This window comes from Gilliamella sp. W8123 (assembly GCF_016101085.1).
GTDB classification, from domain to species: domain Bacteria; phylum Pseudomonadota; class Gammaproteobacteria; order Enterobacterales; family Orbaceae; genus Gilliamella; species Gilliamella apis.
On record NZ_JACFRE010000003.1, the window covers coordinates 1 to 57,671 of the forward strand.

Genomic DNA, 57,671 nt, shown 5'->3' on the forward strand with positions numbered 1-57,671 from the left:
CCAACGTTAAGCTGTTGAGTCGTTTTAAGTGTAATTCGGGGCAGAATTGGTAAAGAGAGTCGTGTAAAATATCGAGTTCGCACATTTTGTTGTCTGATTATTGATTTTTGGCGAAACCATTTGATCATATGACAAGATGTGTATCTACCTTAACTTAATGATTTTGATAAAAATCATTAGGGGATTCATCAGTGCATAATATTACTTTTCTGCTATATTTCATCATCACTTTTAATATATTTATTATGATTATGTCTTTGAAATATCGCCCTGATATTGATGGCCTTCGAGCCATTGCTGTTTTATCCGTTATTGTTTTTCATTTAAATTCACATTGGCTTCATGGTGGCTTTATTGGTGTTGATGTTTTCTTCGTAATATCGGGATATCTCATCACCAAAATCATTTATACTGATATTATCAATCATCAATTTAGCTTTAAAGTATTTTATCAGCGTCGAATTAACCGAATTTTGCCTGTTTTTTTTGTAGTAATGTTCACCACCGCCTTTGTAGCTTGGTACATGTTACTGCCAGATGATTTTATGTTATTTCTGAAAAGTCTAAAGTCAACAACTTATTTTTGGGAAAATATGTTTTTTGCTCAAAATACTGGTGGTTATTGGGATAAGTCTGCTGAGACAATGCCTATTTTACACACTTGGAGTTTAGCTGTTGAAGAGCAATTTTATATTTTTTTCCCTTTTGTGTTATTATTATTAACAGGTATTAGATATCAGACCAAAACAAAGTTAATCCAACTAAGTCGGAATAATATTTTATTTATATTAGTAGTTGTCGCATTAGTTTCATTTGCACTTGCTCAATTATCTCCTAAATCGCTAATTTTATCTAAATATAACTATTATTCGCTTGTGACCGGCCGTGCTGGTGAATTATTAATTGGTGGAATTATTGGCATTTTGTCAGTTCAACAGTCAAGCTCAAATAATAATCAGACTCCAAATCTACTTATAAAAAATTGTTTAAGTATCATTGGCTTTTTGATGATGGTATTATCTATTATTTTCCTATCTGAAAAACGATTATTTCCAAGTTTTTGGGCCATTATTCCAACTGTTGGTACTGCTTTAGTTATTTCTTGCTATGACAAACGAACTGTTATTGCTAAGTTGCTTTCAATTAAACCTCTTGTTTTTATTGGTACTATTTCTTACTCATTATACCTTTGGCATTGGCCGATCATTGTACTAACTAAACTATATTTATTTGTTGATAACTTAACAACTATTACTCAATATTTAGGGATCATTATTCTAATCATAGTGCTTTCATTATTTAGTTTTTATTTAGTTGAAAGACCTTGTCGTAAACACAGAAGAAGTTTCAAATTCTCATTCTTTACTTATTATTTAATTCCTTTTGTAATTATTGGCGGTGGGTATTATTTACAATATAAAACGCAATTTTTAAACTTTAGATATAGTAGCGAGCAATATAAAAATTATGTTGATTTAAATATTAAGGCTTTAAATGATGGAGCTAGTGATAAATGTAATAGTCAATTTCCTAATTGGATTAAATTTACAGATAATCAATGTAATATATATGAGAATGATGAGCTAGATTCTATTGCTGTTATAGGAGATTCCCATGCAGGACATCTTTATTATGGTTTAAGAAGAAATTTAGAAAATGGTGTGTTAGTGTTTCCTGCAAGTTGTGCGCTTCCGTTTTATAATATGTCTGATACAAATGAAAATGATCCTCAATTTAAAGTAAGATATAGAAACACTGAATTAATAAATTCTGCGTATGATTATGTTATTAAAAATGAAAAAATAACTACTGTTTTTTTAGCACACCATCCGAATTGTTCATTTCATTTTGTCGTCGATATTAATGATAAAAATCTCAATAATCACGATGTTGCCATTGAAAATGGAATGCGAAGATCTTTATCTATGCTAACTGAATCTGGAAAAAAAGTTATATTAGTTAAGGATAATCCAGCTTTACCTTTTGACCCTTATCAATGTGTTATAAAAATGATGAGAACAGGAAAGAATGAATGTTCATTTGATGCTAACATTCATAAAAATAATAGTGTGCTTTCAGATTATAATAATATTATAGATAAGGTGTTGTTAGATTATCCAAAGGCGTCATCTATAAATTTATCAGATTATTTATGTGATAAAGATAAATGTTATGTTGCAACTGAATCATTACTTTATCTAGATCGCAATCATTTAAATAAAAATGGATCAAATGTAGTCGTCAAAAAAATGATTCCGGATTTGGAAAAATTAGGATTAAAAAAACGGTGATTATTTTTTAGGGTTACAACCTATTTTAAATATTATAAAACAGCTGTAATAAAAGGCTGTTTTTTTATGTTTAACTTTTAAAATTAGTATTCGTTTTTAAGTTCAATGTGTTGTTTAGGCTATACTAATTCGTACAACTTTTTTAAGAGATAAGATAAACTACTCTGAAAAATGAAAATACGACGAAAAAAATGATGTGAAAGACAAACCTATACTGATGATTTTAAATAAAAGATGGTAATACTTTAGCAACAAGGTTAAACATGAAACGAATTAGTTTTAGAGTATGAGTTAACGTCATCAGCATCAGCATTAGCATTAGAAAGGTGGATAACAATACCACAATAGATTCATTCAAAACCGTAGATAATAAGTTGCTAGCCCTATTCAAAGAGAATAAACGGTTATTAATGGAAAAATGCGAGATCCTAAAGCAAGCTGAGTGTTGGGCAATATAAAACGGCAGAGAATGTTATGAAAGCCTTAAGCCAAATTAAACCACTATTATCCTCAATAGGAAAATTTCACTCAGACTGAGAAAAATTTTGATAATCAATTATTTGATGGTTTTTGATGTATTTGGTATTACTCGCTAGGATGTTCTTACGATAATGCTGTTTCTGGTGCAACATTTAAGCCAATTAAACTGAATTTGTAAAAATGAGATATTCACCAATTAGCTCTGATTTGTAAACTATGTAAATTCAATATCTTTACTTTATTAAAAATATTGAAGTAAGAATTAGTTATTGCTTTTTCTACAGCAAGTTCAAAAACAGCATTACCAAAAATCATTGAAAAATGGCAGCCTATGGAGTACCAGGCGCTTCTATTTTAGTATTATCAGCAACACTTGGTAGTGTTGGTATTCCACTAGAAGGCATCGGTTATATTATGGGTGTTGAACGTATTTTAGATATGGGTAGAACAGTTGTTAATGTTGTTGGTAATGCATTAGCGGCAATTGTTATTGCGCGTTGGGAACATGTCTTTGATGATAAAAAGGCAAGAGCCTATGAGCAAGAATATTTAAAATAGAAATTTACTCTAAAAAGCTTCAGGTAACTGAAACTTTTTTTATGCATCTAATTTAATAAATTTTATGATGTGATTATTGAAAACATAAAAAAACCCAGCTTAAGCTGGGTTTTTTATTGCTAGATAAAACTATTTAATTTTAGCTTCTTTGTAAACAACATGCTGACGAACAACAGGATCATATTTTTTGATCTCCATTTTTTCAGGCATGGTTCTTTTGTTTTTGCTAGTGGTATAAAAATGACCGGTACCAGCAGAAGAAACTAATCTAATTTTTTCACGTACACCTTTAGCCATGATATGGTTTCCTTATTAGTACTTTTCACCACGGGCACGAAGTTCAGCTAAAACTGCATCAATACCCTTTTTATCGATAGTACGCATACCTTTAGCTGATACACGCAATTTTACAAAACGTTTTTCACTCTCAATCCAAAAACGGTGAGTTTGAAGGTTTGGTAGAAAACGACGTTTAGTAGCATTCATCGCATGAGAACGATTATTTCCCACTAAAGGACCTTTTCCTGTTACTTGGCATACTCGTGACATGTCAATAATTCTCCAAAATTTCTATGCTTAAGCCTAGGGCGTAATATGTTAATGGAATTAACCTCGTCAGGCTTTTAGTTCGCTGCAGTTCTTTTGAGAAGCAGTCTCACCTCTCACACTACACCCATAATAATGAGGTAGCGAAGTATACGCTTTTACAGGTAAATTCTCAAGCATTATCTTATTTATGCACAAAAATAAGTTTCTAATTGAAAAAAATAAATATACCGAGAGTTGTTATTTTTAGCAAAACTATTATATCGTAGTTCATGTTGTGTTGTTCAATATAAAACTATTTAATTTTATAACAGATATGTTTTAATACTATTGAATTCAGATATTATCTGTTAGGCCTAATTTTCTTACTTTCAAGGAGATAGTATGAGTCAGTTCACGCCATACAGTATCTATGGCATTATCGGTTATCCACTAGGGCATAGTATGAGCCCACTTATTCATACAACGTCATTTCAAGATTATGGTATTCCTGCTGTATTGGTGCCATTTCCTACGCCACCCGAAGATATTGCTACTTTATTTAAATCAGTAAGATTACTTAATATTCGTGGTTTATGTGTCACTATTCCACATAAGCAAACTATTATTCCTTATTTAGATGAAGTTACCGAACATGTCAAAAAAGCGGGAGCAGCTAACTTAGTTTATTGGGATGGTGACAAACTTTGTGGTGATAACACTGATATTATTGGTTTTATGCAACCATTAGCACAAAAAAAACTACCTGCTGAGTATAAGAAGGTTTTACTACTTGGCGCTGGTGGTGCGGCTAGGGCTGCGGTTGTTGGTTTACAAGACCTTGGTTATCACGACATTACGGTAACGGATATTGTTACTGATCTTCCAGAGGCACTAGCTAAAGAATTTAATCTTAAAACGATTGCATGGGAAGATAGAGATAAAGTAGAAGCGCAAATTATTATCAATTCTACTCCATTAGGTATGCAAGGCAAATTTGAAGAGCAGACACCTTACGAACAAGCTTGGTTTAAAGGTAAAGGGATTGCATACGATATTGTATATACACCATACAATACCAAATTTAGACAAGAAGCAGAAAAAGCGGGATGGGAATCGATTTCTGGTCGAGAAATGTTTATTGGTCAAGCAAATGCCCAATTTAAAATTTGGACCGGTAAAGATCTTTCTGAGAAAGCAAAACAAGCTGTAATTGATGCCTTAACAGGAAAATAAAATTATAAATAGCCTCGCTCTCATTTTTATGGGAGCGATATTTTAAGGTTTTAGGTATTTAATCATCATTTTAAATATTTATTAAATCAATAAAGTAACTATGTTTAGTAAATTTAAAATTGATTAAAAAGGAGTAGTTATGACTAATTTAGAATTACAAGCGTATCGCCGTTTTTTAATGTTAAAAGTGTCAGAAGCAAGTGAATATATCGGTAAAACTGATGTCGAAACATGGCGTAAGTGGGAAAACGGTTCATTACCTATTCCTGAAAATGTGGCAATAGCTATGAAAGAATTAAAAGCTTTTCGCAACGAGAAAATAAAATTGATTATAAATAGCATTAATGACCGTGTAGGTAGTAATACCATTCGTTATTTTATGACTTATCCAGAATTCAAAAAAGTTAACCCAGACTTAGATGTGCTGCAATGGCGATTACATCAATCAATTGCCACTGAACTTTATTTTAGAGGATTAGAAAAATTGTGTTAATGACTATGTTTGACACAATAGTCTATGATTAAAATCGAATGTGTAATAAATTATTTACAGTTATTTTTTATTTATATTTATTTAAATCATATTGTTATGTTGATGTTGAATTAGACTGTAAAAAAATATTGCAAAAAGTTAAATGAATCTCTAGCATAGATAACTTATTTCCAGATCTGTATATTTAAAAGGACCCACAATGAAGAAAACAATTTTTTTAGTTGGCGCAAGAGCCGCTGGCAAAACAACAATGGGTAAAATATTAGCCAATAAGTTATCCTTTTCTTTTATTGATACAGATTGTCATCTACTCGAAACAACGCAAAAAACTGTAGCAGAAATTGTCGAAAAAGAAGGATGGGAAGGATTTCGAGCTAGAGAAAGCCAAGTGCTTATTGAGACAGCTAAACCCAATAGAGTTATTGCAACTGGTGGCGGTATGGTACTAGCTGAGCAAAATCGTCAGTTTATGAAACAGCATGGCACAGTTATTTTTCTCTCAGCTCCTGCAGCGACATTAGCGGCACGTTTGATGAAAGATCCAAATGTTGCCCAGCGACCATCATTAACGGGTATGTCGATATCCGATGAGATGGAAAAAGTGCTTGCTGAACGTTTACCTTTATACCATGATGCCGCTCATCATGTTGTTAATGTTGACCAAGATGAGAATTTAATTCTTACTGAAATATTGGAAAAACTGCAAACTAATTAAATTACCATTTTTTAAATAAAAATTATTTGTTTCGGGATAATGTTAGTACATCAATTTGTAATTTAAACAATCTATACATCATAAATTTATTAATTGTGAATATTCTTGAATTACAGTAAATAAATAGTCTATTAACAGTAAATAATTGATACATATTCCTTTCAGATAGTAGTCAACACTTGTATATTAATTGCGATTGCGTTTTTTTAGTCGCTTAAACTAGTTAAGTTAATATTGGAGTTTTACACATGGATAATCAAAGAGTCAATTCTTATGGGATTGCTGGCTCTATATATGCTAATTACATAATACAAAGTATTGCTTTAATTGTTATTATGCAGTTCGCAGAAGGCATTTCAAAACAGCTTAATACCGATGTAAATGTCGGTCTTGGTTATGTTGCATCAGGAATCGGTATTGGAAAAATTTTATTAATGTTTGTCGGCGGAATGCTATCTGATAAATTTGGACGAAAATTATTTATCTATTTAGGTATGGCTTGTTATATTGTCTTTTTCGTCAGTATGCCATTTTGTCATAATATAGATATTGCGTTTTGTTTAGCTATTGCCATCGGTATAGGTAACTCTTTCTTAGATACAGGGTCTATGCCTGCATTAACTGAATGTTTTCCTCGCTCATCTGGTTCGGCTAGTGTTTTGATTAAAGCTTTTATCTCAATGGGAAGTTTTATTCTGCCACTAATTGTTGGATTATTTTATAAATATGATATCTGGTATGGATGGGCATTTTTTGGTTTTACTGCCTATCTAATTATTAATGCAATCAATTTGCTACCAAAAAAATTTCCACCTAAAGATACCAGAATTAAAGGTAATCAAGGTTCTGATGATTACTTTATTCATAAACCAAATTTTGCTTTTGAAGGCGTTTTATTGATAATTATGGGATTCACAACCACCGCAACCTTTGTGATTATTTGGCAATGGCTACCTGCGATTGCAATTAAAGCGGTTAATATGCCATTAATTGAAGCTAAACAGCTTATTAGCTTTTATAGTTTTGCTTCAATCGTTTCTGTCTTTATCACTGCTTTTATAGTGAAAAAATTCTTGAAACCAATTTATTGTATTTTTATCTTACCTGCAATGTCATCATTGGTTTTATTATTATTTTACTTTGACCTATCGCCATTAATGTGTTTGGTCACCGCAATCGGGATGGGATTTTTTGCAGCCGGGGGTGTTCTACAATTAACCTTAGTTGTGATGCAACAAATGTTTCCAACACGTAAAGGACTTGCTGTGGGTTGTATGTATACTTTAAGTGGCCTGTCTTTCTTTATTATCCCGAGAGTTATCCCTGAATTGGCCAAAATTAATGTTAGTTATGCTATCTTAGCTGATTTGATAATGGCCGTAATGAGTACCCTACTAGGACTGATTGTTTACTGCAGATTTGTTAAAGTTATTGATATGAAGAAGATTTAAATGTGAATCACTCGAATAACTAAAATGATTACTGAGCCGTCTTAATGACGGCTCTTGTCTATAAGCATCGTTAATAAATTAATGTTTTGTCATTTCCTAGCGAATTTAATAAAAGTTTTTTCCTACATCAATATTGAACTTTAGCTTGTTGAACTTATCAAAAAACACTTGCTATTAACTAAAAAATAAATAAAAATACAAAAAATATGAATAAATATTCATTTTGGTGGTGATAAGATGAAAGAAAGAACAACTGAATTGGTTGATGGTTTAAGGCATTCGGTACCTTATATTAATGCTCATCAAGGAAAAACTTTCGTTATTTTATTAACAGGTGCAGTGCTAAAGAGTCATAATTATGCAAGTATTATTAGTGACATTGGTTTATTGCATAGTTTAGGCATTAAATTGGTTATTGTGAATGGTGCTCGTAACCAAATAGATGAATCACTCAAAAGTCATAATATCCAACCTAGATATCATAAAAATACTCGAATTACTGACGCAGCAACTTTAGACATTGTTAAACAGGTAACCGGATTATTACAGCTCAATATAACAGCAAGTTTATCAATGAGCTTAAATAATACGCCTTTACAAGGTGCACATATCAATGTTGTTAGCGGTAATTTTGTTATTGCACAGCCATTAGGTGTTGATGACGGAGTGGATTATTGTCACACCGGGAAAATTCGGCGAATTAATAATGAGGCAATTGATGAACAATTGAACCGAGGATCAATTGTATTATTAGGGCCTGTAGGGGTATCAGTTACTGGTGAAAGTTTTAACTTATCGTCTGAAGATGTTGCCGCTGAAGTTGCTATTCGCCTTAAAGCTGATAAATTAATAAGTTTTTGTGCTGAGCAAGGCGTGCTTGATGAAAACAATCATGTTATTACCGATCTGTTTCCGATTGATGCTGATAATTACGTTAACAACAAAGAGCAAAGTGGTAAGCATTTATCTAGTGAAGCGCGTTTTTTACGTGCTGCATCAAAAGCATGTCGCAATGGTGTGCGTCGTAGCCATTTAGTCAGTTATCTAGTGGATGGTTCTATTCTGCAGGAACTATTTTCTCGTGATGGTATTGGAACTCAAGTGTCAATGGAACATTCAGAACAAGTCCGTACCGCAACGATAAATGATATCGGTGGTATTTTAGAATTGATCCGTCCACTTGAAGAACAAGGTATTTTGGTTAAACGCTCAAGAGAACAGTTAGAAATTGAAATTGACAAATTTACCATTATTGAGCGTGATAATATGACGATTGGCTGTGCAGCTCTTTATCCATATCCAGAAGAAAAAATGGGCGAAATGGCTTGTGTAGCGATTCATCCTCAATATCGAAACTCATCACGCGGTGATCTATTATTAGAAAAAATTGCAGAAACGGCTCACAATTTGGGGTTAGAAAAGATCTTTGTGCTGACTACTCGTAGTATTCACTGGTTTCGTGAAAAAGGCTTTAATCCAGCTGAAGTCGATGACCTGCCTATTAAAAAGAAACAACTTTATAATTATCAAAGAAATTCGAAAATTTTAATGTTTGATTTAGTTTAACTATATCGAGTTTAAAAAGTCCAATTTATTCAAGTTGGACTTTTTTATTTTAACTAAATATAAGATGGCCTAATTATTAATTTGAGGTAAACGATCGCTATATCAATAAGCTATCAATATGTTTATATGCAGAAGATGAAAAATTGTTTATGGAAGAAATAGTATTTTGAAAATAGAAAAGATAAGCAAGATTAAAGGGGGATGAATACTATTGTTGGCTCACTTTAAATATAACAATTAGCATTTTGCAGAATTTGTAATGTAAATGATTTTTTTAAATAAAACCCTCGTGGACGTGTTAATATAATTTGGCCATTTTCACCAATAGCTTCAGTTAAAGCTTTTCCATTAGCAGCTTTAGGACGGATCTGTAAATAAGTACCATAACGGGCAGTAATCTTTTCAACCTGACCAAGTACAATCATATCCATCAACTCTTGCCAATCTTGTTTAAGTTGTTGCTCTTGTTGTTCAGTTGGTGTCCATAATATGGGGTGGCCAACTTTTCTCTGGGCTAGGGGTATACTTCGTTCTCCTTCAATAGGGATCCACAGAACTTTACTTAGTTTATATTTCACATGGCTTGTTTCCCAAATTACACCATGATTAGCCATTAAAGGGAGGACACTGACAAAAGTGGTTTCAAGTGGTTTACCTTGTTTATTAACTGGAATGGTTTTTAATTCGATACCTAAATTAGCAAAATCACGTTCGGCTTTACTACCCGCATTAGCGCCTAAAAAAGTTTCAATTAAATTACCTACCCACCCTTTTTGCTTATTAAGATTAGCTGGAATAGCAATATTTAAATAGTTAGCTATCTCACCGAAACTATAACCTGCAGCGAGTCTGGCTCGGTTTAATAATTCTTGTTCATTGCAAGGTTGGAAATTTTTCATTTAATCTGTTTTAAATAACTTTAATCATATCCACAACTCATTATATTGGCTGTGGATATTAAAATAAATCATTATTAACTTAGTTTTTCAACCCAATTAGCATAACTATTAATGATCAATGAAAGAAATGCTTTAGTTTTTTCACTAATATTACCATTTTCATCAAAAGCACTGTTAATATTACCAATATAAGCTTCTGGTTGTTGTAAAGTTGGCATATCAAGAAAGACCAGTGATTGTCGCAACTGGTGATTGGCACCGAAACCACCAATAGCACCTTGTGATACCGAAACTACCGCAGCTGGTTTTTGTGACCAAACACTTTTACCATAAGGGCGAGAACCCACATCTAAAGCATTTTTAATCACTGCCGGCAAGCCTCGATTATACTCTGGTGTCACAAATATAACACCATCACAATTGGCAATTTGTTGACGAAAACGTTCATAAGATTTTGGTGGCGTATCTACATCAATATCTTCGTTATAAAACGGTAAATCGCCAATTTCAATAATATTTAAAGAAAGTGATTGTGGAGCGATCTGTTGTAATACTTTTGCGACTTTTAAATTGTAGGAATCTTTACGTAAGCTACCCACAAGTACAGCAATTTTTTTACTCATCTTTAATTCTCCCTTACTCAAACGATAAAGAGACACAATATGTGTCTCTTATTCGGGATGATCACTCATAGCCACTAGATTTTAGTGACCAGAAGAGTCCAATTTACGGCCTGTTTCAAATAAGAACCATGCGCGTTTTTCAGTTTGATCTATCCATTCTTCAATTAAACTTGCTGTTGCCGAGTCATTATATTTATCACAAATATCATGGGCTACACGCATACGAGTAGTAAGTTTAATATTATCTTGGCAGAGTTCAGCTATCATATCTGATGGTTCAACAAAATCAGCATCGTTATCAGAGATACTCTGTAATTTTGAAATATGACCAATTGAACGTAGAGTTGTACCGCCTAATTTTCGGACACGTTCAGCAATTGGATCTGTCATTGCAAATAACTCTTCTCCATGATCATCTAACATTAAATGATAATCACGAAAATGAGGACCACTTACATGCCAATGAAAGTTTTTGGTTTTTAAATATAACGCAAATACATCTGCTAATACAGAGTTCATGGCACCGGAAATATCTTTTGATGCCTTTTGACCTAAATCAGTTGGAAACAAAATAGCTGCTTGTTGTAGCTTTTTTGCCGAAGTCGTACTTTTAGCCATATTAGATTCTCCTATTAATTGAAAAGTAAAATAACTTTGTAATACCAAATTACGCCAACTTATCAGTAAAAAACAGTCATTGTTAACTATTGCTGTTATATCAATAATCTATGAATAAATTAGCTAAAAAAATATTTACCAAATATTTAAAAAGAAATTTCAAAATAATGATTAACTTTTCAAACTATGATCAAATTAAAGTCATTTTAAATCATTTATAGCATCAATGTTTTTATCAATTAGATGACTTACTTTAACTCTGAATGACAATCTTGACTGATGCTCTATCTACTATTTTTAAAAATCTAAAACCACGAGATAAGTTAAATATTTATAAAATATAAATCAAAAAATTTGAGGAAAGGGGTTTTTTAGCCTGAAATTATTGGTTAAATTTGGTAACGCAACCTATAACTTTATTATTATATTAAAATTGCTCTAATCGTTACCAGTCTTTTTACTGAATAGCACTACGGAATTTTCGAGTATATGATTATTTGGATGGTCGTTATTAGTGTTATGTAATCTCTTAAATAATAACGACCAAAATCATTTTTAACGATAAAAATTAAAATAATAATCTTGCTCGAATAGTACCTGTTACACTTTTCAGCTTAATTAATAATTCTTCGGCTTTATTTTGTTCAACTCTATCAATATCAATAACAACATAACCTATTTTAGCATCAGTTTGTAGATATTGGGCAGAAATATTTAGACCTTGTTCAGCAAATAATGTATTGATAGCCGTTAATACCCCTGGTTGATTATGGTGAATATTGATAAAACGGCTTGAACCTTTTGCTGGAATCGGTAATGAAGCTTCAGGGAAGTTAACCGCTGAAAGGGTTGCACCAGTATCAGAATATTTCGCTAATTTGGTTGCAACCTCAATACCAATATTTTCTTGAGCTTCACTGGTTGAACCGCCAATATGAGGGGTAATAATAACATTATCAAATTTACATAAAGGTGATTCAAAAGGATCATTATTGGTCGCTGGTTCTGTTGGGAAAACATCAATTGCTGCACCATTTAGTTTATTGGTTTCTAATGCTTGTGTTAGCGCCTTGATATCAATCACGGTACCACGTGATGCGTTGAGCAATATTGCACCTGTTTTCATCATATCGATTTCAGGTTGGCTAATCATTTTAATTGTGGTTGGATTTTCTGGAACATGCATACTGACAATATCACTCATAGCAAGTAATTCCCGCATTGTTGGAATTTGTTTAGCATTTCCTAATGGCAATTTAGTTTCAATATCATAAAAATAGACATTCATTCCTAATGATTCAGCTAATACACTCAACTGGCTACCTATATGACCATAACCAATGATACCTAAATTTTTTCCTCGGGCTTCGTGCGAACCTGTGGCAAGTTTATTCCATTTACCCTGATGAGCTTTAGCATTAGCTTCAGGTACTCGGCGAAGTAATAATATTGCTTCAGCTAATACTAGTTCTGCCACAGAGCGAGTATTTGAAAATGGCGCATTAAAAACTGGAATTCCTTTAACCGTCGCTGCGTCAAGTTCAACTTGATTAGTGCCAATACAAAAGCAACCAATACCGGCTAATTTTGGTGCGGCATCGATGATGTCCTTAGTTAAATGGGTTCTGGAACGAATACCAATAAATCTGGCATCTTTTAAAGCTGTTTCCAGCTCAGATTTCGATAATGCGCCTTTATGATACTCAATGTTGTTAAAGCCCGCTGATTTAAGTGTTTCAACTGCACTAGGGTGGATACCTTCAAGTAATAGAAACTTATTTTCATCTTTCGTTAATGCCTGAACAACCATTTATTCCTCTCTATGCTTAATATTTTAATTGATTGCAAATACAAAATTATCCATCAAAAATGTAAATTTTTATTTTATTAATTCTTTTACACCAGAACGAGTACCGACTAAAGCGATATCAGCCCCTTTATTGGCAAATAATCCAACAGTAACTACCCCAGCAATGCTGTTAATACGATTTTCCAATTCCATTGGTTTGGCAATAACAAGGTCATGAACGTCTAAAATAACATTACCATTATCGGTAATAACACCTTGGCGATAAATTGGTTTGCCACCAAGTTTGAACAATTCTCTAGCAACATAAGAACGAGCCATAGGAATCACTTCTACGGGAAGAGGAAATTTGCCAAGGACATCGACAACTTTAGATTCATCAACGATACAAACAAATTGTTTAGCTAAAGCTGATACAATTTTTTCACGAGTTAACGCTGCTCCACCTCCTTTAATCATTTGCATATGATGATTAATTTCATCGGCACCATCGACATATATATCTAAACTATCAACTTCATTGCAGTCTAATACGGGGATTCCATAGCTTTTTAATCTTTCAGTTGATGCTTCTGAACTAGAGACAGTTCCTTTTATCTGATCTTTTATTGTCGCAAGTGCATCAATAAAATGCGCCGCAGTAGACCCAGTTCCTACGCCAACTAATGAATCAGGCTTAACATATTTTAGTGCTGACCAGCCTACAGCCTTTTTTAGTTCATCTTGTGTCATGATATCACCGTATGTAAATATGATTTTGATCAAAAAAAATTTAAAATTTTAAAAGCAAAATTGTTCAATATATGGCATAGTAACCAATTGGAGAGCAAAAATCATTAGTATTTTAAGAAAATCTATAAAGTTTTAGATCGATTTCAAATTTTTTGCAAAATAAAAATAGCTTGAATGACCAAGCAAAGATCAAATCATTAGTAAAGAGATTATGAAGCGTCCAGATTATAGAGCATTACAAGCATTAGATGCAGTGATAAAAGAACGAGGATTTGAACGAGCGGCCGATAAACTGTGTATCACACAACCAGCGGTTTCGCAACGTATTAAGCAATTAGAAAGCTTTTTTGGTCAGCAACTATTAGTACGAACTATTCCTCCAAAAGCAACCAAGCAAGGTGAACATCTTCTCGGATTATTGCATCAAGTTGAATTATTAGAGCAGCAATGGTTAGGTGATAATGAACAAAATACCACACCATTGTCATTATCAATTGCTATTAATGCCGATTCTTTAGCAACATGGTTTTTACCTGCATTAAAACCCGTTCTCGATAAAAATATTTTACGTTTTGATATTCAAGTTAAAGATGAAGAGCATACCTTAGAGCTTTTACGCTTAGGTACTGTTGTAGCTGCAATTAGTATTCAACCAAATCCTTTACCAGGATGCTTATCAGATTTATTAGGCGCATTAGATTATATCTTTGTTGCTTCGCCCGAATTTGCAAAAAAATATTTTCCGAATGGAGTAACCCGTTCATCGCTTTTAAAAGCACCAGCGGTTGCTTTTGATCACTTAGATGATATGCATCAAGCCTTTTTACAGGAAAATTTTAATTTGACACCAGGCAGTGTAATTTGCCATATCACTAGTTCGTCAGAAGCTTTTGTTCAGTTAGCTAAACAAGGCTCTGCATGTTGTATGATTCCTATGTTACAAGTTGAGCAAGAGTTAAAAACAGGCGAATTAGTTAATTTAACTGAAGGTTTATTCCAAAGGCGAATGCTGTATTGGCATCGCTTTGCTCCTGAAAGTAGTGTAATGCAAAATATCTCCGAAACATTAATTCGTTATGCGCAGCGAATATTATCTCAGCCAGCGGAACGAAAATAACTGCCGCATAAACTATTTATAGCTAACTAACTTGTTGCTTTAACTATTTTATTAGCAACTAGCAAATTTATAGAACTAAAAGATGAGCCAATTGAAAAACGATCGTTACTTACGCGCATTACAGTGTTTGCCGGTAGATTACACGCCAGTTTGGATGATGCGTCAAGCTGGTCGCTATTTGCCTGAATATCGACAGCTTAGAGCAAAAGCAGGTGATTTTATGACAATGTGTCAAACGCCAGAACTCGCATGTGAAGTGACTTTACAACCGTTGCGACGCTTTGAACTTGATGCCGCAATTATCTTTTCTGACATCTTAACCATTCCTGATGCTATGGGACTTGGATTATATTTTGAAGCTGGTGAAGGTCCAAAATTTGAAAAAACAATTTCTAGTTTGGTAGATATAGAACAATTGCCAATACCCGATCCAGAACTATCACTTAAATATGTGATGGATGCTATTCGTTTAACTAAGCAAGAGTTAGCCGGTAAAGTCCCCTTAATTGGCTTTTCTGGTAGTCCATGGACATTAGCCACTTATATGATTGAAGGTGGTAGTAGTAAAGCTTTTACAAAAATAAAGAAAATGCTTTATTGTGAACCAAAAGCGTTACATCTATTATTGGAAAAATTGGCTAATAGTGTGGCACTGTATCTAAATGCACAAATTGATGCCGGTGCGCAAGCGATTATGATATTTGATACTTGGGGTGGGGTACTTAGCCATCAAAGTTATCGTGAATTTTCTTTGCATTATATGCAATTAATTCTTTCGCAATTAAAGCGTGGTAAGAAATGTGACAATATTACTTCTTATGTCCCTGTTACGCTATTTACTAAAGGGGGCGGTTTATGGTTGGATACAATTTGTCAATCAGGAAGTGATGCAATAGGCGTTGATTGGACAGTGGATTTGAATCTAATTGCTCAAAAGGGTAATATAGCTATACAAGGTAATTTAGATCCTTCAATATTGTACGCTAACAAAGAAACCATAGAGTCTCAAGTTGAATCTGTTCTGACTGATTTTGGTCACTATAATGGTCATATTTTTAATTTAGGGCATGGTATTCATCAAGATACCCCAATTGAGCATGTACAATATTTAGTTAATGCAGTACATCAACAGTCCAAAAGGTTCCATTTATGATTAAAAATCCAGTTCAATTGAGAATAGCAAAGCTAGCTGTGTGGCAACAGCGTTTATTTATGATTTGTTTATGTGAACGAATGTATCCAAACTATGTTTATTATTGCCGTTTACAACAAGATGAACAATCAGCTGTTGGCTATAAAAAAATTCTTGATTTAATCTGGGAGTCATTATTAGTAGAAAATGTTAAAATCAATTTTGATTTACAACTTGAAAAACTGGAATTGATAATTCCAATCCTCAACGAGGATAGTCCGTATATGGTTTATCCTGCTATTGATGCTTGTCAGGCACTGAGTGAGATTTTACATTCTTATATTAGTGGTGAAATAGTCGAACATTCGGCTAAAGTAAGTAGTATCTCGGCTACAACCGTGGCTGAATTTGAAATGACTAGGGATAATATTGAACTTTCGGAGCAAGAACAATCGCAATTACCTAGTGTTGTTGAAGAATTTGACTTACAATGGGATATTTTTCGATTATTAAGTAATGAAAACAATGAAATGGTTGATCTAATTAAAGGCCTAAAGGAAGATATAAGATTGACTAAAACGAGCAATATTGGTGTTTTTTTGAGCAATTAAGTCGCTTACGGAGTGATTTTTTTAATTTTTATTAAATTTTTCTTTAACATTACACAAATATAGACTACATTTAACAACAATGTAATCTGAATAATGTTTACAGAAGCAAAATTAAGTGATTAACTTTGCTAAAAAAATGTTAACTTTAACAATAAAATAAATATGTAAGGATATCTCCATGAATAAAACAGAACTTGTAGATGCTATCGCTAGTAAAGCTGATATTACTAAAGTTGCCGCTAAAACAGCGTTAGAAGCAACTCTTGCTGCTATCACTGAATCACTAAAAGCTGGTGAGCCGGTTCAACTAGTTGGTTTTGGTACATTTAAAGTTAATGCTCGTAAAGCTCGTATTGGCCGTAATCCAAAAACTGGTAAAGAAATCAAAATTGCAGCAAGCAAAGTGCCTGCATTTGTTTCGGGTAAAAGCTTAAAAGAAGCAATCAAATAATATTACTGCTTTTTTTCCTATCATTATTGATAGGGTAGCATCTAAGGCCATACATGGATAAGTTATGGCCTTGTTGTTAATCTCAAATTCTCTTCTTTTTTCTTTTTAGAATCTGTTTGTTTTTCTTAATTATTATCAATTTTTATCAATATAGTTAATTAGACAATTTGCTAAATTTAGCATTCAATAGATTGGCTAAATCAGCTGGAGATATTTCAATTTCTAATCCTCTTTTGCCACCAGAAACCAACATAGTTTGGTACTGTTTAGCACTAATATCAATCAGTGTCGGTAATAATTTTTTTTGACCCAATGGGCTGATTCCACCCACTATATAGCCAGTCGTTTTTTGTGCTAAATGTGGATCTGCCAACTCAATTTTTTTACAATCTAGTATTTTAGCAACTTGTTTTAGATCTAAAGAACAATTAACTGGTATAACACAAACAGCCAATGTCTTATTATCACCATTGATACTCACTATTAAAGTTTTAAATATTTGACTAGTAGCAATATTAAGTTCTAATCCAAGCTTATTTGCGGCTTCTTGACCATAATGAGTCTGATCGGCATCGTGCTGATATTGATGAATATTAAATTTTATTTTCTGATTTTTTAGTAATCTAATGGCTGGCGTCATAATAATAACCGTAACATAAAGATTTTTGGTGAGAATTAGAAATTAATAATCCCTATTAAATTTTATTAATAGGGATTAATGATAATTAAGAAATTATTAGTTTGTTATTATCGTCTGATTTTGTCGATTCAATATTATTATTTATGCTGTATAAACGATAAAAGAAGCTAAATATAAAGAAATCAGCAAACACACCTAGTGAGGTAGATATAACATCAAAAACAATATTTTTTCCTAAAGAACTTATACCATTCAGTATTCCAGTAAAAATAACGCTGATTAAAATCATTAAAACAGGCGCTTTCCAATTTTGGAAGAAAAACATGTGGCAGGCGTTAAATCTTTGAAAAAAAGGCGTCGAGTTAGGTTGTGCTGCTGAAACGAGAAAATAATTAAAAATCGACTTATAAATTACTAAAGCCGTACAACCTATCACCAATATTAATAGCAATGATACCATTTTGGGTACAAGCAATCCTATTATGCTGAAGACCAGTAAGAATAAAATAGCGATAGGAATACAAATTAACATATATAAAACAGAAAAACCAAGTATATTCAGGCATATTGGTAGTATTCGTGACAATATTAAACTTGGATTAAGTTTGTTACTCATTGATAAATTACAGATAATGCTTAATATTATTGAAACCAAAACTATATTCACTAAATATAGAATTATGACGGTTTTCATAAAATAATCGGGAATCATACCGAATTGATTAAAATACTCTAATTCTACCATTAGTTGGTTAGGATTAATTACAGAATATATAACTAAAGTATTAATTAAACCAAGTACAATACTTGATATTGCTATTAGGGAAAATCGATTACGGATAAAGTTAATCGTTTGTTGAAAAATAGCTGTAAATGAAAGGTTTTTTTGTGAATCCATCATGTTTCCTTATATGTGGTAATACAAGTATTACCACGGTGTATAAATTCAATTTAATAATTATGATTGTAATAATGAAATATCGGCAACTTTCAAAAATAAATTTTGTAGTTTCTTTAAAAGAGCCAAGCGATTTAATTTAATTTTTTCATCATCAACCATTACCATAACTTTCTCAAAAAAGGTATCTATAGGTGCTTTAAGTGATGCTAATTCAACTAAAGCCTCTTGATATTGTCCCTTAGCAAAATAAGGCGCTAACTTATCTGTTAATACCGCTATTTGCATCGCTAATTCGCCTTCAGCACCAGCTTCGAGCAATGAAGCGTTAATATTTTCAGGAATAGTATCTGCGGTCTTCGATAAAATATTTGATACTCGCTTATTAGCTTCAGCTAATGAAGAAGCTTCTGGCAACGTTCTAAAATGTGTTACAGCGTTGACACGGGCATCAAAATCAGCCGGTCTAGTTGGATTGATAGCTAGTACAGCTTGAATCGTATCGATAGCAAATCCTTTTTCTTGATACCAAGCTCGGAATCGACCTTGCATAAAGTTGACAATGTCTTCAACAACATTTTGGTTAGTTAATTTATCACCATATAATGATGTGGCAAAATTAGCTAATTCAACTAAATCAATAGGTAAATCTTTTTCAACAATAATGCGTAATACGCCAATAGCTGCTCGACGAAGCGCAAAAGGATCTTTATCTCCTTTTGGATGTTGTCCAATACCAAAAATACCCGCTAATGTATCCATTTTCTCTGCAATTGAGACCGCACTAGCAACCGCTGTACTTGGTAACTCATCACCAGAAAAACGTGGTTTGTATTGTTCTTCAATAGCCGTGGCAACTTCGATACTTTCACCATCTTTAATCGCTAAATATCGTCCCATAATGCCTTGAGTTTCAGGAAATTCAAATACAGTATTGGTGACTAAATCACATTTAGTTAATTTTCCTGCTCGTTTGGCTTGTTCAACATTAGCGCCTGTTTTTTCAGCAATAAAACCTGATAAAGCTTCAATGCGGAGTGCTTTATCTTTAACTGTACCTAATTGTTGTTGGAATAAAACAGTTTCAAGGCGAGGAAGACGAGCTTCTAAGCTTTGTTTCAAGTCTGTTTTATAAAAGAATTCAGCATCAGCTAAACGTGGGCGTACGACTTTTTCATTACCTGAAATAACAACTTGCGGATCTTTGGACTCAATATTGGCAACAAAAATGAAATTTGGTAACAATTTTCCTTGTTTGTCATAAACAGGGAAATATTTTTGATCGCCTTTCATGGTATATACCAATGATTCAGCTGGAACCTCTAAAAATCTTTCTTCAAATTTAGCAGTCAATACCACTGGCCATTCAACTAATGATGAAACTTCTTCAAGTAAGCTTTCGGTTAAGTCTGCTTTACCATTAAGTTTAGCTGCTGCTTCTTCAGCTTGCTGTTTAATGATTGATTTTCGCTTGTTATAGTCAGCGACGACTTTACCACGTTGCTCAAGAATTTCTGGATATTGATCCGCATTATCAATAGTAAATTGTTGCTCACCCATAAAGCGGTGACCACGAATGATTCGGTTTGATTGAATATCTAAAATGATACCTGGTACTAGCTCATCACCATATAACATCGTGACTGTATGACTAGGTCGAATAAATTCAACTTGACGAGCTGCCCAGCGCATCGGTTTAGGAATCGGCAATTTATTTAAGGCATTTTTAACCATATCACAAAGTAAATTGACAACAGGTTGACCTTTTTGATTGTGAGTATAAGATAGCCATTCGCCTTTATCGGTTTGAATTCGTTCTGCTTGTGATATATCAATCCCACAACCACGAGCCCAACCTTCTGCTGCTTTTGTCGGATTACCATTTGCATCAAATGCTGCACTGACTGCGGGGCCTCTTTTAACGATTTGGCTATCTGGTTGAGTATCATTTAAATTCAAAACTTTTAATGCTAAACGGCGTGGTGATGCATACCAAAGTACTTCACCATGTTCTAAATTAGCATTATCAAGTTGTTCAATAAAATTAGCTGCAAAGCTTTCAGCTAAAGTACGGAGTGATTTTGGTGGTAACTCTTCAGTACCGATTTCCACTAAAAATGTTTTTTGCATAATATATCAACTCCTACTTTGCTGCATTTGGTTTAGAACTTGAATTTTGGCACATTGGAAATCCTAGTGCTTCACGAGATGCGTAATATGCTTCAGCCACCATTTTGGTTAATGTTCTGATTCGCAATATATAACGTTGGCGTTCGGTTACCGAAATTGCTTTACGAGCATCTAATAAATTAAAACAGTGAGCTGCTTTCAAAATACGTTCGTAAGCTGGTAATGGTAGTGGTTTTTCTAATTCAAGTAATAATTTTGCTTCTTTTTCATGTTGTTCAAAACAATAAAATAAGAAATCAATATTAGCGTATTCGAAATTATAGGTTGATTGTTCGACTTCATTTTGATGAAAAACATCTCCATAAGTAGTTTTACCAAATGCTCCATCGCTCCAAACTAAGTCGTAAACACTATCTACACCTTGGATATACATTGCTAGTCGTTCTAATCCATAGGTAATTTCACCGGTGACTGGTTTACATTCAAGCCCACCGACTTGTTGGAAATAGGTAAATTGCGTCACTTCCATGCCATTTAGCCATACTTCCCAACCTAATCCCCATGCACCTAATGTTGGGTTTTCCCAGTTATCTTCTACAAAACGAATATCGTTGATAGTTGGATCAAGGCCAAGTTCTTTTAAAGATCCTAGATAGAGTTCTTGGATGTTATCTGGTGATGGTTTTAAGATAACTTGAAATTGATAATAATGCTGTAACCTATTTGGGTTTTCACCATAACGACCATCAGTTGGGCGGCGAGATGGTTGAACATAAGCTGCATTAATTGGTTCCGGACCAAGTGCTCGTAGACAGGTCATTGGATGAGAAGTACCCGCACCGACTTCCATATCTAATGGCTGAATCACTGTACAACCTTGATTAGCCCAGTAATCTTGTAACGTAAGTATTAAACCTTGGAAGGTTTTGACATTAAACTTTTGCATGATGTTATCTTTATGGTTGAATTAATTTTTCTACAAATTAAATAGTGCTACATTTTATACTTTTTATTAGAGCTTGTGAAATGCCTAATTACTTTATATTGATTAAGCTATACATGATAGTTTTCATTTTGCATCTTTAGCCATTTGTCGGTATAGTGAAGCCATCTATATTGCTTGGTAAAAAATCAAAAATAAAAAGGCCATGTCTATTTATCATAAACTGTTGATTATATTTTTTATTGGATTAATAAATACACACTTTGTGTATGCAGATGATAATCAACAATTACAATCGTTACGTCGTTCAATCGAAGAACAAGAGAAACGTCTAGCAGAGCAAAAAAAAGAGCGAACGCAATTAATTAATGATCTTAAAGATCAAGAGACAGAAATAGCAAAATTACTAACATCAATTGAGAAAAATAGTCTTACACTTAAAAAGTTAGACAGTGAAATCATTTCTTTAATTAAACAAATCGATGATTTAAAAATTAAACAACAACAACAACGCAATGAGTTAGCCAAACAGTTAGAAAGTGCTTTCAAGTTAGGAAAAAACACCAACTTTAAACTCATTTTTGCTAGCGAACAAAGTGAGCGTAATGAACGTCTTATTACCTATTTTCGTTATATTAATGAAGCAAGACAACAGCAAATAAATATGCTTCGTGAAACACAAGTTCAACTTAGTGAAAAGAAAACGGCTTTGAAAAAGACACAGAGCACGCAAAAAACGCTAAATACTAAACAGAAACAGGAACAGTTAGCGCTAGAAAAAAATCACCAGAATCGTAAAAAAACTATCAATTTGCTTGAGTCTTCAATGCAGAAAAATCAACAGAAATTAGACGAGTTAAAGAATAACGAAGCAAAATTACAGGCTAGAATTGCCCAAGCGGAACGAGAAAGTCGAAAAATAGCCGAAGAAGAGGCAAGGCAAGCAAAAAATATAGAAGAAAAACAACAAAAGAATACTAATTACACACTTAATGCTAACGAACGGGCATTAATGGCTCGAGTCAGTGGTATTGGTAAACCGCAACACCAATTTAATTGGCCAGTAAATGGTAATACTATTCATCGATTTGGTGAAACATTACAAGGTGAACTACGTTGGAAAGGTATGGTTATCGATGCCAGAGATGGCACTCAAGTTAAAGCTATTGCTGATGGACGAGTTATTTTAGCCAGCTGGTTACAAGGTTATGGATTTGTTGTTGCACTTGAACATGGTAAAGGCGATATGAGTTTATATGGTTATAATCAGCGCGTTTTAGTTGAAGTAGGCGAAAAAGTTCGAGCTCAACAGCCAGTTGCTATTGTTGGCTCTAGTGGCGGTCAAAATACCGCTGGTCTTTATTTTGAAATTCGTCGAGATGGTAAAGCATTAGATCCAAGTGGCTGGTTAAAATGATAAAAAATCTGTTAAAAATAGGAGTATTACTTTTCTTATTTAAAGCTAATAGTGTATTAGCAGCAAAATTAGCATTAGTTATAGATGATTTTGGTTATCGCCAGCACAATGAAGAACAGATTATCTCATTTTCTCCTAACATCACTATTGCCGTTCTACCTCATTCGCCTAATGCTAGACGGATTGCGACTATTGCCCATCAACATGGTAATGATGTTATTATTCACTTACCCATGGCCCCTTTGGGAAAACAACCTTTAGAGAAAGATACTCTATTTCCCTATATGAGTGAGTTAGAAGTAAAAAGAATCGTTGATGATGCGGTCTCCCGTGTGCCGTATGCTATTGGTGTGAATAATCATATGGGCAGTTTAATGACTGCAAATTTAAATGGTATGCATAACGTGATGAAGGCGTTAAGTCACTATTCCATGTTTTTTTTAGATAGTAAAACGATAGGTAAGACCCAAGTAAAAAACGCAGCAAGTGAATACAATATAGCGGTTATTGGACGCGATGTATTTTTAGATGATCAGCAAAAAGAATATGCTATCGCTCAGCAGTTTGATTTGGCAATAAAAATTGCCCACAAAAATGGTCATGCCATTGCTATTGGCCACCCTCATCCACAAACTGTGAATGTCTTACGTACAAAATTAGCTAATTTACCTGATGATATTGAATTAGTAAAAGTTAGTCAGTTGATTACATCACTTCCAACTAAAACTAAACTTAAACCGACATTTAAAGATATATTTGAAAAATATAAAAAACGATTAACAGATCTATCAAATGTTAATCCTATTGAGCAGCAGTAATTATTGTTTTTCAAGTGTTCGATGACGAATTTGAACTTGTTTATTTTGTGCTTTAAAAAACTCAGCTAATTGCTCAGCGATAAAAACAGAACGATGTTGTCCACCGGTACAACCAATGGCAATAGTTAAATAGCTACGGTTATTTTTTTCTAACATAGGTAACCATTGTTGTAGATAATTGGCGGTTTGATAAATGAAATTCGTTACCTCATCATGTTTTAATAAATAGTTTTTAACGGGTTCATCTAAGCCGGTTAATGGTCGTAAAGAGATATCCCAATGGGGATTCGGTAAAAATCTAACGTCAAACACAAAATCAGCGTCGACGGGTAAACCATGTTTAAATCCAAATGATTCAAAGATCATGGTTAATTCTCGTTCTTTCTTACCTAAAACTCTGGTTCTAAGAATAGTTGATAACTCATGAACAGAAAGGTTGTCGGTATTTATCATCAAACTTGCATGTGATTTTAAAGGCTCTAAATAGGTTTCTTCTAGATCGATGGCTTCTTCTAATGAATATTTTTGATTAGTAAGGGGATGTATTCGTCTGGTTTCGCTATAACGTCGAATTAGTGTATTACGACTACAATCAAAAAAGATTATTTCCGGTGTAACCGAAGAGGGTAAGCGTTGGAGGACATCATGATTAAAATCAAAATTATCAGGCAAATTTCGAATATCTAGACTGACTGCAACAGGGGTATTATTATCTTTTAATGATTCAGCAAGTTGGGGCAATAACGCAATAGGAATATTATCAACACAATAAAATCCCATATCTTCTAGTGCACGTAATGCAATTGATTTTCCTGAACCTGAACGGCCACTTACTATCAATAATATCACAATATCAACTCCAAAATAATTGGTGTTCTAGTATATACTGTTTAGTTCAAAATGTGCAATTATTGGAAATAAGTAGTGAGCTGAAAAGCCAGATTATCTGGCTAATACTCAGTTTTTATTTTGGCGATTAATTGTTTAAGTGCTTGTCCTCGATGAGAAATTTGGCTTTTATGTTCTTTAGTTAGCTCTGCGGCACTACAATTAAGTTCTGGAACAAAAAATAATGGATCATAACCAAATCCACCATTGCCATGCGGTTCATTCAAAATTAATCCATTCCATTTTCCTAAGCAGATAATAGGGGTTGGATCATTTTCATGTCGTATAAAAGCAAGCGCACAGTAGAAGTATGCGGTTCTTTTTTCTTTCGGCACATCTTTTAATTCAAGTAGTAATTTCTCATTATTACTTTTATCATTGCCATGTTCTCCGGCATAACGAGCTGAATATATTCCTGGCTGACCATTTAGCGCATCAACAACTAAGCCAGAATCATCTGCAATCGCAGGTAATTTTGTCAATTTTGCAGTATGTCTAGCTTTTAAGATAGCATTTTCAATAAATGTTAAACCGGTTTCTTCAGCATCAGGAACATTGAATACACTTTGGGCTACAACATCAAAGCCAGCATTAGCCAAAAGCTGTTGTAATTCATTAACTTTTCCTTGATTGTTGGTAGCTAAAACAATTTTTTGCATTTTATGACTCCATAACTAATTTGTGTTATATCGCTATTAGTAAGTTAAATATTACTAATGGATATATTGTTTAAAATTTAAAAATCTGGCTCACAACAAAATGTCATACTTTCCCCTGTTTTGGGGTGATTTATTGTAAGTAGTTGTGCATGTAACAATAATCGTTTTGACATCGAAAATGCTTCAGGATGAGCATAAAATTTATCCCCTAGAATGGGATGTCCGATTGCTTGCATATGAACTCGTAATTGATGGGAGCGTCCTGTAAACGGAAATAGTGCAACTCTGGTGGTATTATCATCATTACGGGAAATAACTTGATAATGGGTTAATGCATATTTGCCATTTTCGTGGTCAACCATTTGTCGTGGACGATTAGGCCAATCACAAATTAATGGTAACTCGACTTGGCCAATATCATTTTCAAGATGGCCATGAACTACGGCAATATAAGTTTTTTTCGGTACTCGTTCGCGGAATTGTTTTTTAATTTCTCTATCAGCCAATTTTGATAAAGCCGCAACCATGATACCACTGGTCGCCATATCGAGACGATGGACTGATTCAACATAACTATATTTTTGTTGTAAGCGATGAATAATGCTATCTATAAATTGTGGCTTATTGCCTGAAACAGATAATATACCGGGTTGTTTATTCACGACAACAATATGATCATCTTGATATAAAATAGATAGCCACGGATCAATGGGGGGATGATATTCCAAAAGCATGTATGTGTGATAATTTGTAAAATTAAATTGCCACACATTCTAACAAACTCAACAAAAAGTGTCAGTCGAAAAGTTTATTTACTCCAGATTGACTTTTTACTCGGTGAAAAGAGTTGAGAGAAGAGTATCACCAAACTCACTAAAAGGTAACAAGCAAAAATAATGATCATCCATTGCGACATCTCAATAGTTAAAAAAGACCAAATTTTGTCTGCACATGATCCATAAGCATTAAACATACTTGGTAACCATTCATTTAACGCTAACCAAGAAGGGAATTGCACATTAATAGCACAGGTATCACTTAAATTTGGTTCAAATTGTAAATGGGCATGAAAAGTTGCTAAGTTAAAGCCTTTTATGGAACTAATTAACCATACCAAAATACCTGCTAAGCGAAAAATTAGTTTGCTAGGCGCAATCAGTCCAATTAAGCTGCCAAGCATAATGCCGTAAATTGCACAACGTTGATAGATACATAATGTACAAGGGGCAAGGCCTAAGCCATGTTGAAAATAGAGAGCGGTTATTTCAAAAATAAAGGTGGAAAGAAATAACAAAAACCAAGCAACTCTACTGCGAGAGTATTGATTGAGCAGAGATAACATACTGTTTTATTCCTCCAGATTCCGTTATAATCGTTTTATATTCATTTTATTGAAATTAATCGATATTAATTTTTAGCCAGTAGTAGTGTAGTTTATTTTTTAATAATGTGAAACGACTTTTATTTATTAACGGTGGATTAATCTTTTCTTATGGACTCAAAAGTTCAACAAACAAAACAACAAGTTTCATTTGTCACAATTAGTGAAGAAAATGAAGCGCAACGCATTGATAACTTTCTTATTACATATCTTAAAGGTGTGCCTAAAAGTATGATTTATCGCATACTTAGAAAAGGTGAAGTTCGTGTTAACAAAAAAAGAATAAAACCAGAATACAAGTTAGCTATTGGTGATGAAGTGCGTATCCCACCTATACGCGTTTCCGAAAAAACGGTGCCTGAGATTTCCACAAAACTAAATAAAGTTGCTGATTTGGAGAAAGCGATCATTTATGAAGATGATGTAATTTTAGCCATTAATAAACCATCTGGAATTGCCGTACATGGTGGTAGTGGTCTAAGTTTTGGTGTTATTGAAGGATTAAGAGCCTTACGACCAGAAGCGAAATTTTTAGAATTAGTGCATCGAATTGACCGCGAAACATCAGGTATTTTATTGATTGCGAAAAAACGTTCTGCGTTAAAGTCACTGCATGAACAATTACGTTTGAAACAGATGCAAAAGAATTATTTAGCTTTAGTGAAAGGTAATTGGCCTTCTGAATGCAAAGTTGTACAAGCACCATTACTAAAAAATGTTCTTAAAAGTGGTGAACGAGTGGTTAAAGTGAATGCCGAAGGAAAACCTTCAGAAACGAGATTTAAAGTAGAAGAACGCTTCGGTTTTGCAACCTTAGTTAAGGCGAGCCCAGTAACTGGTCGTACTCACCAAATTCGTGTGCATACTCAATATGCTAATCATCCGATTGCATTTGATGATCGCTATGGTGATAGTCAATTTGATGCATTATTAACTGATAGTAAACTTAATCGATTATTTTTACATGCCGCTAATGTAAAATTTATTCATCCGAAAACTTTACAGGAGATGCAATTACATGCCCCGTTGGATGATGTATTGCAAAATTGTTTGACAAAGATTAGAGATGATAAATATCAACAAACAGAATGATTAAAATGAGAAGGTAATTAATAAGCATGAAAGATCTTAATTTATACTTAATTAGACATGGTCAAACAGAATGGAATATTAAAGATCAGATGCAGGGGTCACAAAACTCACCTCTAACTGAAAATGGCATTTTAGGCGCCAAGATAACCGGAAAGCATCTTAAAAATATACCATTTATACAAGCCTATTCTAGCCCTCAACAACGTGCAATGGAAACTCGGGATTATATTATTAACGAAAATGACAATGTAATTCCTTCTTTTGAACTGGAAGGTTTGCGGGAAATGGATTTTGGTCTTTGGGAAGGTAGACATGTGCCTTCACTAAAAAAAGAATTCCCAGAATTTAATACCTATTTAACTGAACCAGAAAAGTTTGATGCATCTGTTAATCAAGGTGAAAATTACCTTGATGTACTTTCTCGTATGAAAAATGCTTTAAATGAAATTGTTAAAAATGCACCGCAAGATAATGGTAATATTTTAGTTGTATCACATGGTACGGTATTACGAATATTACTTTGTGTTTTAAATGGTGGCGATTGGCGTCAACATCGTGATGAAAACTATTTCCCACGAATGTTAAATACTAGTATTAGCGTGGTTAATTATAAACAGAATAACGAGCAACAAGAGGGTGAATATTCAGTTAAGTTTTATAATAATGTTGATCATTTAGACGATTAATTACTATTTTTTGTGACATTTTCAGGCTAATGCTATTAGTAACATTAGCCTGAAATACGAGTCTATCTCCTACTATAAACAGCATAACGTTTTTGCAACTGTTTTAATTGATTAATTCTGGCATCAATTTTTGCAATTAAGGTTTGATTACCTTTTGCTTGAGTTTTAGCATTAGTTAATAATCGAATCGCATCAGGAAACTTTCCTTCTAGTGCCACTGACTCTGCCCGTGCGCTCATCTCTTGAGCTCTTGACTTTAGTCCACCATAAGCAGTTATTAACAAATCCCAACCGTTAGTGTCATCATTGTGATCAAAAGTATAACGATGTAATAAACTCACTGCTTGCTGGTAATTTCGAGCTTTTACATAAGCGTTAGCTAGATTTAGTTGTAATGCGGAACTATCAGGTGATCTTTTTAATGCTGATTGAAGACGAGTAATTGCTGCACTACTATTATTAAGTGCTAAATCAATATCCGTCATTAGATCAATATACCAGATATTATTTGGATCATTATCTAATAATGGTTGTAATTGTTGTTTGGCTTTTGGGTAATTATTATTATTGTAATCAACTAAAGCATTAGCATAAATTACTGCTATTTTACTTTGTTCATTATTCAGTTTACGATAATCTTCAATCAATATTCTTGCATTAGTTTTATTACTCATCAATATTGCTATTCTAGCTTTGGCTAAATAATAATTTAAAGATGGCGTAACATTCTTTTTTGAGTATTGTAATGAACGATTACGAATATCGGATAAACGACTATTAGGTAAAGGGTGAGTCATTAAGATTTCAGGTGGCTTACTGCTAAAGCGGCTTTGATCCGCTAGTTTTTGTAAAAACTCAGAAGAAGCATAAGGATCAAATCCAGCTTTAGTTAATGTTCTAAGCCCAACTCTATCCGCCTCTTGTTCATTTGATTGGGTAAAACTAATCATACTTTGTGTTGAGCTCGCCATAGTGGTTGTCATTGCCGCCATACCAGCTTCTGGATTGGCTAAAGTTAGCAATAACGAACCTAGTGTGGCGCCCCAAACGTAAGGACTATTACTATTTTGAGCCTCCATTGCTCGTGCTAAATGACGTTGTGTCACGTGCCCGATTTCATGAGCCATTACTGACGCTAATTGACTTTCATTATCGGTATCTAATATTAATTTTGAATGAACGACGACATTGCCACCAAAGAATGCAAAGGCATTAAGTACATTACTTCTCATAACATAAAAGTGAAAAGGCGTTTGTACTGATTCAGATTTGGAAACTAATTTTTTCCCCAAATCATTGATGTATTGATTTAAAACCGGATCATTAATAATCGGAGCACTACCACGTAACAAGCGCATATAATAATCGCCCATCTCTTTTTCTTGCCCGATACTTAATGTAGCTGCAGCTGCGGTGCCCATATCGGGTAGCTTGATGTTATCTGCATAAACGATCGATGCATTTTGCAATAATAACGACGTAGATACTATTAATGCGATTGCTTTTTTTAACATACTTTTAACTCATAAAAAAGATTAATAATTAAGTATTCTAGCTTAAAAAAAAGACAATATCACTTTGAATATTTTATCAATTTGAGCTATTACTTCTATATTATTTTATTTACTCGATTAAATAATGATGTTATTCCAATGCTGCATAGCGAATTTATTCAACATCAATATCAACATTCTTAATGTAGTTTTTGATATTGGGATAAATATTTTAATGATTTCTAAACTCAGGTTACATTAATTCATCAACAACTTGACGTTTATTCCAGTTTTGAAAAATTAAGCGATACATAGCAACAACTACGCCTGTGCGGTCACTGCTATGCCAACAATGAATTAATCTCAGTTTAGGGGAATTTTTGATTGTTTTAAGAATTTGAATTATTTTTTATCAGAAATATTTCCTGCTCGCATATTGATCCAAACTTCAGTAATGCCAGTATTGACAACTTTATCTCGATCACTATGCCATATCGCAGATTAATTATGGTTTTAATGCTAAGTTTATCAAGCTGTTTTATCTGTTTTAACGAGGATTGTTCAAGCGATATATATCGTTAGGTACTTGATAAAAGTTATTCACAATGAGGTTTGAATTAATTTCGACTGACAACTGCTAATAAAAAATCAAGCAACACAACAAAATAATGTTCACTATTTGGGTAATTTGCAAACCAAAGAGAGCCATTACTTGTTGTGTTCTATTTACCATTACTACAATTGTTTATTTTTGTGTTTATTGTTGACGGCTTTTAATAAATTCAAGGATTTGATCTACTTTTACCAATTCTTTATCTCCACCAGCACGATGTTTATATTCTACATTGCCACTATCAAGGTTACGGTCACCAATAACAATTGTATGTGGAATACCAATTAATTCAGCATCAGCAAACATTACACCAGGGCGCTCTTTACGGTCGTCAAATAATACTTCAATACCGGCAGCTTGTAGATCGGCATAAAGTTTTTCTGCAGTCGCTTGTACTCTTTCAGATTTGTGCATATTCATTGGAATAATAACAACGCTAAATGGTGCTATGGCTTCTGGCCAAATAATTCCACGATCGTCATGGCATTGTTCGATTGCAGCGGCAACTATTCGGCTAACGCCAATACCATAACAACCCATGATCATCACATGATTTTGTCCATCTTCACCTTGGACAGTTGCTTTCATGGCTTCTGAATATTTAGTACCAAGTTGGAAGATATGCCCAACTTCAATACCTCGTTTAATTTGCAATGTGCCTTTGCCATCCGGGCTAATATCACCTTCGACCACATTACGAATATCTTCGATACGTGGTAAATCCACATCGCGTTGCCAATTGATATTAAAGTAATGTTTATGGTCAATATTGGCACCGGCAGCAAAATCACTCATTACAGCAACATCACGGTCAATAATCATTGGCATATTTAGGTTTATTGGTCCTAAAGAGCCCGGTCCTGCATTGACTAAGGCACGAATTTCATCTTCGGTTGCAAATTCAATTGGAGACGCAACAATATCGATTTTTTCCGCTTTGATTTCGTTTAACGTATGATCACCACGGACTAATAAAGCTACAAGTTGGTGACCACTCTCTTTAGTGGCTTTAACCATTAACGTTTTAACGGTTTTTTCAATTGGTAAATTGAATTGTGCTACTAATTCATCTATAGTTTTGGCATTTGGAGTATCAACTAATTGCATCTCTTTGGTTGGAGATTGGCGAGTTTGAGTTGGTGCTTGTGCTTGTGCCATTTCAATATTGGCGGCATAATCGGATTCCGTTGAAAAGACAATATCATCTTCGCCACTATCCGCTAATACTTGAAATTCATGTGACCAGTTACCACCAATTGAGCCTGTATCAGCACGTACCGCTCTAAAATTTAAGCCAGCCCGAGTAAATACTGCACTGTAAGCTTTATACATATCATCATAAGTTTCTTGTAATGATTCTTGCGAGGTGTGGAACGAGTATGCATCTTTCATAATAAATTCACGTGAGCGCATCACACCAAAACGAGGGCGGACTTCGTCGCGGAATTTAGTTTGGATTTGATAAACATTTAGCGGTAATTGCTTATAAGAACTCACTTCATTACGTAGTAAGTCAGTGATCACTTCTTCATGAGTTGGCCCTAAGACAAAATCACGATCGCCACGATCTTTAATACGTAATAATTCAGGACCATATTGTTCCCAACGGCCACTTTCTTGCCATATATCGGCAGGTTGTACCACCGGCATTAATACTTCAATTGCACCGGCTTTATTCATCTCTTCACGAACAATATTTTCGACTTTTTTTAGTACACGATAACCTGTGGGTAGCCATGTATATAATCCGGCAGCAACTTTACGGATCATACCGGCACGTAACATTAATTGATGGCTAATTACTTCAGCATCTGCTGGCGTTTCTTTTAATGTAGATAGAAGATATTTACTGGTTCGCATACATTTATCCCGAAAAATAATTTATATATAAATATAATAAAAATGTTAGCTAGTTTAGCAGTACCAAGCGCAACACAAAAGTAATTTTATTAGTAAATATGGTTATAAATGTTTATATATGATAAATTTTCTTTTATTGAGAATAAGTTACTAAACAATATGGACAAATTGAATATACCTAAATTAAAACAACGTTTATTTTTTCTCTTCTTAGCTGTACTTATTTTATATTTACCGATTAAATGTACTAAATATCATCTGTTTGATTTAAGTTATCAAGAGGTATTAGAGTTTTCTTGGCGAACTGATGGTTGTAGTCGACTGTCTAATACAACGGAATATATAATGGAATGTCCTTGTGATAGTTTTATTCAGCCTGATGACCATTTTACCATTACTGATGATGGCGATTTATATTTTGAAAATAAGTTTTATGGTAAATTGATATTAAAAGAAAAACCTAGTTTTTTCCACGACACATCTGAAATATTGTCTGGTGGCTTTATGGAAATTATACGGTCAGATTTAGGTGTTGTTTGTTACTATGATTCGATATAAAAATTTTGAGAGTTTTTAACTAAAATTAGTTGTCAAAAACCCCGTTCCTCAAAAATTTTTTATGCTAATAATTTAATCTTAATTAATAGTCTGATTAGGCAATTATTATCAGCATAATATAGTACTAAATATAATTCGTTGTTTACTTATCATTACGAATAAGTTTTCTTGTGTCTTATTTTGAGAAACTTAATAACGCTAATCTTGATCACATACCCCATATTACAAATACTATAAATCAACGTTATTTATGACTTAGATTCTTTTAAATATTAGGATACCAAAATAATTTTATTATTGTTTTTAACTAAAATAATGAGTAATGGCTCTGTTATTACTTATCGATTAAAACTCAATTCAAACATAAATTTTGTCAGATTACTTATTTATAGGTATCAAAAATGATTCTTTAACAAATTTAAGGGGCTTAAGTATCAAAATAGATATTATTATCTTGTTGATTATATTGAATAATTTTGTGTTTAATGTGATGAAGGTCACACTACAAAAGTTTAATTATTGATATCATACGCGCGAATTTTAGATTAAGGAGATATTCAATATGGGACATACGATTAATAAGGACATATTTGAAGATAAAAGCTCATCGAAATTACCGAAATGGCGTAAAAGTGATACATTATGGATGCTTAGCCTTTATGGAACAGCTATTGGAGCGGGGGTACTATTTCTTCCTATCAATGCAGGAGTCGGAGGATTAATCCCGTTATTGGTGATGTTAGTCCTTGCTTTCCCAATGACATTCTTTGCTCATCAAGCTTTGTGTCGGTTTGTTTTATCGGGCAAAAGCCCTGATGGTGATATAACAGTAGTGGTTGAAGAAGCATTTGGACGCACTGCAGGAAATTGGATAACACTACTCTATTTTTTTGCGATTTATCCGATTTTATTAGTTTATAGTGTCGGTATTACTAATACTGTTGATAGCTTTATAGTTCATCAATTAGGCATGGAGCCTCCTCCTCGAGCTTTGCTTTCATTCTTTTTAGTTGCTTTTTTAATGATGATTGTACATTTTGGTGAAGAACTTATTGTTAAAGTTATGTCAATATTGGTTTTTCCTTTTATTGCTGTGTTAATGATTTTGGCTTTGTTTTTAATTCCTGAATGGAATGGTGAACTTTTCACAAATTTTTCATTTAGTAATACAGCTAATGAAGGTGGACGTAGTATTTTAATGACACTATGGCTAGTTATACCTGTAATGGTATTTGCATTTAATCATTCACCTATTATCTCATCTTTAGCCGTAGCTAAACGTAGAGAATATGGTGAAGTATTTGCTGAACCTAAATGTAGTAAAATTATTGCGGCTAGTAATATTATGATGGTGGTTACTGTCATGTTTTTTGTCTTTAGTTGTGCGCTTTGCCTAACCCCTGCAGAGCTATTAGATGCAAAAGCTCAAAATATTTCAACATTATCTTATTTAGCTAATCGATTTAATTCACCAGTAATTGAGTACATTGGTCCTCCAATTGCCTTTATTGCTATGGCTAAATCATTTTTAGGTCACTATTTAGGTGGTAAAGAAGGATTTAATGGTCTTGTTAATAAGGCACTACGTAGCTGTAATAAAACAATTTCGCCAAAAAAACTCGATAAAATTGCCATTGCTTTTATGTTAATTACTGCATGGGGTATTGCGACACTAAATCCAAGTATTTTGGGGTTAATTGAATCATTAGGTGGTCCAATTCTAGCGATATTACTATTTTTAATGCCAATGTACGCAATCCATAGATTGCCTATATTACAAAAGTATAAAGGTAAAATTAGTAATATATTTATTGTTGTTATGGGAATGATTGCGATTTCAGCAGCCATTTATAATTTAATTTAAATTTGCATTAATTAAAAACCATAACTGTTTATGTTATGTAGTAAAGTCGATTATTTTATTGATCAATAGAAGGAGTTAGTGGCAAATAATTTATTTGCGGAAATCTTAACATAAGATTTGAAATTACTTGTATAAATTTATAGGTTTTACTGCATTTTTGCTCACAGTTATAATTTATAATATTGATAATTGTTATCGATTTAAAATTAGGTATAAAAAAGGGAAAATATGAGTTCAGTATTTGAAATATTTAAAATCGGTATAGGTCCTTCTAGTTCTCATACAGTGGGACCAATGATAGCAGGAAAAATCTTCATTGATCAGTTGATTAGTGCAAATTTGATGTCGTCGGTTACTAAAATTGTTGCTGATGTTTACGGCTCTTTATCATTAACAGGTAAAGGGCATCAAACTGATATTGCCATTATTATGGGATTAGCTGGCGAAAAGCCTGATAGTGTGGATATCGATAATATTCCATTATTTATAGAAACAGTGACTCAGACCAATCGATTATCAATTTATAATAATAGGTATGGAATTGATTTTCCTCTCGATCAATGTATGGTATTTCATTCAAAATTTTTACCATTACATGAAAATGGTATGACATTGAGTGCTTATAATGGAGAGACGTTATTATTACAAAAAACGTATTATTCTGTTGGTGGTGGTAAAATTGTTGAAGAAGAGAAATTTGGTCAGGAAGAGCAAAATTCAGTAAAGTTACCATATTCTTTTTCATCAGCAGCACAGCTACTTAATCTCTGTGAAGATAATTCATTGTCTATTTCCAGCATAATGATGAAGAATGAGTTACAGTTACATACATATGAAGAAATAGAAAACTATTTTGAGCGAGTGGGCGGAACAATTTTAGATTGTATTAAACGCGGAATGAATACAGAAGGTTTATTACCTGGACCACTTAAAGTTCCACGTCGAGCATTTTCATTATATCGGCAATTATCGACCACAAAAGATGGTATTATTAATGACCCAATGGTTATTATTGATTGGGTTAATATGTTTGCTCTCGCGGTTAGTGAAGAAAATGCTGCTGGTGGGCGAGTGGTAACAGCTCCAACAAATGGTGCTTGTGGTATTATACCTGCTGTAATTGCTTATTATAATAAATTTATCAATCCGGTAACACCTGATATCTATATTCGTTTTTTCCTGACTTGTGGTGCTATAGGGCAACTTTACCAAATGAATGCTTCTATTTCTGGTGCCGAAGTTGGTTGCCAGGGTGAAGTGGGGGTTGCTTGTTCTATGGCTGCAGCAGGTTTGGCTGAACTCTTAGGAGGAAACCCTCAGCAGGTTTGTATGGCTGCTGAAATAGCGATGGAACATAATTTGGGTTTAACCTGTGATCCAGTTGCAGGACAAGTTCAAGTTCCTTGTATTGAACGTAATGCAATAGCTGCAGTAAAAGCAATCAATGCCACTCGAATGGCGTTAAGAAGAACGACTGTTGCAAAAGTATCCTTAGATAAAGTTATTGAAACCATGTATGAAACAGGAAAGGATATGAATGCTAAATATCGTGAAACATCGCGTGGTGGATTAGCTATTACGGTTCACTGTAATTAATTTTAGATATTTTGTTTATTTTCGCCGATATAAAATCGGCGAAAATAGCCAATCAACTTAGTATTTCCAACGCATTGTATTAACTTTTGAACGTAGAAAATCATTATTTACTAACATATCTATTTTTTCGTCTTTTTTGAAACAACGCTTTTTTCGTTTTGGTTGTTCTGATGATGTTTTATGCATTATTTCATTATAGGCCAATAAATTGTTCAGTTGGTCAAGTTCATCTAAGCCTTTTAAGACAGCAATTAATGTTTGTAAAGTAATTGATTCTCCATGTTCAATACGTTTTATTGTGGCAATACCTATTTGGGCTTTATTAGCCAGCTCTAGCTGTGATAAATTTTTCTCAATTCTTGCCATTTTTATTCTGCGACATAACATTTTAATCATGTCGGTAGTGTCATTCATGTACTATCCTCAATTTTATAAGCGGAGATTTAATACCATGTCTAATATAAATAAATGGTGCATTAGTTATTCTATTAATCAACAGTAATTACAGATAAATTTATTAGATTATCAATTTATCAGTTAAATCGTCCTAATTAGTACTTATAAAGGCGTTTTTCCTTATTATTTAGAAATAATAAATAATGTTTATATTATTCGATTTTCTAATTATCTGTCTAGTTATAGCTATTGATAACTAGCTTATTTATTCACAGTATTTATCTTGTTCGCCAATTAGTTCTTAGCAAATAAGTTATTATTTGTATAACCTATGTAGATTCATACCTAATAAAAGATAATATAATGGATTAAAATATATAGCGATGACATGCCACTAAAAATGACATGTCATATTGGAATGTAGTTATTAATGTCGCAATTTTTCTTCTTGTTTGTCTTTTATTTGCTGTTTTTGCAGATTTTCTAAAATCTTATTATGAATACCATTAAAACCACCATTACTCATAATCAAGATTGCATCAGTTGGTTTAGCTGATTTAATAATCATCTCAACTAATAAATCAATATCACCAGACCAATAAGCCGGTTGAATACAAGCATCAACCACATCAGCAACTAACCAAGGTAGTTGTTCTGGTTGAAACATATATATTTCATCTGCACGACCTAATGATGGCGCAAGTTCATCTTTCGATATGCCTAGTTTCATGGTATTCGAACGAGGTTCTAAAACTGCCAATATTCGTCGATTTGCCCCAATTTTGCTGCGTAATGCTTCTAAAGTTGCTAATATTGCAGTTGGGTGATGGGCAAAATCATCATAAATCTCAATATCATTAACTTCGCCATATAACTCTAAACGTCTTTTGGCATTCAAAAACGATCCAAGTGCTAAACAAGCATCAGCTGGTTTAATACCGACATTATGTGCCGCTGCAATAGCCATTAAGGCATTATGCATATTATGTTCACCAACAAGAGAATAGTTAACTTCACCAACCTGTTCATTGTTAAAGTAAACAGTAAATTGGCTCGCATCATTAGCGATTTTTTTCGCCATCCAGCCATTTTCTGATTCGGTGAATGATTGCTCACTCCAACAACCTTTCGCTAAAACTTGTTTTAAATTGACATCTTCTTGCGGGGAAATTATCAACCCTTTACTAGGCACTAAACGAACTAAGTGATGAAATTGTTTTTGAATTGAACTGAGATCATCAAAAATATCTGCATGATCAAATTCCAAATTGTTCATAATTAACGTTTTTGGGCAATAATGCATAAATTTAGAACGTTTATCAAAAAATGAACAATCATATTCATCGGCTTCAATAACGAAAAAGTTACCTTCACCTAGCCTTGCTGATACTTCAAAATTACCTGGTACGCCACCAATAACAAAACCTTGGTTATAGCCTTGTTTCTCTAAAATCCAGTTAACCATACCTGCTGTTGTTGTTTTACCATGCGTTCCAGCAACAGCGATTACCCATCGTTCACGTAAAACGTTGTCATGTAGCCATTGAGGAGCAGAAATATAAGGAATGTTGTTATCTAAAATATATTCAACACAAGGATTGCCTCTTGATAAGGCATTACCAATAATTACCAGATCCGGAATAGGGTTTAATTGTGAAGGATCATCTCCTTCAATAATATCAATATGTTCTTTTTGTAGTAGCGTACTCATTGGTGGGTAAACATTTTTGTCTGAACCCGTGACTTTATGACCCAATGAGCGAGCGATTAATGCAATGCCTCCCATAAATGTGCCACAAATCCCAAGTATATGAATATGCATTTTTTGGTCCTTAATGTTGTATAAAATATTGTACTGATGATAATACTTATCTGTTGCCAGTATCTTTTAGTTAACTGATTTGATTTTTGTAGAAAACTATAATTATAGTCGATTTTACTCGCTTATGCGATAGGCCAAATATGTCTAATCATCAATTTTACCGCCTGATTACCACGAAAATCATTAACATCTAGTTGATAGACAATTTTTACAATTTTTATTGTATTATCTGGCCATTGGGTTAAATTTACATTGAAACATATGCCTTCAATAATTGGACCACCGTTTTTTGGTTCTAATACTAATTTAAGATGTTTTTCAGCAAATAAACGTTGTTGATGCACAATAAAATCACCATCGAATGTTGGTTCTGTAAATCCTTCACCCCATGGACCAGACTCTTTTAATTGTTTAGCTATTGCATAATTAAAATCTTGATTATCTATCTCACCATCGGTTTCAATGATTTGTTCGAGTACATCTAAATCGAGTTGTTCAGTTATCAATGCTTCAAAATGTGCGCTAAATTGATCTAAATCTTTTTCTTGAATGCTTAATCCAGCTGCCATGGCATGTCCACCAAAGCTCACTAGAATATCGGGATATCTCTCATTGAGTTTATCAAGTATGTCTCGTAAGTGAATCCCCTCTATTGATCGTCCGGAACCTTTTAATAATCCATCTTCAGTAGAGGCAAAACATATAACTGGACGATAATGTTTATCTTTCAAACGTGCCGATACAATACCGATAATACCTTGATGCCACTGCGGATGATGTACAACTAATGCGTTCGGAAAAGTAGAATTTTTCTGTTCTACTTGTTCAATATAGGATAACGCTTCTTGATACATTGTTTGTTCAATCAGTTTCCGATCATGGTTAAGTGTATCAAGATCAGTTGCTTGTTTAATGGCACTATCATAATCTTCACATAGCAGTAATTCCACGCTAAGCGACATACTATCCATTCGCCCAGCTGCATTTAGCCTTGGGGCTATGTAATAGGCAAGATCTGTGGAAGTTAACGTAAGAGGATCTCGTCTAGAGATATCTAATAATGCTTTGATTCCTTCACAACAATAACCGGCTCGAATACGGCTAATTCCTTGATGAACCAATATACGATTATTGCGGTCAAGTTTTACCACATCGGCAATCGTGCCAAGCGCAACTAAGTCTAGCAAGTTGGTAATGTTATATTCTGCTAACTTATTGCTAGCAAACCAGTTTTCTTTACGCAGCTTTGCCCGTAATGCCAACATAAAATAAAATGCTACACCAACACCAGCTAAGTGCTTAGATGGAAAAGAGCTGTTTGGTAAATTAGGATTAATGATAGCATCAGCTGCTGGTAATTGCTCTGAACACAAGTGATGATCTGTAATTATTACAGTTAAGTTTGATTGTTTTGCAAATTCAACCGCCTCAATAGCCGAAACACCATTATCAACAGTAATAATCAGATCGGCTTTTTTTGACAGTGCTCTTTTTACCACACTTATACTTAAACCGTATCCATCATCAAATCGATTAGGAATGATATAATCGACATGTTTACATCCCATCTTTTTTAATGCTTTTATCATTAATGCAGTACTGGTTGCGCCATCAGTATCAAAATCACCGACAATCATAATCCGTTTATTATTCTGCATAGCTGAATAAACAATTTCGACAGCAGTATGGGTACCGTCTAAGTTGTCATAGTTGCATAAATTACGAGTGGTATAATCTAATTCTTGCATAGATGTTATTCCACGTAATGCATAGACTCGTTGCAATAAGAGTGGAATATCTGGTGACAATTTAGGTAGTACTTCAGGTAATTGGCGGTGTGTTAATTTACTTTTCATATTTTAAATGTTAGCGCATGTGCGCTAACATACATTCTTATTTTTATCTGAATTTTAATTATTAGAAATTATAAAGTACTAATTTTTAGCTTTCTTTTTTAATATTTCGATTAATTTATCAGCAGGAACATAGCCTGAAACTAATTGCCCATCCGGTAGTAATAATGCTGGGGTACCACTGATACCTAATTTTTTACCAACATTAAATTGTTGTGTTACGTAAGGCACCATACTATTCGCCGGAGAAATTGAATTACCCTTATAGGCATTATCAAAAGCAGCTTTACGATCGGCAACACTCCAAATAGATTGCATATTTTTGCCTACATCACTATCAGCACCGGCTCGAGGAAATGCAAAATAGTGCACTGAGATACCCGCATCTAAGTATTGATTTATATTTTCATGAAGTAATTTACAATAGTGACAAGTATAATCGGTGAAAACTGAAATAATATATTTTTCTTTTGGTGCTTTATAAACAATGGCATCTTTTTCAATTGATTTCAGTAATTTTAAGTTATTACTGTTGGCAATATTTACTGGTTCACCACCTTCAAGACTATAGATTGGTCCTTGAGTTAAAAATTTACCATCATCTGTTACATAGAAAATACCCTCAGGTGTGATAACACTTTTCAATCCTTGTACTGGATTATTTTCGATAGTAATTTCTTTATTAGAAAAACCTAATTTTTCCATCGATTTGGTGATATCGGCGTTATTGGCTAATACTGAAGTTGAGATTAATGCTAAACCTAAACTTATGACTAATTTTTTCATTCAGTTATCCTTAGTTATATAAACTGTTATGCACGAGGATGATGTTTGCTGTGCAATTGTTTTAATCTTTCTGTTGCAACATGTGTATAAATTTGTGTAGTTGATAAACTACTGTGCCCTAGTAACATTTGTACTACTCGCAAATCGGCGCCATGATTAAGCAAATGCGTTGCAAAGGCGTGCCTAAGTACATGAGGTGAAAGGGCTTCAATATTAATGCCTGCTAGTATGGCATAATATTTGATTCTATGCCAGAATGTCTGTCGTGTCATTTTCTTGCCTAAACGACTTGGAAAAAGTACATCAACTGGCCCATTTTTTAGTAGATCATTGCGTGCATATTTGAAATAGTATTCAAGCCAATAGATTGCTTCTTCTCCTAAAGGAACTAAACGCTCTTTGTTGCCTTTGCCTATAACTCTCACTACTCCTTGCCTTAGGCTGACATCACTAATTTCTAAGTTAACTAATTCTGAGACTCGTAATCCTGTAGCATAAAGCACCTCTAACATAGCTTTATCTCTTAGTTCAATTGGATCATCAATACTTGGTGATTCTAGTAGGGCATCAACCTGTGATTCAGTTAAGTCTTTAGGTAATTTTTTTGGTAATTTTGGTGATGACAATATAGCTGATGGATCATCGGTACGATAGTTTTCTTGATATAAATATTGAAAAAAACGTTTAGTCGCACTTAATAAACGTGCCGAACTACTTGCTCTATAACCATCTTTAACTCGTTGTAGTAAAAATTCCTGTAAGTTAGTGGATTGTGCCGTGAGAAAGTTAACTTTTTGTAATTGTAGTGATTGGCTTAGTGCGAAGAGATCCAGTTTGTAAGATTCAATTGTATTTTCAGCAAGATTTCGTTCTAACCAGATTGAGTCTAGAAATTGTTCAATTAATATTTTATTTTGTGATGATATATCTTTATCAGACATTAAAAACCAACTCATTTTCAATAGTTGTTAATATTATATACTAACTGTCAATAACTTGAAGTTGTCACATTATTATTGCAATTGAAATGCATAAAATTGAATGTTTGGTCAATGAAAACATTAACTTTAGTTGATATTGCAATAATATTTTGTATCTTTTCTATTGCCTACTATATACTGAATTATCTGTTATTTTTTATGATAAGTTATGTTAAAACGAAATATTAATCTTTTTATTGCATTATATGCTTTTTTTATTATTGGTATTGAAACTTATATTTATTGGCATACGCAGCTAAGACCTTGGCAACCAAGTACCCCAACTGGGCGAATAATATTTTACTACAGTTTTTTTACGGTACTTTCCAATCTAATGTTTGCATTTAGTTGTCTATGTTTAACTTTCAATCCCAACTGTAATCGATATAGTTTCAAGGTGATACGACTAAATGGCTTAGTCGGGGTGATTATAACCGCAATAGTTTATAACTTAATTTTGAGGGGAATACATAAACCACCTAATACTTTATTACAGTTTACCAATGAAAGTTTACATGTGATTCTACCGGTTATTGGTATATTAAGTTGGTTAGTTTGGGGTCCATTTCGACGAATTCAGTTTAATGTCATTGTTGGTTCGTTTTTGTCGATGTTAATTTATGGTATTTATATTTTCATACGGGGTTATCTTACTAATCAATATCCATATCCTTTTATTAATGTGGTTAGGGTTGGATATGTTAAAGCGCTATATGCTGCAGGATCGGTTTTTATACTGTTTTTAGGGCTGGCTCTTTTGTTATGGGTCATTGATTGCTTTAGGAGAAGAATATGAAATTGTATATTTATGAACATTGTCCTTTTTGCGTACGGGCAAGAATGATTTTTGGTTTAAAAAATATTCCAGTTGAACAGCATGTCTTTCTCAGTGATGATGTTAAATCACCGACAAGTATGATTGGTGAAAAAATGGTGCCAATCTTACAAAAGGAAGATGGTAGCTATATGCCAGAAAGTCTTGATATTGTTGCTTATGTTGATAGTAATTATGGTAAAGGCCCTATCTTAAGTGGAGTTAAAAATCCAGAAATTGAAGCATTAATTAAACAATTTCAACAATATGATTATAAGTTAGAGTGTCCACGATATGTAAAATTAGGCTTAGCTGAATTTGCCACTCAAGCTGCTATTGATAATTTTATTACAAATAAGAGTAAAAAATTGGGTTCGTTTGCTGATTGCCTTGCCGAAACTGATGCATTAATTGCTAAGATATCTGATTTATTAAATCAGCTTGAACCATTAATTGTGACATCGAATGCATGTAATGGCACATTATCTTGGGATGATATATGTTTATTTCCGATATTACGCAATTTAACCTGTGTTAAAGGTCTCATTTTCCCTACAAAAATTAAAGCCTATTTAGATTCAATGGCTGAACTAAGCAAGGTAAACCTGTTTTTTGATCAGGCGGTTTAACAAAAAGTAGAATCCTATTGTATACAAAAATGATGATTAAATAATAGGCAAATTGTTCATTTAATAACAAGAGTACAAGAAAAATAGGAATAAAACTTGTACTCTTATCTGTTATTTAAGTTATTTATTTAAATCTCTACAAAAACGATTAATTACTTAATTTAAGATCAATAATTTCAATCTTGTCTTTACCACCATATACATCGTACCATGGGGTTGCATATTGTTTTAAAATCTTATTGAGTTGTTCAACATTTTCACGTCCAATAGTATCAAGCCAACGTTTTAAGCCATCTTTACCATTTTTAGCATATGCTTCAATACCTTCAAACCAAGTAGCTCGACCACCGAGAATACCGCTATATTTGGCGCCGTGCTCTCCGGCAAAAATGAGTTCTTCATGGAAAGTTTTGGTTGGTACGCCTGCACTTAAATAGATGAAAGGACGAGTCGCAACATCACTTGCTTGTTTGAAATAATCGGCAGCTTCTTGTTGTGAATAAACTACAGGATTATTATCATTAAATCCTGCAACGTTTTTAAATAGCACTGGTACTTCTACTTTTAAGATATCGATGTAATAGTGATCTTTAGTAAATTCTTCAATGGTTTTGATCACTTTTTGTGGTTTAATTTTGGCAAATTCAGGGCTTTTATCATCAGTTACTACATTATCATAAACAATGGGCTCAACAAATACTGGAATGTCGGCCGCCCGCGCTTCATTGCCTAAACGTTCTAAAAAGGCGTGTTTTTTATCTAAAATATCTTGCGGATCGTCAGGATTATAATAGACCAGTACTTTTGCGGCATCAGCTCCTTTTTTTAATAAACGTTGAAGTGAATCTTCCGGTAAAATATCTGGTAAACGTCCTGGTGTATTGGCATCGTAGCCAGTTTTTTCATAAGACATAATTAAACCAGCATTTTTATTTTTTGCTGCCATGCCTTTAAAACCGAGTTCTTCATCCAGTAAAATGGCACTAACATATTTGGTTAATTCCTGAGAAACAAGCTCTTTAAATTCATACACCATATCAATATTATAACGTTCTTGACCTACAGCATTTTGCATCATTTTTACCATAGAACCACGCTGATCGATTGCTAATGCTGCAATTACGCCATCTTGGTTAGATAATTGTTGCATACGGTTGAATTTTCCACGAGAAATGCATTTTGTTGCCATTTTAAAACTCTCCATTTAATAAGATTTTTTCATTGTAGGTTTTTATTTGGCTAATTATTAATCATTTAGTGCTAGTTTTAATTTTGTGTGAACTTTTTGATATTTTCTTTTAAATGGCAATTTGTTCCGGTATATTAGTACAGATTAATAGACTGTTTGTAAAAAAATGTTTACAGGGATGATTATGCCAGATTCTACAATAGTTACAAATGTGCGAACATTAAATAATCAAGATTATAAAACCTTAGCTCTATCAGCATTAGGTGGTGCATTAGAATTTTATGATTTTATTATATTTGTCTTTTTTTCAATTACGATAAGCCATCTATTTTTTCCGGATGATATGCCAGCATGGTTAAGTCAAGTTCAAACTTTTGGCATATTTGCTGCTGGTTATTTGATTCGTCCTTTTGGTGGTATTGTGATGGCTCACTTTGGTGATATGTTTGGCCGCAAAAGAATGTTTACACTTAGTATTCTATTAATGGCGTTACCAACATTATTTATTGGTTGTTTACCTACTTATGCCAATATCGGTATTTTTGCACCATTATTACTCTTAATGATGCGATTATGCCAGGGGCTTGCGGTAGGTGGTGAAGTGCCTGGGGCGTGGACATTTGTTGCTGAACATGTTCCTAAAAATAAAATTGGCCTAGCCTGTGGTATTTTAACCAGTGGTTTAAGTTTAGGTATTTTGCTAGGTTCATTAGTATCTACCATAATGAGTAAAAGTGTATCAATAGAACAAATGAACGATTGGGGTTGGCGAATTCCATTCATTATTGGTGGTATTTTTGGCTTAATTGCTATGTATCTTCGCCGTTGGTTAAAAGAGACACCTATTTTTCTAGAAATTCAAAAACGTAAGAATGAAGAATTATCTAAAAAATTACCTGTGATAACCGTTTTAACCCAGTATCTACCACAAACTATTTTATCGATGTTACTAACTTGGGTGTTATCAGCCGGCATTATGGTGATAATGTTAATGACGCCAATTTTATTGCAAAAACAATTTGGTTTTTTAGCACTTGAAGCCTTGCAAGGCAATATATTAGCTATCATCGGACTTATCATTAGTTGTACGTTTTATGGCATGATGATGGATAAGTTTTCAATGGGCAAAGTGCTGGTTATTGGTTGTAGTATTGCTGCTATCATGATTGCTATATTTTATTTATCATTAGAAAACGCAAATCTTCTCTTTATCACTTATTTCTTAGCCGGTTCTAGTGTCGGAATTGTTGGCTCTTTTGCTTATTTTATGGTTAAGGTATTCCCAACTCAGGTTCGCTATAGTGGCGTATCATTTTCATTTAATATGGCTTATGCTATTGCCGGTGGTTTAACCCCATTACTGATTTCATTTTTTAGTGATTTTGTTAGTAAAATGGCACCGGCTATTTATGTGGTTGGATTATTTGTATTAGGCGCTTTAATTGGACTATTTTTATTAGTTAATAACAATAGCCAAAAATATGTGGCGAAAGATATTGCTTAACCTCAATGGGAAAAGAAAAATTTTGAGGAACAGGGTTTTTATGTTCCTCAAAAATCATATTTAGACTATTTCACTGATTCTTGCCAAGCTCAACTGTTCGTATTACACCAGCTTTAACACTGTGCTGTAATCCTGCAGCGAAGTCACTGTTATTAAGTTCATACAAACTATGTATACCCACACCAACCGGTAAGTTGTTAATAAATGGATTTAATTCTGTCATGGGATCTTGAAATACCATACTAATATGCTCCCTATGGATTGTACGCATTTGTAGGAGAGAAAATTATTACCATTAAAATTTATCTTTCCTTGAGATGTAGTAACACCATCGGGTAGTAATCCCATGATTACATTAGATAATAAAGATTTACCCGAACAACTTTCACTAACAATACTGAGAACCTCCTTAGCATAAAGATTAATTGAAATCCTTGACTATAAAAATTTTTAGTAAAGATGAGAGATATCAATATCACATATTTATATTATTTTTTAGGTATATGTTTGGTTATGAATCCAATTTGTTGAACCTTTATAATTATCAAGGTTTGCTATTTAACAATTTAGGGCTGTACATAGAAAGGAATAATGAATAATTCTCATTTTTATTGATAAATGTGAAATAGCGCATATTTTTTCTAAATAAATAGTTTAAAATGAATCCAGTGATATTTTTAAATTGTAATTATTTTAGGAGAAACAAATGAAAGCTGCAGTTATTAGACAAGAATGCGATGGTCAAGTTGAAATTAAAGACGTTCCTGTTCGCCCATTAGAGGCAGGGGAGGCTTTGGTTGAGGTTGAGTATTGTGGGCTTTGTCACACTGATCTTCATGTCGCTGCTGGCGATTTCGGTAAAAAACCAGGTCGAGTAATTGGTCATGAAGGTGTGGGTATTGTGACTAAAATTGCACCTGATGTAAAAAGTTTGAAGGTTGGAGATCGTGTTAGTATTGCATGGTTCCATGCAGGTTGCGGTACCTGTGAATATTGTATATCTGGTAACGAAACATTTTGCCGAAGTGCTTTAAACTCAGGTTATACTGTCGATGGTGGTATGGCTGAGCAATGTATTGTTAAAGCTGATTATGCGGTAAAAGTGCCAGATGGCTTAGATCCAGCTCAAGCAACTAGTGTGACTTGTGCAGGTGTAACTACTTATAAAGGAATTAAGGTTGCTGACACTAAACCTGGTCAATGGCTAGCAGTTTTTGGTATTGGTGGACTTGGTACTTTGGCTATCGAATATGGTAAAAATGTTTTTAACAATAAAGTTGTTGCGATTAGTAACAGTGATAGCCAGCTAGAGTTATGTAAGAAGCTTGGTGCTGATTTAGTGGTCAATCCTAAAAAAGTGGCTGATGTTGGTGCTTACATTAAAGAACATACCGGTGGTGGTGTGCATGGAGCGGTAGTAACTTCAGTTACTAAAACAGCATTCAATCAGGCTATTGGTTCTGTACGTCCATTAGGCCGAGTTGTGGCTCTGGGGTTACCTTCTGAAACAATGGATTTAAGTATTCCTAAAACAGTTTTAGATGGCATTCAAGTGTTAGGCTCATTAGTTGGTACTCGAGAAGATTTAGCGGAAGCATTTCGTTTTAGTGCTGAAGGTAAAGTTGTACCAATGGTTGAAAAACGCCCTCTTGAAGATATCAATGATATGATTGACGAGATGAAAGCAGGTAAAATTCGTGGTCGTATGGTTATTGATATGAAAATGAAGAAAAAATAGTAATTATTAAGTGATTAACTCATTGAAAGTCAGCTTTATGCTGACTTTTTTATTGATAATAATTTCTGATTTGGAAAGCTTTTTTCGATTAAAGTTAATCTTGCTTGTTTTTTATAAATAAAGTCCTATTATAGGCAAGTTTTGCTTTATTGATCAGTTTAAGAGGTTATTTATGTCTGAACACAATTTAGAGAATAATTTGCGGAAAGATCTTGGTTTAGTTTCCGCATTATCACTAGTTGTTGGAATGGTTTTAGGCGCAGGTGCATTTATGAAACCACCCGCTGTATTAGAAGTCGCTGGCGATTATAATTTTGCGTTGTTAGCGTGGATTATTGGTGGAATTTTTTCAATTTGTGGTGGTTTAACGTTATGTGAACTTGGTGTTATGTTCCCAAAAACTGGGGGCATGCTGGTTTATTTAGAAAAAATTTATGGAGCTAAAGTTTCTCATCTATATGGTTGGATGATCACTGTGCTTTTTGCGCCATCTTTAGTTGGTGCTTTGGTTGGTTATTTTAGCTCAGTATTTTGTTTATTATTTGGGATCAATGATGCCTATCGTATGGCGGTAAGCGCTGGTGTTTTGGGGCTTATTGCATGCATTAATTCAATAGGCGTGAAACAGGCTGGATATCTGCAAACGATTGCTACCTTTTGTAAGCTTGTCCCAATCTTATTGTTAGCAATATTTGGATTATGGAAAGGTAATGGGCAAGTTGCACTATTTAGTGCTAGTGGTCAAGGTATTGAAACTTATGCGCCATTTGCAGTTGCAATATTGGCAACGCTATTTGCTTATGATGGATGGGCGCAAGTTGCCTCTGTTGCTGGTGAAATTCGTAATCCATCAAAAGTATTACCTAAAGCAATTATTCTAGGCATAATATTTTTAGTAATTGTTTATGCATGTATTAATATTGCACTGTTCAAGATATTTCCAGTACAAGAAATGGTTACGCTTGGCCATGACGCTTCAGCAGTTGCTTCACAGCGCATGTTTGGACATTTAGGTGGTAATTTAGTTGCTGTTGGTATTATGGTTTCAATTCTAGGTGGTATTAATGGTTATATCATGACATTATCTCGAACTATCTTTAGTATGGGAGAACGAGGCACTATTATTGGAGCAAAATTCTTAAGTACCATTGATGACGATAGCCGTTCACCAGTGAATGCAATTATTATATTGGTTGTTTTTTCATTCCTTTATTCAACCCTACTTGATGCTGATCGTTTATCTGAAATTTCAATGTTTTCCATTTGGGTATTCTATTTGTTAACCTTTATTGGGGTAATTATCGCGAGGAAAAAATTTGCTGATACACCAAGACCTTATAAAGTAATTGGTTATCCAGTTATTCCTCTTATCGCTATTTTAGGTGCTGGATATGTTATATACGGTATGTTAATTCACCAAACTGTAAATGGGATAGCCTCGATAGTGTTAACACTAATTGGTTTACCTCTTTATTACTATTTTGATAATAAAAATAAACATATTGAACTTTCACTTGGTGAAGTGAAGAAATATCAATTCAAAACCAAGTATATGATTGCAATATCTTCAATTATTATTGTTTTAGGTTTAATCGCCTATGGTTATTTTATAATCAAATAATCGTTAAGCACATTTATTAAACAATTGTTAATCAAAACCGACTGCGGTCGGTTTTTTGTAATCAAAAAGTTAAACCTAATCAGCAATCAAACCATAAATATTTTGATCGTGAAAAGTTTCATTAATATATTCAGCTTGTTTTAAAGTACCTTCATAACTAAAACCACAGCGTTTGGCTAAAGCATTACTTTTCTCATTATAAACAGAACACTTAATAACAAATCGTCTAATTATTTTTTGCATAGCATAATGCTTTATTAATGCATTGAGTGCCGCGGTCATTACTCCATTGCCTTGCATTGAACCATCTAACCAATAACCGATATAAGCTGTTTTATTATTTTTATCAATCTGATTAAAAGATAGTAATCCAATAGCTTGACCTTTTAATAAAATAACATAGGTTTTGCTTTCATTTTGTTGATGTTTTAACCAACAAGAATCTAAAAACTGCGCTGTATCGGTTTGGTTTTTTACAAATTTAGGCCATGCCATAAATTGACTAAAGTGCTCTCTATTGCCAGCGATAATATTATAAACATCTGATGCATATTGATTATTTGCTGGTACTAAGCAAAGATGTTTATTAACATCAATTATATCTTTTTGATTATTTGTCATTATTAACTTTTTTAAAATACCTAACAAAGTTGTTTAAAGATTTTAAACAAATTATGTTGTCATGTATATTAAATAAACGACGTTGTTGAAAGTTGATAGGCTAAGTTGTAGTACGATGAAGTGGTATAAAATTGCCAGACTAACAAGTCTGGCATCATATTGTTACTTAATGAAAAGATAATAATCTATTTTTCATTGTTACTTTTTTTAGGTTTTGTTAATGCATTATGTACAACTAACAAAGCAAAAATAGCGATAAAGATTCCCATAATAATATCTTTATTGAACCACTTTGCCATATTGCCCAGAATAATTCCTACACCACAAAAGTCTACATCAGAGAAAGTTGTATTAGAAAAACCAAGTGACCCTAAAACTGGTAATAAAAGTACTGGTAGGAATGTCACTAATAAGCCATTTGCAAATGCACCAAGCATTGCACCTCGACGGCCCCCCATAGCATTACCAAATACGCCAGCAGTTGCACCACAGAAGAAATGAGGTACAACACCCGGTAAAATAAGTACAGCATTTAGTTGTCCTAGTACAAATAATCCAACTAATCCACCAAGAAAACTAAATAAGAAGCCAATTAATACTGCATTTGGTGCATAAGGGAAAACAACAGGACAGTCTAAAGCAGGTTTTGCATTTGGTACTAATTTTTCTGAGAAACCAGTAAATGCAGGAACAATTTCAGCTAAAATAAGTCTAACCCCTTGAAGGATGATGAATACACCTGCCGCAAATGTGATGGCTTCAATAATCGCATAAACTAAATAATTATCTCCTTTACTTAGGTTTGTTTGAATATAATCAGGGCCAGCAAATATAGCTAAAATTAAGTAGATAATCATCATTGTTAATGAGATAGAAATTGAGCTGTCACGTAAAAAACTTAAGTTTTTTGGTAAATTCATTTCTTCAGTAGAACGTGAGCCTTTACCAAAGGCAGAACCAAGCCAACCAGCTAATACATAACCTAAGGTTCCGAAATGACCGAATGCAACATCATCATTGCCAGTTATTTTTCGCATATGTGGTTGGGCTAAAGCTGGGAAGAATGCCATGATTAAGCCGAGAACCAATGAGCCAGTAAATACTAATTGCCAACCTTCAAATCCAGCAACGGTCAAAATAATACTGATCATACATGCCATATAAAAAGTATGATGGCCAGTTAGAAAAATATATTTTAAGCATGTGAATCTTGCAACCATAATATTGGCAACCATACCGAATGCCATAATTAACGCGGTTGCTGTACCATATTCATTTAATGCCATTGAAACGATGGCTTCATTATTAGGGATGATACCTTGAAGTTTAAAAGCTTCTTCAAACATTAAACCTAAAGGAGTAATTGCACTGATTAAAACCGTTGCACCACCACCTAATACTAAAAAACCTAAAATTGTTTTAACCGTTCCTTTAACTGTATCTGCAAATGATTTTCGTTGTGCTAATAGCCCAACCATGGCGATTAGACCTACGAGTATTGCTGGTACTTTTAAGATATCAACAACGAATTTAATTACTTCTTGAATCATAGCATTACCTCATAATTAGGCTTTATTAAAATGTTCAACGAGTTTTTGCTCTAAATCGTTGATATCAATAATATTGTTTAAAACTACTAATTTATCTTGTGGAATGCCAGAACTTGCTGCTAGATCTTTAGTCATCACAAAAAGATCTGCTTGTTCTGGTGTGGCTGAGGCAAGATCGGCATGTGTTACTTCAGCATCAATGTTTAATTTTTTGAGTACTTTTTTGATATTCATTTCAACCATGAAACTACTACCAAGTCCTGAACCACAAACAGCCATAATTTTCATATTATTTATCCTTATATTAATTGGTTTGAATTTAATAACGATCAATTACTGTTAAAATTTCATCGCTATTTTTAGCATTAAAAATTGTATCAACATCATTTGATTCAGCGAATAATGAAGCTAACTGAGTTAACATTTCGATGTGACTAGTGCTATCACTTGCGGCTAACAAAGTAATTAAATAAACAGGATCATTTTCTTCTGAATTAAAATTAACGCCATTTTTAACTAATAGCATCGATAATCCTAAATTATTTACTCCTTGTTCTGGTCTGGCATGAGGCATTGCAATTCCTGGTGCTAATACATAGTAAGGACCAATTGATTCATGTAGCTGAAAGATAGCATCAATATAGTTTGGTGTTATTGATTGATTCTCTAATAATGGAGTGGCGCAAAGCTTTATTGCTTCTTTCCAATCTTTGACAGAATCAACAATTTTTACCGTTTGACCAGTTAGCCATTGATTTAACATTTTACCTCCGAAAAACTGATTTATTATTTGTTAATATTACGATAATAGAAAATTAACACATTGGCTAACAATAATAATTTAAAAAAAACAAAAATGTGATAGCGCTATCATTTTTTAGTCAATAATTTTTCTATTTTGTGATTTGGATAGCATTTTTAATATATATTTGAAAAAAAATTGTTATTGCATAATATTATAATAATCTCTCTTCTTTTGATTAAATATTTAAATTAGTAAGTTAACTTATTGTAATTATTTGTTTTGTGAAATTTTGGAGTATACATTTAACTATTAGTTAGTTCTAATTGAGATCAGATATGCAGGATACAAAAAAGCGCAGAAGTACAGGTCAAACAACTTTATTTGATGTCGCTAAATATGCTGGTGTTGGTACGATGACTGTTTCAAGAGCATTACGAACGCCAGATAAAGTGTCGGATAAACTGCGTCAAAAAATCCAACTAGCAGTTGAGACATTAGGCTATAAGCCTAATATAGCAGCCAGTTTACTCGCATCAGCTTCTGCCAATAAAGTTATTGCAGTCATTACTACAAAAATTTATGAAGATTCAACCCGTATAGCACTCAATTCACTGCAAGCATATTTACTCAAAGAAGGTTATACCACAATTATATTTGAATCTTATTATTTCTATAAACGTGAATCACAACTATTAGATACTCTCTATAGTAATAATCTTGAAGCGATATTGCTCTTTTATATTGAAAATGATGATTTTGTTGAAAAAATATTAAACAATAAAACGATTCCTACTTTCAATATTGGTAAGTCGTATGATGAAGTGGCAAATATACATATCGAAGTGGATGATAGTTTAGCAATGTGTATGTTGACTGAACATGTAATAAAAAAAGGCTATCGCCATATTGGTTTACTTTGTGCTGACCATCAATGTCATGTTTTTCAACAAAGGTTACATGGTTGGCATAAAGCTATGTTAAACAATCATTTGCCAACCCATAGAATAATTAATCCGGCAAAACCGGCTAATTTTAGTACTGGTAGTGCATTGTTACCTGATATCTTGTTGAACTGGCCTGAAATAGATGCATTAGTTTGTACTACCGATGAGTTGGCGTGTGGTGTGCTCTATGAATGTCAAAGACGACATATTCGCGTTCCTTATCAATTAGCCGTTTGTGGATTTGGTGATAGCGAATTTAGTCAGGTAAGCATTCCAACACTCACTACTGTTTCTTTACCTTCAAAGAAAAAAGGGGAATATATCGGTAATTTATTATTGAATGAATTAACAGATAAAGGTGGTCATTCAAGTTTCGAAATATCAACTCTGGTACCAACAATTTGTTTAAGAGATAGTTTGTAATTTAACCAGAAAATTAATTATTTAAAGAAATACTTTAAGTTTGAATTAATCTAATAGCTATGATAATAAAATGAATGGATGAGAGCGAGGATTGACTCGCATTTTATGCTCGCCCTACGGGTCGTTGCTAAAGCAACGCTGTCTCGTTCTACTCGGCTCGAACCTCTTATCGGTTCGAATCAAATGCATCGTTGTAGTAATAAAAAAGCCCACTCAAACGAGTAGGCTTTCTTATTAAATTGGTCGGCGAGAGAGGATTCGAACCTCCGACCCACTGGTCCCAAACCAGTTGCGCTACCAAGCTGCGCTACTCGCCGTTAGGAAGCGCATAATACTGCGCTAACTATAATGTGTCAATAGTTGATATATAAATTTTAGCAACTTTGTTCGGCTTTGTTACCTAATGGTGCTGGTGTTTTACCTATTCGTTGATAGAATTCAGTAACAAACGCTTCATATCGTCTATTTGCTACCGCTTCGCGTATTTCAGCCATTAAACGTTGATAATAATGTAAATTGTGAATAGTATTTAAGCGAGCTCCCAATATTTCACCACATTTATCTAAATGATGAAGATAAGATTTTGTGTAGTTTTTACAGGTATAACAATCACAATGCGGATCTAGTGGTGTCGTATCGTCTTTATATTTGGCATTACGAATTTTTATAACTCCATTGGTAACAAATAAATGACCATTACGAGCGTTTCGAGTTGGCATTACGCAGTCGAACATATCGATACCTCGACGTACACCTTCAACTAAATCTTCTGGTTTACCAACACCCATTAAATAACGGGGTTTATCGGCAGGTAATTGTGGGCAGGTTCCTTCAAGTATGCGGTGCATATCTTCTTTCGGTTCACCAACCGCAAGCCCACCAACCGCATAACCATCAAAACCAATTTCGGTTAAACCCTTAATTGAAATATCACGTAATTCTTGATGTATACCGCCTTGTACAATACCAAATAATGCATTTTTGTTATTTAGTTCATCAAAACGTTGTCGGCTACGTTTTGCCCAACGTAAGGACATTTCCATTGATTTTTTGACATAGTCCCATTTTGCAGGAAAGGGGGCACATTCATCAAAAATCATTACAATATCAGAACCAAGATCATATTGGATTTCCATTGAAATTTCAGGAGATAAGAAAATTGAATCACCATTAATTGGATTACGAAAATAAACACCTTCTTCTTTTATTTTACGAATATCACCAAGACTAAAAACTTGAAATCCCCCTGAATCGGTTAAGATTGGTCCTGACCATTGCATGAAATCATGAAGATCTCCGTGTTTGCGTATAATTTCCTGTCCAGGTCTTAACCATAGATGGAAAGTATTACCTAATAAGATTTGTGCTCCTGTTGCTTTTACTTCTTCAGGTGTCATTCCTTTTACTGTGCCATAGGTACCAACTGGCATAAAGGCAGGAGTCTCAACGGTATATTCCACTCTTCGACGATCAAACTTCATACGCCCACGACGAGCTAAGCCGTCAGTATTGTCTAACTCAAATTTCATTTTTTAATTAACCTCTTGCGACCAAATAAACAGTTTGGCGCCAATTATTGCTATAATACAAACTTGTATTATTAAGTAGTGGCGCTTAGTGTATCGTGCTAAGCTTAATTAGACAATATTTGTAAGGATTTTCGAACCATTGAAATCTATTATTTTATTTATCTCATGTGTTGTAATACTAATGCTGATTGGATGTCAAAGCCAAACTAGAATACCACCAACGATTGTTTCACCTGAAGGAGTTAAAAGCTTATCGGAAAATGATATATTGGCAATTAGTCAACAAGCTTGTATTGAAAATGACAATAGGGCGATTATTCCTCCTGATTATCATCATCTTAATCGTCGATTATCTAAAATAGCCCAAAGTTTACCAAAACGAATAAATAATATTGAATTAAACTATAAGGTTTATATTGATACAGCCCCCAATGCTTGGTCAACAGCTAATGGTTGTATTCGAATAAATAGTGGTTTAATAAAATTACTTGAAGATAATGAGTTACAAGCCGTACTTGCGCATGAACAGGCTCATATAGCCCTAAAACATGGGATAAGTTTGTTTCGACAAGCTCCTTATATTGAAATTACTGATAAAGCTAATGAACTTGTAATTATTGTAAAAGAAGAAACCTCACATCAATATGAGGTTGAAGCAGATAGTTATGCTTTTAATTTATTAGTGCGAGAAAGTATAGATCCAATTGGTTTGCTCAAAATGTTAACAAAAATGCCAATTCATTCTAAAAATCAACCTACCTCACATCCATCAAGAATAAAACGAATGGCCAATATTGTTGATAGGTTGAATTATCATTAACTATTTTTAATTTATTGAATATAAATGATTTATTCTAGATATAAATCATTTATTATTGGTAATTAGCATTGCATCACCATAACTAAAGAATTGATATTTTTCTTTTACGGCATACTGATAAGCATTCATGGTGTTCTCATAACCAGCAAATGCTGAAACCAGCATAATTAATGTTGATTCAGGTAAATGGAAGTTAGTGATAAGAGAATCAATGACTTTAAATTGATAGCCAGGGTAAATAAAAATTCGGGTGTCAGCAAAAAAAGGTGCTATAGTTCCAGTTTGTTGTGCCGCACTTTCAAGAGCTCTGACCGATGTTGTTCCTACAGCAATAACTTTATTTCCACGAGCTTTACAGTCTAAAACAGCTTTCACAACTGATTCTGGAACTTCTGCATATTCGGCATGCATAATATGGGTTTCAATATTTTCAACTCTGACCGGCTGAAATGTACCTGCGCCCACATGTAAGGTAACAAATTCCATCTCAACACCTTTTTGTTTAAGTTTGTCTAATAAAGGTTTATCAAAATGAAGACCTGCTGTTGGGGCTGCGACAGCTCCGGGAACTTTGCTATAAACGGTTTGGTATACTTCACGATCTTGAGCATCATCAGGGCGATCTATATAAGGAGGTAATGGAATATGGCCAATTTCATTTAAGATGCTAAGCACATCGTCAGGAAATTGTAGCTCAAATAATGCATCATGGCGTGCTACCATAGTAACTTGGATATTTTCATTTTCACCTAAAATAAGTTCTGCTCCTATTTTAGGCGACTTTGAGGCTTTAATATGTGCGAGTGCTCGATTTCCCTCTAACAATCGTTCAATCAATACTTCAATTTTTCCACCTGATACTTTTT

55 protein-coding genes, 1 tRNA gene, 1 other RNA gene and 2 pseudogenes (1 of these 59 running past the window's edge) are annotated in these 57,671 nt (G+C 33.6%); 25 read left to right on the plus strand and 34 right to left on the minus strand.

Annotated features, from left to right (window positions below):
* A partial coding sequence (locus H3T56_RS11605) for a transposase (RefSeq protein WP_072075904.1) occupies window positions 1-85 on the minus strand: 85 nt, incomplete at its 3' end.
* A 106-nt stretch (window positions 86-191) separates the two neighbouring features.
* On the opposite strand from H3T56_RS11605, the gene H3T56_RS04410 reads away from it, so the two are divergent.
* Window positions 192-2,291, plus strand: a complete 2,100-nt coding sequence (locus H3T56_RS04410; RefSeq protein ID WP_198192123.1) for an acyltransferase family protein — start codon at window positions 192-194, stop codon at window positions 2,289-2,291.
* Window positions 2,292-2,967: 676 nt separating this feature from the next.
* Window positions 2,968-3,329, plus strand: a pseudogene (locus H3T56_RS04415) (cation:dicarboxylate symporter family transporter); the annotation flags it as partial.
* 129 nt (window positions 3,330-3,458) lie between these two features.
* On the opposite strand, the gene rpmG reads toward H3T56_RS04415, so the two are convergent.
* A complete protein-coding gene (gene rpmG / locus H3T56_RS04420; RefSeq protein ID WP_034884348.1) occupies window positions 3,459-3,626 on the minus strand; it encodes a 50S ribosomal protein L33 in 168 nt (55 codons plus the stop codon).
* A 15-nt stretch (window positions 3,627-3,641) separates the two neighbouring features.
* Window positions 3,642-3,878, minus strand: a complete 237-nt coding sequence (rpmB, locus tag H3T56_RS04425) for a 50S ribosomal protein L28 (protein WP_034884345.1) — start codon at window positions 3,876-3,878, stop codon at window positions 3,642-3,644.
* 381 nt (window positions 3,879-4,259) lie between these two features.
* On the opposite strand from rpmB, the gene aroE reads away from it, so the two are divergent.
* From aroE to argA, 5 genes are all read left to right on the plus strand, one after another.
* Window positions 4,260-5,090 (plus strand): shikimate dehydrogenase, encoded by an 831-nt coding sequence (aroE, locus tag H3T56_RS04430; RefSeq protein WP_086354172.1) that lies wholly within the window; start codon window positions 4,260-4,262, stop codon window positions 5,088-5,090.
* A 139-nt stretch (window positions 5,091-5,229) separates the two neighbouring features.
* Window positions 5,230-5,583, plus strand: a complete 354-nt coding sequence (locus H3T56_RS04435; RefSeq protein ID WP_065578256.1) for a DUF1870 family protein — start codon at window positions 5,230-5,232, stop codon at window positions 5,581-5,583.
* A gap of 199 nt (window positions 5,584-5,782) precedes the next feature.
* Window positions 5,783-6,298, plus strand: coding sequence for a shikimate kinase AroL (gene aroL / locus H3T56_RS04440; RefSeq protein ID WP_198192124.1), 516 nt, complete (start codon window positions 5,783-5,785; stop codon window positions 6,296-6,298).
* 248 nt (window positions 6,299-6,546) lie between these two features.
* Complete coding sequence (locus tag H3T56_RS04445) at window positions 6,547-7,749, plus strand: MFS transporter (protein WP_198192125.1); 1,203 nt, start codon at window positions 6,547-6,549, stop codon at window positions 7,747-7,749.
* Window positions 7,750-7,986: 237 nt separating this feature from the next.
* Window positions 7,987-9,315 (plus strand): amino-acid N-acetyltransferase, encoded by a 1,329-nt coding sequence (gene argA, locus H3T56_RS04450; RefSeq protein WP_065578259.1) that lies wholly within the window; start codon window positions 7,987-7,989, stop codon window positions 9,313-9,315.
* A 224-nt stretch (window positions 9,316-9,539) separates the two neighbouring features.
* On the opposite strand, the gene mutH is transcribed toward argA, so the two are convergent.
* The 5 genes from mutH to rpiA form a co-directional block, all read right to left on the minus strand.
* Window positions 9,540-10,214 carry a DNA mismatch repair endonuclease MutH gene (gene mutH / locus H3T56_RS04455; protein WP_065578260.1) on the minus strand — a complete coding sequence of 225 codons (675 nt, stop codon included), beginning with the start codon at window positions 10,212-10,214 and terminating at the stop codon, window positions 9,540-9,542.
* 74 nt (window positions 10,215-10,288) lie between these two features.
* Window positions 10,289-10,837 carry an NADPH-dependent FMN reductase gene (locus H3T56_RS04460; RefSeq protein WP_065578261.1) on the minus strand — a complete coding sequence of 183 codons (549 nt, stop codon included), beginning with the start codon at window positions 10,835-10,837 and terminating at the stop codon, window positions 10,289-10,291.
* A gap of 81 nt (window positions 10,838-10,918) precedes the next feature.
* Complete coding sequence (locus H3T56_RS04465; protein WP_065578262.1) at window positions 10,919-11,455, minus strand: Dps family protein; 537 nt, start codon at window positions 11,453-11,455, stop codon at window positions 10,919-10,921.
* A 568-nt stretch (window positions 11,456-12,023) separates the two neighbouring features.
* Window positions 12,024-13,265 carry a phosphoglycerate dehydrogenase gene (serA, locus tag H3T56_RS04470; RefSeq protein WP_086320736.1) on the minus strand — a complete coding sequence of 414 codons (1,242 nt, stop codon included), beginning with the start codon at window positions 13,263-13,265 and terminating at the stop codon, window positions 12,024-12,026.
* 69 nt (window positions 13,266-13,334) lie between these two features.
* Window positions 13,335-13,994, minus strand: coding sequence for a ribose-5-phosphate isomerase RpiA (gene rpiA / locus H3T56_RS04475; protein ID WP_198192126.1), 660 nt, complete (start codon window positions 13,992-13,994; stop codon window positions 13,335-13,337).
* Window positions 13,995-14,205: 211 nt separating this feature from the next.
* Between rpiA and H3T56_RS04480 the strand changes: the two genes are divergently transcribed.
* The 4 genes from H3T56_RS04480 (at window position 14,206) to H3T56_RS04495 (ending at window position 17,305) form a co-directional block, all read left to right on the plus strand.
* Window positions 14,206-15,111, plus strand: a complete 906-nt coding sequence (locus H3T56_RS04480; protein WP_065578265.1) for a LysR family transcriptional regulator ArgP — start codon at window positions 14,206-14,208, stop codon at window positions 15,109-15,111.
* An 82-nt stretch (window positions 15,112-15,193) separates the two neighbouring features.
* Window positions 15,194-16,264, plus strand: coding sequence for a uroporphyrinogen decarboxylase (gene hemE, locus H3T56_RS04485; protein ID WP_198192127.1), 1,071 nt, complete (start codon window positions 15,194-15,196; stop codon window positions 16,262-16,264).
* Complete coding sequence (locus H3T56_RS04490) at window positions 16,261-16,854, plus strand: YjaG family protein (protein WP_086357141.1); 594 nt, start codon at window positions 16,261-16,263, stop codon at window positions 16,852-16,854. The genes hemE and H3T56_RS04490 overlap by 4 nt, the downstream gene beginning before the upstream one ends.
* Window positions 16,855-17,032: 178 nt before the next feature.
* Window positions 17,033-17,305 carry an HU family DNA-binding protein gene (locus H3T56_RS04495; protein WP_065578268.1) on the plus strand — a complete coding sequence of 91 codons (273 nt, stop codon included), beginning with the start codon at window positions 17,033-17,035 and terminating at the stop codon, window positions 17,303-17,305.
* Between the two features lie 154 nt (window positions 17,306-17,459).
* Here the strand turns inward: H3T56_RS04495 and ybaK are convergent, their stop codons facing one another.
* The 4 genes from ybaK to glyQ all read right to left on the minus strand — a co-directional run bounded on the left by ybaK (window position 17,460) and on the right by glyQ (window position 21,919).
* A complete protein-coding gene (gene ybaK / locus H3T56_RS04500; RefSeq protein WP_065578269.1) occupies window positions 17,460-17,945 on the minus strand; it encodes a Cys-tRNA(Pro) deacylase in 486 nt (161 codons plus the stop codon).
* Window positions 17,946-18,030: 85 nt separating this feature from the next.
* A complete protein-coding gene (locus H3T56_RS04505; RefSeq protein WP_065578270.1) occupies window positions 18,031-18,843 on the minus strand; it encodes a hypothetical protein in 813 nt (270 codons plus the stop codon).
* A gap of 60 nt (window positions 18,844-18,903) precedes the next feature.
* Window positions 18,904-20,976: a glycine--tRNA ligase subunit beta gene (gene glyS / locus H3T56_RS04510; RefSeq protein ID WP_370545508.1), complete on the minus strand. Its 2,073-nt coding sequence runs from the start codon at window positions 20,974-20,976 to the stop codon at window positions 18,904-18,906.
* Between the two features lie 10 nt (window positions 20,977-20,986).
* Window positions 20,987-21,919: a glycine--tRNA ligase subunit alpha gene (gene glyQ / locus H3T56_RS04515; protein ID WP_065578272.1), complete on the minus strand. Its 933-nt coding sequence runs from the start codon at window positions 21,917-21,919 to the stop codon at window positions 20,987-20,989.
* A gap of 202 nt (window positions 21,920-22,121) precedes the next feature.
* On the opposite strand from glyQ, the gene envC reads away from it, so the two are divergent.
* Window positions 22,122-23,333, plus strand: coding sequence for a murein hydrolase activator EnvC (gene envC, locus H3T56_RS04520; RefSeq protein ID WP_198192129.1), 1,212 nt, complete (start codon window positions 22,122-22,124; stop codon window positions 23,331-23,333).
* Window positions 23,330-24,151 carry a divergent polysaccharide deacetylase family protein gene (locus tag H3T56_RS04525; RefSeq protein WP_065578274.1) on the plus strand — a complete coding sequence of 274 codons (822 nt, stop codon included), beginning with the start codon at window positions 23,330-23,332 and terminating at the stop codon, window positions 24,149-24,151. Before envC ends, H3T56_RS04525 begins: the two co-directional genes overlap by 4 nt.
* Here the strand turns inward: H3T56_RS04525 and rapZ are convergent, their stop codons facing one another.
* The 4 genes from rapZ to dsbB all read right to left on the minus strand — a co-directional run bounded on the left by rapZ (window position 24,152) and on the right by dsbB (window position 27,040).
* On the minus strand, window positions 24,152-25,000 hold the full coding sequence (rapZ, locus tag H3T56_RS04530; protein WP_065652084.1) for an RNase adapter RapZ: 849 nt from the start codon (window positions 24,998-25,000) through the stop codon (window positions 24,152-24,154).
* A gap of 101 nt (window positions 25,001-25,101) precedes the next feature.
* Window positions 25,102-25,698 (minus strand): XTP/dITP diphosphatase, encoded by a 597-nt coding sequence (locus H3T56_RS04535; RefSeq protein ID WP_198192130.1) that lies wholly within the window; start codon window positions 25,696-25,698, stop codon window positions 25,102-25,104.
* 77 nt (window positions 25,699-25,775) lie between these two features.
* Window positions 25,776-26,432, minus strand: a complete 657-nt coding sequence (gene rluA, locus H3T56_RS04540; protein WP_198192131.1) for a bifunctional tRNA pseudouridine(32) synthase/23S rRNA pseudouridine(746) synthase RluA — start codon at window positions 26,430-26,432, stop codon at window positions 25,776-25,778.
* Window positions 26,433-26,506: 74 nt separating this feature from the next.
* Complete coding sequence (gene dsbB, locus H3T56_RS04545; RefSeq protein WP_065613758.1) at window positions 26,507-27,040, minus strand: disulfide bond formation protein DsbB; 534 nt, start codon at window positions 27,038-27,040, stop codon at window positions 26,507-26,509.
* A gap of 150 nt (window positions 27,041-27,190) precedes the next feature.
* Here dsbB and rluC point away from each other — a divergent pair, with 150 nt between their 5' ends.
* Together rluC and H3T56_RS04555 are read left to right on the plus strand one after the other, a co-directional pair.
* The gene (gene rluC, locus H3T56_RS04550; protein WP_034900904.1) at window positions 27,191-28,171 is read left to right on the plus strand and encodes a 23S rRNA pseudouridine(955/2504/2580) synthase RluC; all 981 of its coding nucleotides are present in this window, start codon (window positions 27,191-27,193) and stop codon (window positions 28,169-28,171) included.
* Between the two features lie 26 nt (window positions 28,172-28,197).
* Window positions 28,198-28,857, plus strand: a complete 660-nt coding sequence (locus H3T56_RS04555; RefSeq protein ID WP_034900902.1) for a histidine phosphatase family protein — start codon at window positions 28,198-28,200, stop codon at window positions 28,855-28,857.
* A 62-nt stretch (window positions 28,858-28,919) separates the two neighbouring features.
* Here H3T56_RS04555 and H3T56_RS04560 read toward each other — a convergent pair whose 3' ends face one another.
* Window positions 28,920-30,371, minus strand: a complete 1,452-nt coding sequence (locus H3T56_RS04560) for a M48 family metalloprotease (RefSeq protein ID WP_198192132.1) — start codon at window positions 30,369-30,371, stop codon at window positions 28,920-28,922.
* A gap of 736 nt (window positions 30,372-31,107) precedes the next feature.
* The gene (proS, locus tag H3T56_RS04565; protein ID WP_198192133.1) at window positions 31,108-32,823 is read right to left on the minus strand and encodes a proline--tRNA ligase; all 1,716 of its coding nucleotides are present in this window, start codon (window positions 32,821-32,823) and stop codon (window positions 31,108-31,110) included.
* 159 nt (window positions 32,824-32,982) lie between these two features.
* Here proS and H3T56_RS04570 point away from each other — a divergent pair, with 159 nt between their 5' ends.
* The 3 genes from H3T56_RS04570 (at window position 32,983) to H3T56_RS04580 (ending at window position 36,841) form a co-directional block, all read left to right on the plus strand.
* Window positions 32,983-33,381, plus strand: coding sequence for a hypothetical protein (locus H3T56_RS04570; RefSeq protein ID WP_198192134.1), 399 nt, complete (start codon window positions 32,983-32,985; stop codon window positions 33,379-33,381).
* 562 nt (window positions 33,382-33,943) lie between these two features.
* On the plus strand, window positions 33,944-35,245 hold the full coding sequence (locus H3T56_RS04575; RefSeq protein WP_198192135.1) for a serine/threonine transporter: 1,302 nt from the start codon (window positions 33,944-33,946) through the stop codon (window positions 35,243-35,245).
* A 228-nt stretch (window positions 35,246-35,473) separates the two neighbouring features.
* Window positions 35,474-36,841, plus strand: coding sequence for an L-serine ammonia-lyase (locus tag H3T56_RS04580; RefSeq protein WP_198192136.1), 1,368 nt, complete (start codon window positions 35,474-35,476; stop codon window positions 36,839-36,841).
* Window positions 36,842-36,898: 57 nt separating this feature from the next.
* Here the strand turns inward: H3T56_RS04580 and H3T56_RS04585 are convergent, their stop codons facing one another.
* The 5 genes from H3T56_RS04585 to xerD all read right to left on the minus strand — a co-directional run bounded on the left by H3T56_RS04585 (window position 36,899) and on the right by xerD (window position 42,639).
* The gene (locus H3T56_RS04585) at window positions 36,899-37,255 is read right to left on the minus strand and encodes a helix-turn-helix domain-containing protein (protein ID WP_065578284.1); all 357 of its coding nucleotides are present in this window, start codon (window positions 37,253-37,255) and stop codon (window positions 36,899-36,901) included.
* A gap of 409 nt (window positions 37,256-37,664) precedes the next feature.
* The gene (gene mpl / locus H3T56_RS04590; RefSeq protein ID WP_065578285.1) at window positions 37,665-39,059 is read right to left on the minus strand and encodes a UDP-N-acetylmuramate:L-alanyl-gamma-D-glutamyl-meso-diaminopimelate ligase; all 1,395 of its coding nucleotides are present in this window, start codon (window positions 39,057-39,059) and stop codon (window positions 37,665-37,667) included.
* A gap of 122 nt (window positions 39,060-39,181) precedes the next feature.
* Window positions 39,182-40,915 carry a single-stranded-DNA-specific exonuclease RecJ gene (recJ, locus tag H3T56_RS04595; RefSeq protein WP_198192137.1) on the minus strand — a complete coding sequence of 578 codons (1,734 nt, stop codon included), beginning with the start codon at window positions 40,913-40,915 and terminating at the stop codon, window positions 39,182-39,184.
* Between the two features lie 78 nt (window positions 40,916-40,993).
* Window positions 40,994-41,698 (minus strand): bifunctional protein-disulfide isomerase/oxidoreductase DsbC, encoded by a 705-nt coding sequence (dsbC, locus tag H3T56_RS04600; protein ID WP_198192138.1) that lies wholly within the window; start codon window positions 41,696-41,698, stop codon window positions 40,994-40,996.
* Between the two features lie 26 nt (window positions 41,699-41,724).
* Entirely contained in the window at window positions 41,725-42,639 is a 915-nt protein-coding gene (gene xerD, locus H3T56_RS04605) for a site-specific tyrosine recombinase XerD (protein WP_198192139.1), read from the minus strand.
* 208 nt (window positions 42,640-42,847) lie between these two features.
* On the opposite strand from xerD, the gene H3T56_RS04610 reads away from it, so the two are divergent.
* Together H3T56_RS04610 and grxB are read left to right on the plus strand one after the other, a co-directional pair.
* The gene (locus H3T56_RS04610) at window positions 42,848-43,474 is read left to right on the plus strand and encodes a Pr6Pr family membrane protein (RefSeq protein ID WP_065578289.1); all 627 of its coding nucleotides are present in this window, start codon (window positions 42,848-42,850) and stop codon (window positions 43,472-43,474) included.
* Window positions 43,471-44,121, plus strand: a complete 651-nt coding sequence (grxB, locus tag H3T56_RS04615; RefSeq protein WP_198192140.1) for a glutaredoxin 2 — start codon at window positions 43,471-43,473, stop codon at window positions 44,119-44,121. The genes H3T56_RS04610 and grxB overlap by 4 nt, the downstream gene beginning before the upstream one ends.
* Window positions 44,122-44,269: 148 nt before the next feature.
* On the opposite strand, the gene H3T56_RS04620 is transcribed toward grxB, so the two are convergent.
* On the minus strand, window positions 44,270-45,310 hold the full coding sequence (locus H3T56_RS04620) for a tagatose 1,6-diphosphate aldolase (RefSeq protein ID WP_086320756.1): 1,041 nt from the start codon (window positions 45,308-45,310) through the stop codon (window positions 44,270-44,272).
* A 184-nt stretch (window positions 45,311-45,494) separates the two neighbouring features.
* Between H3T56_RS04620 and H3T56_RS04625 the strand changes: the two genes are divergently transcribed.
* Window positions 45,495-46,814, plus strand: coding sequence for an MFS transporter (locus tag H3T56_RS04625; RefSeq protein ID WP_198192141.1), 1,320 nt, complete (start codon window positions 45,495-45,497; stop codon window positions 46,812-46,814).
* A gap of 70 nt (window positions 46,815-46,884) precedes the next feature.
* On the opposite strand, the pseudogene H3T56_RS04630 reads toward H3T56_RS04625, so the two are convergent.
* Window positions 46,885-47,016: pseudogene (locus tag H3T56_RS04630) on the minus strand (pyrroline-5-carboxylate reductase); the annotation flags it as partial.
* 17 nt (window positions 47,017-47,033) lie between these two features.
* Window positions 47,034-47,246 carry an ATP-binding cassette domain-containing protein gene (locus H3T56_RS11730; RefSeq protein ID WP_370545509.1) on the minus strand — a complete coding sequence of 71 codons (213 nt, stop codon included), beginning with the start codon at window positions 47,244-47,246 and terminating at the stop codon, window positions 47,034-47,036.
* A gap of 274 nt (window positions 47,247-47,520) precedes the next feature.
* Between H3T56_RS11730 and adhP the strand changes: the two genes are divergently transcribed.
* Both adhP and H3T56_RS04640 read left to right on the plus strand, forming a co-directional pair.
* Window positions 47,521-48,552: an alcohol dehydrogenase AdhP gene (gene adhP / locus H3T56_RS04635; protein ID WP_065613744.1), complete on the plus strand. Its 1,032-nt coding sequence runs from the start codon at window positions 47,521-47,523 to the stop codon at window positions 48,550-48,552.
* Between the two features lie 172 nt (window positions 48,553-48,724).
* Complete coding sequence (locus H3T56_RS04640; protein ID WP_086361701.1) at window positions 48,725-50,173, plus strand: APC family permease; 1,449 nt, start codon at window positions 48,725-48,727, stop codon at window positions 50,171-50,173.
* A gap of 75 nt (window positions 50,174-50,248) precedes the next feature.
* On the opposite strand, the gene rimL is transcribed toward H3T56_RS04640, so the two are convergent.
* The 4 genes from rimL to H3T56_RS04660 form a co-directional block, all read right to left on the minus strand.
* Entirely contained in the window at window positions 50,249-50,794 is a 546-nt protein-coding gene (rimL, locus tag H3T56_RS04645; RefSeq protein ID WP_198192143.1) for a 50S ribosomal protein L7/L12-serine acetyltransferase, read from the minus strand.
* Between the two features lie 185 nt (window positions 50,795-50,979).
* A complete protein-coding gene (locus H3T56_RS04650; RefSeq protein WP_065578295.1) occupies window positions 50,980-52,344 on the minus strand; it encodes a PTS ascorbate transporter subunit IIC in 1,365 nt (454 codons plus the stop codon).
* A gap of 15 nt (window positions 52,345-52,359) precedes the next feature.
* Window positions 52,360-52,632 carry a PTS sugar transporter subunit IIB gene (locus H3T56_RS04655; RefSeq protein WP_034900870.1) on the minus strand — a complete coding sequence of 91 codons (273 nt, stop codon included), beginning with the start codon at window positions 52,630-52,632 and terminating at the stop codon, window positions 52,360-52,362.
* A 31-nt stretch (window positions 52,633-52,663) separates the two neighbouring features.
* Window positions 52,664-53,107, minus strand: coding sequence for a PTS sugar transporter subunit IIA (locus H3T56_RS04660; RefSeq protein WP_198192144.1), 444 nt, complete (start codon window positions 53,105-53,107; stop codon window positions 52,664-52,666).
* Between the two features lie 317 nt (window positions 53,108-53,424).
* On the opposite strand from H3T56_RS04660, the gene H3T56_RS04665 reads away from it, so the two are divergent.
* Window positions 53,425-54,456, plus strand: coding sequence for a LacI family DNA-binding transcriptional regulator (locus H3T56_RS04665; RefSeq protein ID WP_065578297.1), 1,032 nt, complete (start codon window positions 53,425-53,427; stop codon window positions 54,454-54,456).
* Between the two features lie 75 nt (window positions 54,457-54,531).
* On the opposite strand, the gene H3T56_RS04670 is transcribed toward H3T56_RS04665, so the two are convergent.
* The 3 genes from H3T56_RS04670 to tgt all read right to left on the minus strand — a co-directional run bounded on the left by H3T56_RS04670 (window position 54,532) and on the right by tgt (window position 55,985).
* Window positions 54,532-54,662, minus strand: a non-coding RNA gene (locus tag H3T56_RS04670) — RtT sRNA.
* Between the two features lie 34 nt (window positions 54,663-54,696).
* Window positions 54,697-54,773 (minus strand) — tRNA-Pro (locus tag H3T56_RS04675).
* Window positions 54,774-54,830: 57 nt separating this feature from the next.
* A complete protein-coding gene (gene tgt, locus H3T56_RS04680; protein ID WP_198192145.1) occupies window positions 54,831-55,985 on the minus strand; it encodes a tRNA guanosine(34) transglycosylase Tgt in 1,155 nt (384 codons plus the stop codon).
* 139 nt (window positions 55,986-56,124) lie between these two features.
* On the opposite strand from tgt, the gene H3T56_RS04685 reads away from it, so the two are divergent.
* Entirely contained in the window at window positions 56,125-56,805 is a 681-nt protein-coding gene (locus H3T56_RS04685; RefSeq protein ID WP_198192146.1) for a M48 family metalloprotease, read from the plus strand.
* 45 nt (window positions 56,806-56,850) lie between these two features.
* On the opposite strand, the gene queA is transcribed toward H3T56_RS04685, so the two are convergent.
* A protein-coding gene (gene queA, locus H3T56_RS04690) for a tRNA preQ1(34) S-adenosylmethionine ribosyltransferase-isomerase QueA (protein WP_034900861.1) crosses the window boundary here: on the minus strand, window positions 56,851-57,671 show its 3' portion. The gene runs 211 nt beyond the window's last position; only the last 821 of its 1,032 coding nucleotides appear in the window; its start codon lies beyond the right edge, outside the window — the gene reads right to left on this strand; it ends in the stop codon at window positions 56,851-56,853.

Bases quoted from the DNA above. Each gene is read 5' to 3' on its own strand.
- rpmG (WP_034884348.1), bottom strand. From the start codon at position 3,626: ATGGCTAAAGGTGTACGTGAAAAAATTAGATTAGTTTCTTCTGCTGGT.
- rpmB (WP_034884345.1), bottom strand. From the start codon at position 3,878: ATGTCACGAGTATGCCAAGTAACAGGAAAAGGTCCTTTAGTGGGAAAT.
- aroE (WP_086354172.1), top strand. From the start codon at position 4,260: ATGAGTCAGTTCACGCCATACAGTATCTATGGCATTATCGGTTATCCA.
- H3T56_RS04435 (WP_065578256.1), top strand. From the start codon at position 5,230: ATGACTAATTTAGAATTACAAGCGTATCGCCGTTTTTTAATGTTAAAA.
- aroL (WP_198192124.1), top strand. From the start codon at position 5,783: ATGAAGAAAACAATTTTTTTAGTTGGCGCAAGAGCCGCTGGCAAAACA.
- H3T56_RS04445 (WP_198192125.1), top strand. From the start codon at position 6,547: ATGGATAATCAAAGAGTCAATTCTTATGGGATTGCTGGCTCTATATAT.
- argA (WP_065578259.1), top strand. From the start codon at position 7,987: ATGAAAGAAAGAACAACTGAATTGGTTGATGGTTTAAGGCATTCGGTA.
- mutH (WP_065578260.1), bottom strand. From the start codon at position 10,214: ATGAAAAATTTCCAACCTTGCAATGAACAAGAATTATTAAACCGAGCC.
- H3T56_RS04460 (WP_065578261.1), bottom strand. From the start codon at position 10,837: ATGAGTAAAAAAATTGCTGTACTTGTGGGTAGCTTACGTAAAGATTCC.
- H3T56_RS04465 (WP_065578262.1), bottom strand. From the start codon at position 11,455: ATGGCTAAAAGTACGACTTCGGCAAAAAAGCTACAACAAGCAGCTATT.
- serA (WP_086320736.1), bottom strand. From the start codon at position 13,265: ATGGTTGTTCAGGCATTAACGAAAGATGAAAATAAGTTTCTATTACTT.
- rpiA (WP_198192126.1), bottom strand. From the start codon at position 13,994: ATGACACAAGATGAACTAAAAAAGGCTGTAGGCTGGTCAGCACTAAAA.
- H3T56_RS04480 (WP_065578265.1), top strand. From the start codon at position 14,206: ATGAAGCGTCCAGATTATAGAGCATTACAAGCATTAGATGCAGTGATA.
- hemE (WP_198192127.1), top strand. From the start codon at position 15,194: ATGAGCCAATTGAAAAACGATCGTTACTTACGCGCATTACAGTGTTTG.
- H3T56_RS04490 (WP_086357141.1), top strand. From the start codon at position 16,261: ATGATTAAAAATCCAGTTCAATTGAGAATAGCAAAGCTAGCTGTGTGG.
- H3T56_RS04495 (WP_065578268.1), top strand. From the start codon at position 17,033: ATGAATAAAACAGAACTTGTAGATGCTATCGCTAGTAAAGCTGATATT.
- ybaK (WP_065578269.1), bottom strand. From the start codon at position 17,945: ATGACGCCAGCCATTAGATTACTAAAAAATCAGAAAATAAAATTTAAT.
- H3T56_RS04505 (WP_065578270.1), bottom strand. From the start codon at position 18,843: ATGGATTCACAAAAAAACCTTTCATTTACAGCTATTTTTCAACAAACG.
- glyQ (WP_065578272.1), bottom strand. From the start codon at position 21,919: ATGCAAAAGTTTAATGTCAAAACCTTCCAAGGTTTAATACTTACGTTA.
- envC (WP_198192129.1), top strand. From the start codon at position 22,122: ATGTCTATTTATCATAAACTGTTGATTATATTTTTTATTGGATTAATA.
- H3T56_RS04525 (WP_065578274.1), top strand. From the start codon at position 23,330: ATGATAAAAAATCTGTTAAAAATAGGAGTATTACTTTTCTTATTTAAA.
- H3T56_RS04535 (WP_198192130.1), bottom strand. From the start codon at position 25,698: ATGCAAAAAATTGTTTTAGCTACCAACAATCAAGGAAAAGTTAATGAA.
- rluA (WP_198192131.1), bottom strand. From the start codon at position 26,432: ATGCTTTTGGAATATCATCCCCCCATTGATCCGTGGCTATCTATTTTA.
- dsbB (WP_065613758.1), bottom strand. From the start codon at position 27,040: ATGTTATCTCTGCTCAATCAATACTCTCGCAGTAGAGTTGCTTGGTTT.
- rluC (WP_034900904.1), top strand. From the start codon at position 27,191: ATGGACTCAAAAGTTCAACAAACAAAACAACAAGTTTCATTTGTCACA.
- H3T56_RS04555 (WP_034900902.1), top strand. From the start codon at position 28,198: ATGAAAGATCTTAATTTATACTTAATTAGACATGGTCAAACAGAATGG.
- H3T56_RS04560 (WP_198192132.1), bottom strand. From the start codon at position 30,371: ATGTTAAAAAAAGCAATCGCATTAATAGTATCTACGTCGTTATTATTG.
- proS (WP_198192133.1), bottom strand. From the start codon at position 32,823: ATGCGAACCAGTAAATATCTTCTATCTACATTAAAAGAAACGCCAGCA.
- H3T56_RS04570 (WP_198192134.1), top strand. From the start codon at position 32,983: ATGGACAAATTGAATATACCTAAATTAAAACAACGTTTATTTTTTCTC.
- H3T56_RS04575 (WP_198192135.1), top strand. From the start codon at position 33,944: ATGGGACATACGATTAATAAGGACATATTTGAAGATAAAAGCTCATCG.
- H3T56_RS04580 (WP_198192136.1), top strand. From the start codon at position 35,474: ATGAGTTCAGTATTTGAAATATTTAAAATCGGTATAGGTCCTTCTAGT.
- H3T56_RS04585 (WP_065578284.1), bottom strand. From the start codon at position 37,255: ATGAATGACACTACCGACATGATTAAAATGTTATGTCGCAGAATAAAA.
- mpl (WP_065578285.1), bottom strand. From the start codon at position 39,059: ATGCATATTCATATACTTGGGATTTGTGGCACATTTATGGGAGGCATT.
- recJ (WP_198192137.1), bottom strand. From the start codon at position 40,915: ATGAAAAGTAAATTAACACACCGCCAATTACCTGAAGTACTACCTAAA.
- dsbC (WP_198192138.1), bottom strand. From the start codon at position 41,698: ATGAAAAAATTAGTCATAAGTTTAGGTTTAGCATTAATCTCAACTTCA.
- xerD (WP_198192139.1), bottom strand. From the start codon at position 42,639: ATGTCTGATAAAGATATATCATCACAAAATAAAATATTAATTGAACAA.
- H3T56_RS04610 (WP_065578289.1), top strand. From the start codon at position 42,848: ATGTTAAAACGAAATATTAATCTTTTTATTGCATTATATGCTTTTTTT.
- grxB (WP_198192140.1), top strand. From the start codon at position 43,471: ATGAAATTGTATATTTATGAACATTGTCCTTTTTGCGTACGGGCAAGA.
- H3T56_RS04620 (WP_086320756.1), bottom strand. From the start codon at position 45,310: ATGGCAACAAAATGCATTTCTCGTGGAAAATTCAACCGTATGCAACAA.
- H3T56_RS04625 (WP_198192141.1), top strand. From the start codon at position 45,495: ATGCCAGATTCTACAATAGTTACAAATGTGCGAACATTAAATAATCAA.
- adhP (WP_065613744.1), top strand. From the start codon at position 47,521: ATGAAAGCTGCAGTTATTAGACAAGAATGCGATGGTCAAGTTGAAATT.
- H3T56_RS04640 (WP_086361701.1), top strand. From the start codon at position 48,725: ATGTCTGAACACAATTTAGAGAATAATTTGCGGAAAGATCTTGGTTTA.
- rimL (WP_198192143.1), bottom strand. From the start codon at position 50,794: ATGACAAATAATCAAAAAGATATAATTGATGTTAATAAACATCTTTGC.
- H3T56_RS04650 (WP_065578295.1), bottom strand. From the start codon at position 52,344: ATGATTCAAGAAGTAATTAAATTCGTTGTTGATATCTTAAAAGTACCA.
- H3T56_RS04655 (WP_034900870.1), bottom strand. From the start codon at position 52,632: ATGAAAATTATGGCTGTTTGTGGTTCAGGACTTGGTAGTAGTTTCATG.
- H3T56_RS04660 (WP_198192144.1), bottom strand. From the start codon at position 53,107: ATGTTAAATCAATGGCTAACTGGTCAAACGGTAAAAATTGTTGATTCT.
- H3T56_RS04665 (WP_065578297.1), top strand. From the start codon at position 53,425: ATGCAGGATACAAAAAAGCGCAGAAGTACAGGTCAAACAACTTTATTT.
- tgt (WP_198192145.1), bottom strand. From the start codon at position 55,985: ATGAAATTTGAGTTAGACAATACTGACGGCTTAGCTCGTCGTGGGCGT.